Source organism: Dactylosporangium siamense (assembly GCF_016862795.1).
In the GTDB taxonomy this organism is placed as follows: Bacteria; Actinomycetota; Actinomycetes; order Mycobacteriales; family Micromonosporaceae; genus Dactylosporangium; species Dactylosporangium siamense.
The window spans coordinates 1-47570 of sequence record NZ_BONQ01000180.1; the positions used below are offsets into that span (position 1 = coordinate 1).

The 47570-nt window shown below is 73.1% G+C and carries 33 protein-coding genes and 1 pseudogene; 23 read left to right on the top strand and 11 right to left on the bottom strand.

Annotated features, from left to right (window positions below):
• Positions 1–207 precede the first annotated feature (207 nt).
• The gene (locus Dsi01nite_RS52540) at positions 208–1305 is read left to right on the top strand and encodes a peptidoglycan-binding domain-containing protein (RefSeq protein ID WP_203854046.1); all 1098 of its coding nucleotides are present in this window, start codon (positions 208–210) and stop codon (positions 1303–1305) included.
• Positions 1306–1367: 62 nt separating this feature from the next.
• On the opposite strand, the gene Dsi01nite_RS52545 is transcribed toward Dsi01nite_RS52540, so the two are convergent.
• Positions 1368–1559 (bottom strand): hypothetical protein, encoded by a 192-nt coding sequence (locus tag Dsi01nite_RS52545; RefSeq protein ID WP_203854047.1) that lies wholly within the window; start codon positions 1557–1559, stop codon positions 1368–1370.
• Positions 1560–1747: 188 nt separating this feature from the next.
• Between Dsi01nite_RS52545 and Dsi01nite_RS52550 the strand changes: the two genes are divergently transcribed.
• From Dsi01nite_RS52550 to Dsi01nite_RS52560, 4 genes and pseudogenes are all read left to right on the top strand, one after another.
• Entirely contained in the window at positions 1748–2734 is a 987-nt protein-coding gene (locus Dsi01nite_RS52550) for a ParB N-terminal domain-containing protein (RefSeq protein WP_203854048.1), read from the top strand.
• A 277-nt stretch (positions 2735–3011) separates the two neighbouring features.
• Positions 3012–4034: pseudogene (locus tag Dsi01nite_RS59100) on the top strand (alpha-hydroxy acid oxidase); the annotation flags it as partial.
• Positions 4035–4247: 213 nt separating this feature from the next.
• The gene (locus tag Dsi01nite_RS59105) at positions 4248–5480 is read left to right on the top strand and encodes an aminotransferase-like domain-containing protein (RefSeq protein ID WP_373318962.1); all 1233 of its coding nucleotides are present in this window, start codon (positions 4248–4250) and stop codon (positions 5478–5480) included.
• A 105-nt stretch (positions 5481–5585) separates the two neighbouring features.
• Positions 5586–6245, top strand: a complete 660-nt coding sequence (locus tag Dsi01nite_RS52560; protein WP_203854050.1) for a response regulator transcription factor — start codon at positions 5586–5588, stop codon at positions 6243–6245.
• 82 nt (positions 6246–6327) lie between these two features.
• On the opposite strand, the gene Dsi01nite_RS52565 is transcribed toward Dsi01nite_RS52560, so the two are convergent.
• Entirely contained in the window at positions 6328–6987 is a 660-nt protein-coding gene (locus tag Dsi01nite_RS52565) for an ABC transporter ATP-binding protein (protein WP_425554283.1), read from the bottom strand.
• Positions 6988–7299: 312 nt separating this feature from the next.
• On the opposite strand from Dsi01nite_RS52565, the gene Dsi01nite_RS52570 reads away from it, so the two are divergent.
• The 10 genes from Dsi01nite_RS52570 to dpgD all read left to right on the top strand — a co-directional run bounded on the left by Dsi01nite_RS52570 (position 7300) and on the right by dpgD (position 17800).
• Complete coding sequence (locus Dsi01nite_RS52570) at positions 7300–8100, top strand: 2OG-Fe(II)-dependent halogenase WelO5 family protein (RefSeq protein ID WP_203854052.1); 801 nt, start codon at positions 7300–7302, stop codon at positions 8098–8100.
• Positions 8101–8140: 40 nt separating this feature from the next.
• Complete coding sequence (locus tag Dsi01nite_RS52575) at positions 8141–9724, top strand: MBL fold metallo-hydrolase (protein WP_203854053.1); 1584 nt, start codon at positions 8141–8143, stop codon at positions 9722–9724.
• A 21-nt stretch (positions 9725–9745) separates the two neighbouring features.
• Positions 9746–9967: an MbtH family protein gene (locus Dsi01nite_RS52580; protein WP_203854054.1), complete on the top strand. Its 222-nt coding sequence runs from the start codon at positions 9746–9748 to the stop codon at positions 9965–9967.
• A 15-nt stretch (positions 9968–9982) separates the two neighbouring features.
• The gene (locus Dsi01nite_RS52585; protein WP_203854055.1) at positions 9983–10804 is read left to right on the top strand and encodes an alpha/beta fold hydrolase; all 822 of its coding nucleotides are present in this window, start codon (positions 9983–9985) and stop codon (positions 10802–10804) included.
• A 432-nt stretch (positions 10805–11236) separates the two neighbouring features.
• Positions 11237–12238 carry a guanitoxin biosynthesis L-enduracididine beta-hydroxylase GntD gene (gntD, locus tag Dsi01nite_RS52590; RefSeq protein WP_203854056.1) on the top strand — a complete coding sequence of 334 codons (1002 nt, stop codon included), beginning with the start codon at positions 11237–11239 and terminating at the stop codon, positions 12236–12238.
• A 290-nt stretch (positions 12239–12528) separates the two neighbouring features.
• Complete coding sequence (locus Dsi01nite_RS52595; RefSeq protein ID WP_203854057.1) at positions 12529–13554, top strand: ParB/RepB/Spo0J family partition protein; 1026 nt, start codon at positions 12529–12531, stop codon at positions 13552–13554.
• Positions 13555–13711: 157 nt separating this feature from the next.
• Positions 13712–14965, top strand: a complete 1254-nt coding sequence (dpgA, locus tag Dsi01nite_RS52600; RefSeq protein WP_203854058.1) for a 3,5-dihydroxyphenylacetyl-CoA synthase DpgA — start codon at positions 13712–13714, stop codon at positions 14963–14965.
• An 11-nt stretch (positions 14966–14976) separates the two neighbouring features.
• The gene (dpgB, locus tag Dsi01nite_RS52605; RefSeq protein ID WP_203854059.1) at positions 14977–15657 is read left to right on the top strand and encodes an enoyl-CoA-hydratase DpgB; all 681 of its coding nucleotides are present in this window, start codon (positions 14977–14979) and stop codon (positions 15655–15657) included.
• Complete coding sequence (dpgC, locus tag Dsi01nite_RS52610; protein WP_203854060.1) at positions 15654–16982, top strand: (3,5-dihydroxyphenyl)acetyl-CoA 1,2-dioxygenase DpgC; 1329 nt, start codon at positions 15654–15656, stop codon at positions 16980–16982. The genes dpgB and dpgC overlap by 4 nt, the downstream gene beginning before the upstream one ends.
• Positions 16979–17800, top strand: coding sequence for an enoyl-CoA-hydratase DpgD (gene dpgD, locus Dsi01nite_RS52615; RefSeq protein WP_203854061.1), 822 nt, complete (start codon positions 16979–16981; stop codon positions 17798–17800). The genes dpgC and dpgD overlap by 4 nt, the downstream gene beginning before the upstream one ends.
• Positions 17801–17891: 91 nt before the next feature.
• On the opposite strand, the gene Dsi01nite_RS52620 is transcribed toward dpgD, so the two are convergent.
• The 4 genes from Dsi01nite_RS52620 to Dsi01nite_RS52635 all read right to left on the bottom strand — a co-directional run bounded on the left by Dsi01nite_RS52620 (position 17892) and on the right by Dsi01nite_RS52635 (position 22312).
• Positions 17892–19484, bottom strand: a complete 1593-nt coding sequence (locus Dsi01nite_RS52620) for an MBL fold metallo-hydrolase (RefSeq protein ID WP_203854062.1) — start codon at positions 19482–19484, stop codon at positions 17892–17894.
• Between the two features lie 259 nt (positions 19485–19743).
• Positions 19744–20001 (bottom strand): chorismate mutase, encoded by a 258-nt coding sequence (locus Dsi01nite_RS52625; protein ID WP_203854063.1) that lies wholly within the window; start codon positions 19999–20001, stop codon positions 19744–19746.
• 269 nt (positions 20002–20270) lie between these two features.
• On the bottom strand, positions 20271–21062 hold the full coding sequence (locus Dsi01nite_RS52630) for an AfsR/SARP family transcriptional regulator (protein WP_203854064.1): 792 nt from the start codon (positions 21060–21062) through the stop codon (positions 20271–20273).
• 650 nt (positions 21063–21712) lie between these two features.
• On the bottom strand, positions 21713–22312 hold the full coding sequence (locus Dsi01nite_RS52635; protein WP_203854065.1) for a nitroreductase family protein: 600 nt from the start codon (positions 22310–22312) through the stop codon (positions 21713–21715).
• Positions 22313–22613: 301 nt separating this feature from the next.
• Here Dsi01nite_RS52635 and Dsi01nite_RS52640 point away from each other — a divergent pair, with 301 nt between their 5' ends.
• The 3 genes from Dsi01nite_RS52640 (at position 22614) to Dsi01nite_RS52650 (ending at position 26712) form a co-directional block, all read left to right on the top strand.
• Positions 22614–24473, top strand: a complete 1860-nt coding sequence (locus Dsi01nite_RS52640) for an ABC transporter ATP-binding protein (RefSeq protein ID WP_203854066.1) — start codon at positions 22614–22616, stop codon at positions 24471–24473.
• Positions 24474–24623: 150 nt separating this feature from the next.
• Positions 24624–26150, top strand: coding sequence for a sensor histidine kinase (locus tag Dsi01nite_RS52645; protein ID WP_203854067.1), 1527 nt, complete (start codon positions 24624–24626; stop codon positions 26148–26150).
• A 130-nt stretch (positions 26151–26280) separates the two neighbouring features.
• Complete coding sequence (locus Dsi01nite_RS52650) at positions 26281–26712, top strand: cold-shock protein (RefSeq protein ID WP_203854068.1); 432 nt, start codon at positions 26281–26283, stop codon at positions 26710–26712.
• A gap of 83 nt (positions 26713–26795) precedes the next feature.
• Here Dsi01nite_RS52650 and Dsi01nite_RS52655 read toward each other — a convergent pair whose 3' ends face one another.
• The 4 genes from Dsi01nite_RS52655 to Dsi01nite_RS52670 form a co-directional block, all read right to left on the bottom strand.
• Entirely contained in the window at positions 26796–27746 is a 951-nt protein-coding gene (locus tag Dsi01nite_RS52655; protein WP_203854069.1) for a hypothetical protein, read from the bottom strand.
• Positions 27747–27784: 38 nt separating this feature from the next.
• On the bottom strand, positions 27785–29008 hold the full coding sequence (locus tag Dsi01nite_RS52660; protein WP_239137094.1) for an ABC transporter permease: 1224 nt from the start codon (positions 29006–29008) through the stop codon (positions 27785–27787).
• On the bottom strand, positions 28995–30092 hold the full coding sequence (locus tag Dsi01nite_RS52665) for a peptidoglycan-binding protein (RefSeq protein WP_203854070.1): 1098 nt from the start codon (positions 30090–30092) through the stop codon (positions 28995–28997). The genes Dsi01nite_RS52660 and Dsi01nite_RS52665 overlap by 14 nt, the downstream gene beginning before the upstream one ends.
• Before the next feature lie 139 nt (positions 30093–30231).
• A complete protein-coding gene (locus Dsi01nite_RS52670) occupies positions 30232–31011 on the bottom strand; it encodes an AfsR/SARP family transcriptional regulator (protein WP_203854071.1) in 780 nt (259 codons plus the stop codon).
• Between the two features lie 402 nt (positions 31012–31413).
• On the opposite strand from Dsi01nite_RS52670, the gene Dsi01nite_RS58620 reads away from it, so the two are divergent.
• Complete coding sequence (locus Dsi01nite_RS58620; RefSeq protein ID WP_275423507.1) at positions 31414–34077, top strand: helix-turn-helix transcriptional regulator; 2664 nt, start codon at positions 31414–31416, stop codon at positions 34075–34077.
• 3 nt (positions 34078–34080) lie between these two features.
• On the opposite strand, the gene Dsi01nite_RS52680 is transcribed toward Dsi01nite_RS58620, so the two are convergent.
• Positions 34081–35388 carry a cation:proton antiporter gene (locus Dsi01nite_RS52680; protein WP_203854072.1) on the bottom strand — a complete coding sequence of 436 codons (1308 nt, stop codon included), beginning with the start codon at positions 35386–35388 and terminating at the stop codon, positions 34081–34083.
• 246 nt (positions 35389–35634) lie between these two features.
• On the opposite strand from Dsi01nite_RS52680, the gene hppD reads away from it, so the two are divergent.
• From hppD to Dsi01nite_RS52700, 4 genes are all read left to right on the top strand, one after another.
• Positions 35635–36636 carry a 4-hydroxyphenylpyruvate dioxygenase gene (gene hppD, locus Dsi01nite_RS52685; protein WP_203854073.1) on the top strand — a complete coding sequence of 334 codons (1002 nt, stop codon included), beginning with the start codon at positions 35635–35637 and terminating at the stop codon, positions 36634–36636.
• A 107-nt stretch (positions 36637–36743) separates the two neighbouring features.
• Entirely contained in the window at positions 36744–36965 is a 222-nt protein-coding gene (locus Dsi01nite_RS52690) for an MbtH family protein (RefSeq protein ID WP_203854074.1), read from the top strand.
• 13 nt (positions 36966–36978) lie between these two features.
• Positions 36979–38118, top strand: coding sequence for a capreomycidine synthase (vioD, locus tag Dsi01nite_RS52695; RefSeq protein ID WP_203854075.1), 1140 nt, complete (start codon positions 36979–36981; stop codon positions 38116–38118).
• A 192-nt stretch (positions 38119–38310) separates the two neighbouring features.
• A partial coding sequence (locus tag Dsi01nite_RS52700; RefSeq protein WP_203854076.1) for a non-ribosomal peptide synthetase occupies positions 38311–47570 on the top strand: 9260 nt, incomplete at its 3' end.

Genomic DNA, 47570 nt, shown 5'->3' on the forward strand with positions numbered 1-47570 from the left:
CCCGCCGCCGACGGCGCCTGCCGGCCGCTCCAGCCGGCCGGCGGCCCCGACATCGTGACGGTGGGCGGGCGGTGAGCGCTCGGCCACGGCCCCAAATGTGGGACCGCACCTACCACTTTTTGGGGAAGCGTCGGCGCCGCCGAGCGGCGAAGCTGGAGGCATGAACCGGAATCCGGCAGACCCGACCGACGCGCGAGAGCGGGCGACGTGAATCGCAGACGTGTCGCGTTGGTGGCCGGGGTCGCCCTGGCCGGCGTGGCGGGCACCGGCGCCGTGGCGCTGTTCGTCCACGGCTCGCCGGCCAAGACGCCCCCGTCCGTGGCCGGCTCGGCGGCGCCGACCGCCGCGGTGACGACCACGGATGTCGCGCGGCGCCAGAGCGTGGTCGGCACACTCGGCCGGTCGGGCACCTACACGGTGATCGCACCCGGCGGGGGCACGCTGACCTGGCTCCCGGCCGCCGGCGCGGTGGTCGGGCGGGGCAAGCCGGCCTACGAGGTCGACGGGCGGCCGGTGATCCTGCTCTTCGGCGACCGCCCACCGTGGCGGCCGATGCAGTCGGGGATGACCGACGGCGCCGACGTCCGGCAGCTGGAGGACAACCTCAAGGCCCTCGGATACGGCGCCGGACTGACCGTCGACAGCCACTTCTCGTCGTCGACCTACTGGGCGGTGCGGCGCTGGCAGAAGGACTCCGGCCTGCCCGTGACCGGCACGGTCCCGCTGGGGCAGGTCGTGTTCGTCGCCGGCACCGTGCGGATCGCCGGCACCGACCGGCACACCGGCGAGGGCGTCGAGCCCGGAGCGACGGTGGCGCACGGCACGGGCGAGCAGCGGGCGATCAACGTGCAGGTCACGACGAGCGTGCTGGCCAAGATGCACGTCGGCGACACCGTCGTGGTCAACCTGCCCGATGACACCCGCAAGACCGGCACGGTCACCACGATCGGCGCGGTGACACAGCCGCAGGGCAGCGGCGCGCCCGGCGGCCAGGGCGGCAACGCGTCGCAGGCGAGCGCGTCGGTGGTGATCACGCTGACCGGCGAGATCAGCGGCATCATCGACAACGCGCAGGTGGATGTCGGCATCACCGTCGAGTCGCACCGGGGCGTGTTGGCCGTGCCGGTCCCGGCGCTGCGGTCGCTGCCGGCCGCCGCGTATGAGGTGTGGGTCGCGGACGGCTCCAGCACCCGGCACGTGGCGGTCCGGGTCGGCATCTTCGACCAGGTCACCGGTCTGGTCGAGGTCAGCGGCGCGGGCCTGGCGGCCGGGCAGCGGGTCGTTGTCCCCGCCAACACCTCCTGAGCCCTGCCCCGACACCTGAGCCCGGCCGGATGTTGTGTCCGGCCGGGCTTTCCCGCGCGGGATCAGTCGCCGTGTCTGTTGGCCGGAGTGCCGGCGTCGACCGTGATCGGACCCGGCTCGAGGCTGCGGCAGGCGGCGTCCGTCTGCCGCCATCGCGGATCGTCGTCGGCCGGCATGGGCTGCGGGTGGAAGATGCCGTCGCCGTCCGGGTCGGGCCAGTCGGGCAGTCCGCTGGCACTCTCATGGCTCGACACTGCGCGCCGCGGCCGTCCAACGCTTCGCCCGAAGGATGCCGCGGGGGAGGCCCGGTTTCGGCGTCGGGCGGGCCTCTCCCTCGAAAGAGACGGCGACCCCCGACTTTTCGGGGATGTGCCGAACGGACCCCCGGACGATGCTCGAAGGCGGCCCTCGGGCCGGCGACCTGCGTTTTGGGGGAGATCACGTGGACAACGAGTGTGAGGCCGCCGGGCCCTACTCCGGCGAGCGGCTCAACACGTTCTCCGAGCCTGAGTGGTTGCCGGTGCGCGCGCTGCTACCGGCCGACTCGCCCCGGCACGCCGGCGAGGACCTCCAGCACATGCGGATGCTCGCCCGCATCGACGCCGAGCTCCCGGCCATTATCGTGCATCGCTCGACCATGAGGGTCATCGACGGGATGCACCGCCTCGGCGCGGCCCAGCTCCGCGGCGAGCAGATGGTGCGGGTGCGGTTCTTCGACGGCACCGAGCAGGAGGCGTTCGTGCTCGCCGTGCGGACGAACATCGCACACGGGCTGCCGCTGTCCTACGACGACCGCACGCGGGCCGCGGAGCGGGTCATCGACTCGCACCCCGGCTGGTCGGACCGGGCCATCGCCGCCGCCGTCGGCCTGGGCGCGCGCACGGTCGGCAACATGCGGCGCCGCCTGCTGCGCGAGCGCAACATCGGCGATGTGCGGGTGCGCACGGGCCGGGACGGCCGGGTCCGGCCGGTGAACACCTCCGAGGGGAGGCTGCGGGCCTCGGAGGTCATCCGGCAGCGGCCCGAGGCGTCGCTGCGCGAGATCGCCCGGGAGGCCGGCGTCTCGCCCTCGACGGTCCGCGACGTCCGGCTGCGCATCGAGCGCGGCGACGATCCGCTGCCGCAGGGCCGCCCGCGCCGCGACGGTGAGCCGGCCGCGTCCGCGGAGTCGGACCGGCCGGCGGGCCCCGACCTTGTCCCGATGCTGCAGGGCCTGCAGAACGATCCGTCCCTGCGCTTCAGCGAGTCGGGCCGCGCCCTGCTGCGGTGGATCTTCTCCCGTGCGGTCCGGGCCGACGAGTGGACGGGCATCGCGGAGAAGGTGCCGCCGCACCTCCTGCCGATGATCGCCGATCTCGCGCGCGTGTGCGCCGAGGAGTGGCGGCAGCTCGCCGACCAGCTCGAGGAGCGCGGCGAGCGGGAGTCGTGACGCCCGAGCGGGAGTCGTGACCACGGAGGCGTCGCACCTCTGACCGCGGGCGAGTTGCCGCCCCTGGCCACGGAGGCGTCGCCGCTCCTGACGGCGGGCGAGTCGCCACTCCTGGCCACGGAGGCGTCGCCGCTCCTGACGGCGGGGGAGTCGCCGCTGCTGGCCACGGAGGCGTCGCCGCCCGCGACCGCGGCGTCGCTGCCGCCGTGGGGCCCGATTGGCGCCGCCGTCGCGGCGCGTTGCCGCCCGCTGCGCCCCGCTGTGACCATGTGGTCGCATGGAGGCATTGACGCTCGCCGAACTGGCTGCGCAGGCGCGGGAGCGCCTCGACCCGTCCGTCTGGGACTTCATCGAGGGCGGCGCCGGCGAGGAGCGGACCCTGGCCGGCAACCGGGCCGCTTTCGACCGCACCTGGCTGCGCCCGGCCGTGCTGACCGCATCCGTGCCGCGCCTGGCCACGACCATCCTGGGCCGCGAGTGGGCCGCGCCGGTCGGCGTCGCGCCGCTGGCGTATCACACCCTCGTCCACCCCGACGGTGAGCTCGCCACCGTGCGGGCCGCCGGGGCCGCCGGACTGCCCGTCGTCGTCAGCACGTTCGCCGGACGCGAGTTCGACGAGCTTGCCGAGGCGTCCGCGGCGCCGTTGTGGCTGCAGGTGTACTGCTTCCGGGATCGCGACGTGACCCGCGCGCTCGTCGAGCGGGCCGCGCGGGCCGGCTTCGAGGCGCTGGTCGTCACCGTCGACGCGCCGCGGCTGGGGCGCCGCCTGCGTGATGAGCGCAACGGCTTCCGCCTGCCGCCTGGTGTGCGGCCGGCCAACCTGCCGGACGGCGACTACGACTCGCCGAGCGGGCACGCGCGCACCGAGTTCGACCCCGGCCTGGGCTGGGAGGTCGTCGACTGGCTGCGCGGCCTCGCCGGCCTGCCGATCCTCGTCAAGGGCGTGCTCGGCGCCACCGACGCCGAGCGGGCGCTGGCCGCCGGCGTCGACGGCATCGTCGTGTCCAACCACGGGGGCCGCCAGCTCGACGGCGCGCCGCCGACCCTCGACGTGCTGCCCGAGGTGGCCGCGGCGGTCAGCGGCAAGGTCCCGGTCCTGCTTGACGGCGGCGTGCGGCGCGGCGCCGACGTGGTCGCCGCCCGGGCCCTCGGCGCCGACGCGGTGCTCGTCGGCCGGCCCGTGCTGCACGGCCTGGCCGCCGGCGCCGAGAGCGGCGTGGCACGGGTCCTGGAGATCCTGCGCGATGAGCTGGTCGACGTCATGGCGCTCGCGGGCATCGAGGACCTCGGCGGCATCGGCCCCGACGTCGTCGTGACGGGCGGCCGTGCCCCGGAGGCCGTCGTGACGGGCGGCCGCGCCTTGGACGCCGTTGTGACGGGCGGCCGCGCCCCGGAGGCCGTCGTGACGGGCGGCCGCGCCCCGGAGGCCGTTGTGACGGGCGGCCGCGGCCCGGAGTCGGGCCCGGTCCGGCTGCGCCGCGCGGACCTGCACGGCAGTCTGTCCGACCCGCTGATGGACACCATGAACTTCCTCAACGAGATCGCCATGCGTCACCCCGACGCGATCTCGTTCGCCCCGGGCCGGCCCTACGACCGGTTCTTCGCCACCGAGGACATCATCGGCTACATCCGCCGCTACCTCGACCACCTCAGCGGCCTCGGGCAGACGGCGGAGCAGATCCGCTCGGCGATGTATCAGTACGGGCCGACCGCCGGACAGATCCGCGAGATCATCGCGGACTCGCTGCGCGCCGACGAGGGCATCGATGTGCCGGCCGCGTCGATTGTCGTGACGGTGGGCGCCCAGGAGGGCATGTTGCTCGCCGTCCGGGCCCTGATGGCCGGGCCACGCGACGTGCTGCTGGTGTCCAGTCCGTGCTACGTCGGCATCAGCGGGGCCGCCCGCCTGCTCGACGCCGACGTGGTCCCGGTGATCGAGCGCCCCACCGGCCTCGAGCCGGCCGACGTCGCGGTGGCGATCGAGGCGCAGCTCGCGCTCGGGCGCCGGCCGCGGGCCCTCTACCTCATCCCGGACCACTCCAACCCGGCCGGCACCACGGTGGGACTGCTGGCGCGGCGGGCGCTGCTGGAGCTCGCCGCGCGATACGACATCCTGCTCATCGAGGACAGCCCGTATCGCCTCGTCAGCCCCGGGGCCCAGCTGCCCACCCTCAAGGCGCTGGACACCGGCCGCCGCGTCGTGCACGTCGGCTCGTACTCCAAGACCGTCTTCCCCGGTGCCCGCGTCGGCTACGTTGTCGCCGATCAGCCCGTCGAAGGCGGCGGCGTCCTCGCCGATGAGCTGGTGAAGCTCAAGAGCATGGTCACGGTGAACACGTCGCCGCTGAGCCAGGCGGCGGCGGCCGGGGCGCTGCTGTCCGCCGGAGGGCGCGTCACCGAGCTCAACACCGGCCCGGCGGGGCACTACGGCGAGTCGATGCGGCTCATGCTCGAGCACCTCGACCGGCGGCTGCCGGCTGAGCGGAGGGCCGCGCTCGGCGTCGACTGGAACCGGCCGACCGGGGGCTTCTTCCTCGCCGTGACGGTGCCCTTCGCCGCGGACAATGCGGCGCTCGCCCGCTGCGCCGAGGGCTTCGGGGTGCTGTGGACGCCGATGTCGTACTTCTACCCCGGCGGCGGTGGCGAGCACGCCCTGCGCCTGTCGACGAGCTATCTGACGCCCGCGGAGATCGAGGAGGGCACGGGGCGGCTGGCCCGGTTCATCGAGGCGGAGGCGGGGCACTGACGCGCGGAGGCCGGGCACCGACGCGCGGTCATGCGGAGCCGCCTCGGTAGGCTGGGCGGCAGTGTCGGTGGACGTGGTGACGGGTGAGGCGGTGTGGCAGGCGGCATGGTCAAGGTGCTGATCGTCGACGACCACGAGGTCGTCCGGCAGGGACTGCGGTTCATGCTCACCCAGGAGCCCGGCTTCCAGGTTGTCGGCGAGGCGGCCGACGGCCAGGAGGCGCTCGAGGCGATCCGCCGCCTCGCGCCCGACGTCGTCCTGCTCGACCTGGTGATGCCCGGCCTCGACGGCCTCGGCGTGCTGCACGCGCTCAACGGCCAGCCCAACCGACCGGCCGTGATCGTGCTGACGTCGTACGCCGACGAGAACAAGGCGATCGAGGCGATGCGCGTCGGCGCGCTGTCCTACCTGCCGAAGACCACTCCCGGTGAGCGGGTGACGGAGGCGGTGCGGGCGGCGGCGACCGGCGGCAGCGTGATGACCCCGACCGTGGCCGCCGCGCTGGTCCACCGCTGGCGGGAGCGCGAGCGCGAGGGCCCGCTGGAGCGGCTGTCCGCCCGCGAGCGCGACGTGCTGGTCGAGCTGTCCCGCGGCCGGTCGAATCGCGAGATCGCCCGGTCGCTGTCGCTGGGCGAGCAGACGGTGAAGTCGCACGTGTCGAGCATCCTGACGAAGCTCGATCTGCAGGACCGCACCCAGGCGGCGATCTTCGGCCTGCAGCACGGCCTGGTGCCGTTGGGCGAGGCGCTGCAGACCGACGACTGACCGCCCCCGGGCGGCGAACCCGACGAGCCGGACAGGCCGAGACGGCGGCCCAAGACTGTGCGTCGGCGAGCGGTCGCCCCGTTCAGGCGACGATCTGGCCGTCGCGCATGACCACCTGGCGCTGGCAGGCGTCGGCGACCGCGTGCTCGTGCGTGATGATCACCATCGTGGTGCCCGACGCGTTGAGCTCGGTCAGCAGGGCCATGATCTCTTCGCTGTTGTTCGAGTCGAGGTTGCCGGTGGGCTCGTCGGCGAAGACGATCGACGGGCGCCCGACCACCGCGCGGGCGATCGCCACCCGCTGCCGCTCGCCGCCGGAGAGTTTGGTGACGCGATGGTGGATGCGGTGCCCCAGGCCGACCCGGATCAGCGCCTGTTCGGCCGCGGCCCGCCGCTCCTTGGCCGGCACGCCGCGGTAGAGCAGCCCGTTGGCGACGTTGTCCAGCGCGTTGAGCGACTCGAGTAGGAAGAACTGCTGGAACACCACCCCGACCCGGTGTGCGCGCACACCGGCGAGCTGGCGGTCGGACAGGCCCTGCACCGCCATACCGTTGATCAGGACCGAGCCTCCGGTCGGCCGGTCCAGCGTCGCCATCAGGTTCAGCAGCGTGGACTTGCCGGATCCGGACGCGCCGGAGATGGCCAGCATGTCGCCGGCCTGCACGACGAGGTCGACCCCACGCACGGACTCGACGGGCGGCTCGCCCGGGTAGGTCTTGCGGACCTCGCGCAGCTCCAGCACGGACATACCCTCACGATGCCGGGTGCCGGTCGCGCGCGCATCCCCCAAAGGTCAAACACCACCGTCCCCATTTTGGGGATCTCGCCGCGGCCGGAGGCCGGCCGACGCGTCGGCCGACGCGCCGGCCGACGCGCCGGCTGATGTGCCGGCTGATGCGCCGGGTGTCTCGATGGCGCCCGGATGGAAGTGCTCTGACGGCCCGATGGCAATCCTTGTCCGGCTTCGCGGGCCCGTGCCACGGTTGGCCATCGGCCCCTGAAGGGAACTACACCGATGACCTCATCGACCATCGCTCCGGTTACCGGAGTGCGCATGGATCCGCAGTTCTTCCGCTTCGACGAATACGACGAGTTCGACCCAGAACGAGTCCTCGACGTGCTGCGGGGCCGCCGACTCGGCGTCATCTTCCGCGGCGTCATCCCGCTCGCCGTGCAGCAGGACCTGACCGCCCGGTTCTGGAACAGCCAGGGCCTCACGCGGCGCACCGGCGAGCCGTCATACCACGTGGGCGCGTACCACTGGAACAAGCCGGTCGACACCTACCTTGCCGAGACCAGCAAGGTTTCCGAGCAGGTCATGGACGTGCTCAACTGTGACGACTCGCCCTGGCACTGGTTCCGCGACCGCATGAACGACCGCCTGGCCGGCGACGGCGCCCGGCTCCGGACCGCCGAGATGAACGGCGAGCAGGCGTGCCCGGCGCTGGTGCGGGCCTGGAACAAGGAGGGCGAGTTCGCCCTCGAGCCGCACGAGGACGAGGCCCAGTGCCGCGACCCGCGCCAGGCCGGCTTCGAGGTCCAGCGGGTGCTCGACTACGAGGTGTGCGCGACGAACATGTGCATCGAGCACGAGGGCGGCGGGCGGCTGGTGTTGTGGAACATCCGGCCCGACGACGACAGCCGGCGCCGCTTCGACATCCTGCACTCCGGATTCTCCTACCCGCCGCGCACGCTGGACGGCATCGAGCGCGTCAACGTCGACATCCGCCCGGGTGACGTCTACGTCTTCAACGGCCGGCACGTGCACGCCGTGGACGCCACGCGCGGCAACCGCACGGCGATTTCGTTCCTGCTCGGCTTCATCGACGAGCAGACCGTCGTCACGTGGACCTGATCATCAGCCGGCGCACGCCGTCTCCCAACGAGGGAAGGTCATGACCGAGCAATCGCGCTTCCTGCGCCCCAACGTCATCATCGAGCCGCTCGTCGACCGGTTCTACGCGTGGCACCACACCGTGGCGCCCGTCCAGGGCTCGTTGAACCTGTCGGTGCTGCAGCTGCCGATGCTGGAGTCATACCTGCAGTCGCCCCAGGTGCACGCGGCGGCCTGCAGCAACCCGGACCTGCGCGGGGGATACTTCGTCAACGTCCCCGAGTCCCGCGCCGGCGAGGTGCGCGACCTTGTCGCGGCGATCAAGCGGGACCGGGCGCCGATGCTGCGCTTCGCCGAGGCGATCGGCGAGGCCGAGACGCTGGTGCGCCAGGAGGCCACCGGGTTCGACCTGACGCCGCTGTATCCGAAACTGCCCTCGGAGCTCAACGGGGTCGTCGAGCTGGCGTACGACTGCGGCAACCAGCCGACGCTACGCTTCATCGAGCCGGTCGCGTACCGCAGCGCCGCCTACCAGGAGGAGCGGCAGTCCGTCCAGCTGTCGATCGAGCCCGGCGTCGAGCGTCCGTTCATCCTCAGCACGCCGCGCCTGCCCTCGCCCGACGTGCTCGAACTGGACATCCCGTTCCGCCACGACGGCCTGCGCGAGCTGTTCGCCGCGCGGCTCAACCCGACGACGCTCGGGCGGCTGCGGGAGGCGCTCGAGGTGCCCGACGCGCAGGTGCCGATGCTCGAGCGGCTGCTCACCGACGCACCCGGGCAATCGCCGGACCGGCACATCGAGTCCGGCGGCCGCATCCGGTACTTCGGGCATGCCTGCCTGGTGATCCAGTCGCCGGAGGCCACGGTCGTCACCGACCCGTTCATCAACGCCGACACGAACTCGACCGGCCGGTTCCTGCTCAACGACCTGCCCGACCGCATCGACCTGGTCGTCATCACGCACGGCCACCAGGACCACATCGTGCTGGAGACCCTGCTGCAGCTGCGGGGCCGGGTCGGCGCCGTGGTCGTGCCGCGCTCCTCGCGCGGCAACCTCTGCGACCCGTCCCTCGGCCTGTACCTCAAGCACCTGGGCCTGCCGGTGCACGAGGTCGACGACTTCGACGAGGTCCAGTTCCCGGGCGGCAAGGTGACCGCCACCCCGTTCCTGGGCGAGCACGCCGACCTCGACATCCGCGGCAAGTCCACCTACTGGGTGGAGATCGCCGGCAAGAAGATCTTCATCGGCGCGGACTCGTCGGGCATCGACCCGACGCTGTACCGCTACATGCGCAACGACCTCGGCCAGGTGGACATGGCCTTCCTCGGCATGGAGTGCGACGGCGCACCCCTGACGTGGCTGTACCAGGCGCTGCTCACCCGGCCGGTGACGAAGAAGATGAGCGACTCGCGCAAACTGTCCGGCTCCAACGCCGCACAGGCCGGCGCGATCGTCACCGAGCTCGGCGCGCCCGAGGCGTACATCTACGCCATGGGCGAGGAGGACTGGCTCGGGCACGTGATGGCAACCAGTTACACCCCCGACTCGTTCCAGCTCAAGCAGATCGAGCTGTTCCTCGCGTGGTGCGCGGACAACGGGGTCAAGGCCGAGCACCTGCTCGGCCAGCGTGAGTGGCGTTGGTAGCACGACCTTCAGGAGGACGCTGTGCGTACGGTCAGCTTCGACTTCGAGAACCCCGAGGCGCGGTTCAAGGTGCTCGTCAACGAGGAGGAGCAGTACTCGCTGTGGCCGGGTGACCTGCCGGTGCCGGGTGGCTGGGCCGAGACGGGGGTGCACGCCTCCAAGGAGGAGTGCGACGAGTATCTGCGTAAGACGTGGACCGACATGCGGCCCAAGAGCCTGCGCATCGCGCTCGACGGGAAATGATCGGGGCCACCGAGCATGCCCCACGCCTTCACCAACAACATCCGCCTGGCGTTCGAGCGGCACGGCCGGGGTGAGCGGGTGCTGTTCATCATGGGTTCGTCGGCCAGCGGCCGGGCCTGGACGCTGCACCAGACCCCGGCCGTCGTCGCCGCCGGATACCAGGCGATCACCTTCGACAACCGCGGCATCCCCCCGTCGGACGTGCCGCCCGGCCGGTACACGCTCGACGACATGGTCGCCGACACCAAGGGCCTGATCGAGGGATTGGACGCGGCGCCATGCCGCATCGTCGGCACGTCGCTCGGCGCCATCATCGCGCAGGAGCTGGCCATCAGGCATCCGGAGCTGGTCCGCTGCATGGTGCTCATGTCGACGAAGTCCCGCTCCGACCCGACCCGGCTCGCACACTCGATGGCCTACCGCGCCCTGGCCGAGAGCGGAGTGCGACTGCCGCCGGAGTTTCGGGCGAGCATCACGGCGTTCGAGATGCTCTCCCGCGCGACGCTCAACGATCCCCAGGCCTCGGCCGCGTGGTTGGACACGCTCAAGCACGCCGCCGCGGCCGAGCCGCCCGGCTACGGCGGGGGACAGGAGTGGGTCGACCTGACCGTCGACCGGCGCGACGGCCTGCGCGGGATCACCGCGCCCTGTCGCGTCATCACCTTCTCCGACGATCTGATCACGCCGCCGCACCTGGGTGCGGAGGTCGCCGAGGCGATCCCGGACTGCGACCTCGTGGAGGTCGCGCAGGCCGGCCACTTCGGCTACCTGGAGCGCGCCGACGAGGTGAACTCGGCGATCCTGGAGTTCCTGGCCAAGCACGAGGAGCTGGCCTGAGGCCGGCTCAGTCACACCATCCCGACCGGAGGCGCCGCGCAAGCGGCGCCTCCGTCGCGCGTTTCCCACCGTGCTTCTGGTGTTGCGATGGTGGCGCTCTGGAAACGCGTTCGAGGCGCTTGCCGGTCCGGCACCGGCGTGGCGAACATGGGTTACGACCGGTCAATTGCATACCAGTACCACCGAAAATCGGCTCTTACTCTGACTGACGATGTCGTGCGGAAAAGAGGCCGCCATCGCCCGGTTAGGAGTGCGAATTCGCGTTCGCCAGGCAGCGCAGAGCACACGTAAGGGTTTCAAGTGCGGATGTCGATGTCACGGCGTGCGGCCCGGAATGGGTTTCCGGGCTCGCAGCCTTCTCAACCGGGCCGACGAGACGCCTTCACGGCGTTGGGCCCCGCCATGTCGTCACGACTGGGAGATGAGCTCAACATGGATCGATTGCAACTCGAACACTCCGAAGTCGACCAGGTGAACCGGCTGCTCGACCGGCACGCGGACGAGCTGTGGCCGCTGGACACCGAGGAGGCGCTGCACCGCGCCGCGGTGCTGGCGCACCAGCTGCCCGAACGGACGCAGGACAGGGTCGCCGCCTTCCGGCTGGAGCAGACGTCCGGGGTGCTGTGCATCAGCGGCTACAAAGTGGACCAGGACCGCCTCGGGCCCACGCCGTCGCACTGGCGGGACCGGCCGGATCGATCGCCGGCGCACCGCGAGGAGCTGGCGCTCGTCATGCTCGGCTCGCTCCTCGGCCACCCGTTCGCGTGGGCCACGCAGCAGGACGGCCGGCTGATCCACGACGTCGTGCCCATCAAGGGCCACGAGCACGAGCAGCTGGGCTCCAGCAGCGAGGCGCTGCTGACCTGGCACACCGAGGACGCGTTCCACCCGCTGCGGGGCGACTACCTGACCTTCGCCTGCCTGCGCAACCCGTACGCGGCGGCGACCACCGTCGGCTACGCCGACCACCTCGACCTGCCCGACGGCGCTCGCGAGGTGCTGATGCAGGAGCGCTTCGGCATCCGGCCGGACGAGTCGCACCTGGCGAAGAACAACTCCGAGCCGGGCATGGACGCCTTCGACGACATCAACGAGATGCAGCGCAACCCCGACCTGGTCGCCGTGCTGTTCGGCGATCCGGCCCAGCCCTACATCCGGGCCGACCCGTACTTCATGATCGTCCCGGACGGCGACCAGGAGGCCCAGTGGGCCCTGGACGCGCTGGTGAAGGCCATGGACAACGCGATGTTCGACATGGTCCTCGACGGCGGCGACTTCTGCTTCATCGACAACTACCGGGTGGTGCACGGCCGGAAGCCGTTCACGCCCCGGCACGACGGCACCGACCGCTGGCTCAAGCGCATCAACCTGACGCTTGATCTGCGCAAGTCCCGCTCGGCCCGGCCGGTCGCCGCCGTGCGGGCCATCCACTGAGGTTTCCGTGGTCCGGCCCCGCCCGGACGGTGTCTTCCGCGGTCCCGGCGGACGACCCGTTCGGGCGGGGCACGTTTTGTAGACGGACATTGCGGCGTCCTGTTATGTATCCGGTGCGGGTGTTCGACTGCTCGCGCGACCCAGTTGGACAGGCGGCCGGGCCTGAGGCTCAACGAGGGGAATCGATCGGCACAGCGTGAACGACCCGCAGGCGGCGACGCGGGTCGGCGTTCGACCAAGGAAACACGAGCTTCGGGGGAGCTGCCTTGGAACAGCCGCACATACTCCGCATGCTGACCGACCGGCCCGCGCCGGCCGGCGAGGTGGGCGACGGCGGATCGGACCCGCCGCCCGGTCCGCAACGCTCCGGTGACGTCTCGCCGGCGCAATGGGTGCCGGTCCGCTCCCTGCTGCCGGCGGACTCGCCGCGCCAACGCGGCGAGGACGTCAAGCACACGCAGATGCTGTCGCGCATCGACGCCCGGCTCCCGCCGATCCTGGTGCACCGCCGGACGATGCGGGTGATCGACGGCATGCACCGCCTCGGCGCGGCGGTGCTGCGCGGCGACGAGCTCATCGAGGCGCAGTTCTTCGACGGCACCGAGCAGGAGGCGTTCGTGCTCGCAGTGCGCACGAACATCACCCACGGCATGCCCCTGTCGTTCGAGGACCGCGCACGGGCCGCCGAGCGCATCATCGTCGGCCAGCCGACCTGGTCGGACCGCGCCATCGCCGAGGCCGTGGGTCTCGGCGCCCGGACGATCGGCAACATCCGCCGCCGCATGCGCATCCACGCCGACAGCGAGGTGCGGGCGCGCAAGGGCCGCGACGGGCGGGTCCGGCCGCTGGACAGCGCCGAGGGCCGCCGCCGGGCGTCGCAGATCATCACCGAGCGGCCCGAGGCGTCGCTGCGGGAGGTCGCGCGGGAGGCGGGCGTCTCGCCGTCGACCGTGCGCGACGTGCGCCGGCGCGTGCAGCTCGGCGAGGACCCGGTGCCGGTGCCACGCCAGCGGCGCGGCGCGGAGCCGCCGGAGGCCGCCGAGCCGGCCGAGCCGGCCGATCTGACCGCGCTGCTGCTCGGCCTGCAGAACGACCCCTCGCTGCGGCTCACCGAGTCGGGCCGCGCCGTGCTGCGCTGGATCTTTCTTCGTGCGATCCGCGCGGACGAACGACTTGATGTCATCGACAAGGTGCCGCCACACTGCACCTACATCATCGCCAACGTCGCGCGCTCATGCGCCGGCGAGTGGTCGCGCCTGGCCGATCAGCTCGAGCAGCTCGAGCAGGCCGAACGGCGCGACCCCGACTCCCCCTGACGCCGGGTCCCGGATCGACCCGCGCGGCCGGCCGCCCGGCCGCGCCGCGTCGTGCCACGACCGGTCCGGCCGGCGGCAAACGAGAAAGGTGCCCGACCATGACCTCCGTGGTAATCCGTCCGCGCAGTAAGCGACGCATGTGGGGCTGGACCTTCCGATGACCATCGCGATCGGCACGCAGACGCCGGACACAACCGAATCGGCTCTCCACCCGACCGCCGGGCCATCGGCAGGCCCGGCGGTCGTCGCGCTCACCCACCCCTGGCCCGTTCCCGCGCCCGGCGAGGCCGCGCCCGGCGCGACGGACCGCGCCTCCATCGCCGCCGCCACCATCGCCGGCGTCGGCACCGCGGTCGCCGGCACGGCGTACTCGCAGGAGGACCTGCTCGACCTGTTCGCGATCACCGACCCGAAGGTGCGCTCGGTGTTCAGCAACAGCGCGATCCACCGCCGCTTCCTCACCGTGCCGATCAGCCCCGACGGCGCTACCTTCGACGAGCCGCAGGGCGACCTGCTGCGCAAACACAAGGCCGTCGCCGTCGACATGGGCGCGCGGGCCCTGACCGCCGCGCTCGCCGACGCCGGGCTCGGCCTCGCCGACGTCGAGTACCTGTGCTGCGTGACCTCCACCGGCTTCCTCACGCCGGGCCTGACCGCGCTGGTCATCCGCGAGCTCGGCATCGACCCCGGCTGCCACCGCGTCGACGTGGTCGGGATGGGCTGCAACGCCGGCCTCAACGCGCTCAACGCCACGGCCAACTGGGCCAAGGCCAACCCCGGCCGGGTCGCCGTGATGGTCTGCGCCGAGGCGTGCTCGGCCGCGTACGTGATGGACTCCACGATGCGCACCGCCGTGGTCAACAGCCTCTTCGGCGACGGCGGCGCGGCCTTGGTGCTCGTGGCGCCGGACCCGGCCGCGGCCACCGCGTCCACTGCGTCCACTGCGGTCGAGGACCGCGGCGCGCCGCGGCGCCCGCGGATCCTCGGCTTCGCCAGCCGGATCATCACAGACGCGTTCGACGCCATGCGGTACGACTGGGACGACGCGCAGCACCGGTTCAGCTTCTTCCTGGACCCCGACATCCCGTACGTGGTCGGCGCGAACGCCTCGATCGTCGTGGACCGGCTGCTGGGCCGCGCGGGCCTGCGCCGCCGCGACATCGGACACTGGCTGGTGCACTCCGGCGGCAAGAAGGTGATCGACGCCGTCCGGGTCAATCTCGGGCTCACCCGCCACGACGTCCGGCACACGACCGGGGTGCTGCGCGACTACGGCAACCTCTCCAGCGGCTCGTTCCTGTTCTCCTACGAGCGGTTGCTGCGCGAGCGGGCCGTCGAGCCCGGCGACTACGGGGTGCTCATGACGATGGGCCCCGGATCGACCATCGAAACGGCGCTGGTGCAGTGGTGACGGGGGCGGCAATGTCCGATGAACAGGCGGCCGTGAGCCGCATCGAGCTGAGCGTCGACGGCGAGCGGCCGCTGTCCGCCGAGACCGTCGACGCGGTCGCCGGGATGTGCCGGCGGGCCGAGGACGCCGACGGCGCCGCGGTCGTGGTGCTGCGGGTGTCGGGAACGCCGCGGGGCGAGTGGGCCCGCGACCTGAACCTGCGGCTGGTGAATCGCTGGGAGCAGGCGCTGCGCCGCCTCGAGCGGGTGCCGGCCACGACGATCGCGCTCGCTGCGGGAGCGTGCGGCGGGCCGGCCCTCGACGTGCTGCTGGCCACCGACCACCGCATCGCGGCGCGGAGCGTGCGGCTCGTGCTGCCGATGCAGGGCGGGCTGGTGTGGCCCGGGATGGCGCTGTACCGGCTGGCCCGGCAGGCGCCCAGCGCGACGGCCGTGCGGCAGGCGGCGCTGTACGGCACCGCGATCGGGCTGGACGACGCGCTCGCGCTGCACCTGGTCCATGAGGTGACCGGGGATGTCGAAGCGGCGCTCGGCGTCGCGGTGGGGCGGGCGGCCGCGGTGTCCGGGACGGAGCTGGCCGTGCGCCGGCAGCTCGCCCTGGACGCGCCGACCGTCGCCTTCGAGGAGGCGCTGGGCACGCACCTGGCCGCGGTCGACCGCGCGCTGCGTATCGCCGCGGGGACGCCGTCGTGACGGCCGGGACGCTGACCGGGCGCGGCCCGGCCGAGGACGCGGGCCCGGCGGAGCTCGGCCGCGCCCGGCGCGCGGTCGCCGAGGCCGCCGAGCGCGCCGCCTCGGTCGTCGAGGCGCTTCCGGTGCCGGCCGAGCGTTCGGCGCCCCAGCGGGCCGTCGCGGCGGCCGCACACGCCGAGGCACGCCGGGTCCGGGGCGAGTTCCTGGGGCGGCACACCGTCGCGGTGTACTCCGAGCTGACCGCCCAGCGGACGCGCCCGCTGAGCGTGGCGGCGCTGTGCGCCGCCGCGGCGACGGCGTTCCCGGGGCTCGTGCCGGGGCCGGCCGCCGTGGCCGCCGACCGCGCCCGTCCGCAGGCGGCCAAGGAGGGCTGGGAGATCGACCAGGGCGTGTTCGTCAGCGCCGTCCTTCGCCACCCGGACGAGGGCCGCCACCTGCTGGAGTCCATGCTGCGCCCGACGCCGAGGGCCCAGCGGATGTTCGAGGACTACCGGCGCGCCGGCGAGGCCGACCTCGGCTCGGTCCGGCTCGCCCGCCGCGACGGCGTGGCGCACCTGACCATCTGCCGCGAGGACTGTCTCAACGCCGAGGACGAGCGCCAGATCGACGACATGGAGGTCGCCGTCGACCTGGCGCTGCTCGACCCGGCCGTCGAGGTGATCGTCCTGCGGGGCGGGGCGATGACGCACCCGCGGTACACCGGGAAACGGGTCTTCTCCTCCGGCATCAACCTCAAGGCACTGCACGCGGGCACGATCGGCCTGGTCGACTTCCTGCTGCGGCGGGAGATGGGCTACGTCGCCAAGCTCACCCGCGGCCTGCGCGGCGACGCCGGCTGGTGGGAGCGGCCCGGCGGCAAGCCGTGGCTGGCCGTCGTGGACGGCTTCGCGATCGGGGGCGGCTGCCAGCTCCTGCTCGTGGCCGACCACGTCATCGCCGCGTCGGACGCCTACCTCAGCCTGCCGGCCGCTCAGGAGGGGATCGTGCCCGGCGCGGCCAACCTGCGGCTCACCCGGCACGGCGGGGCGCGGCTGGCGCGGCAGGTCATCCTGCTCGGCCGCCGGCTCCGGGTCATCGAGCCGGACGCGCGGCTGTTCGTCGACGAGGTCTACGACGCCGGCGAGGAGCTCGACCGGGCCGTGGGTGCGTGCGCGGACCGGTTGCGCGGCGACGCGGTCGCGGCCAACCGGCGGATGATCGTCGAGGCGGAGGAGCCCCTGGACGCGTTCCGCGCCTACCTGGCGGAGTTCGCGCTGGAGCAGGCGCGGCGCATCTACAGCCCCGACGTCCTGGGCAAGGTCGGCCGGTTCGTGGCGGCCGCATGAGCGGCGCGGGTGCGGGCGAGGGCTCCCCGGCCCGCGTGCGGTACGAGAAGCGCGACCGCGTCGCCTACGTCACGATCGACCGGCCCAAGGTGCTCAACGCGATGGACCTGCGCACGCACGAGGAGCTGGGCTGCATCTGGGACGACGTCGAGGCCGACGACGACGTGCGGGTGGTCGTGCTGACCGGCGCCGGCGACCGCTCGTTCTGCGTCGGCCAGGATCTGCGGGAGCGGGCCGAGCTCAACCGGTTCGGCGCCGAGCCGACCACGTTCGGCAGCCACGGCCAGCCCGGCTGGCCCCGGCTCACGGAGCGGTTCCACTTCTCCAAGCCGATCGTCGCGCGGGTCAACGGCTGGGCATTGGGCGGCGGGCTCGAGCTGGCCCTGGCGTGCGACATCATCGTCGCCGCCGAGCATGCCGTCTTCGCGTTGCCGGAGGTGCTGCGGGGCCTCGTCCCGGGCGCCGGCGGTGCGTTCCGGCTGGCCCGGCAGCTCCCGCTGAAGGCCGCGATGGGGTATCTGCTGACCGGGCGGCGGTTCACCGCGGCGACGGCGCTGCAGCTCGGGCTGGTCAACGAGGTCGTGCCGGCCGAGCGCCTCGACGAGTGCGTGCGCGAGTGGACCGACGACCTGCTGCGCGCGGCGCCGCTGGCCGTCCGTGCGGTCAAGGAGGCGACGATGCGCTCGCTGCACATGACGATCGAGCAGGCGATGGCGACCCGGTTCGAATGGGAGCAGCGGCGCATGTACAGCCGCGACGCCGTCGAGGGGCCGCGGGCCTTCATACAGGGCTGCGAGCCGGTCTGGTTCGGCCGGTAGGCGAAGCAGGACGGCAAAAGGCCGGTAGGCGAAGCAGGACAGCAAAAGGCCGGCGGAGTCACACTCCGCCGGCCTTTTCGCGTCGCCCGGGCTACCAGCGCCACTCGCGCTTGTTGAACAGGTGCTCGGCGGTGATGCCGTGCTCGACGCACCACGCCAGGAACTCGTCGATCTGCTTGAGCTGGTAGGTGTCCTCGGTGTACGTCGTCGCCATGACGTGGCCCTGCCAGCTCTCCTCGCCCATGGCATAGATGTAGGCCTCGTCGGCGTCGAGCTCCTGCATGATGTCGGCCGCCTGCTTGGCGTTGGAGCCCGACAGCTTGCGCGAGTCGCTCATCTTCTTCGTCACCGGGCGGGTCAGCAGGCCCTGATACAGCCACGTCAGCGGCGCGCCGTCGCACTCCATGCCGAGGAACGCCATGTCGACCTTGCCGAGGTGGCTCTTGATGTAGCGGTACAGCACCGGGTCGATGCCCGACGAGTCCGCGCCGATGAACGCCGACGCCCCGGCCAGCTGCACGATGAACGTCGACTTCGCGCGGATGTCGAGGTCGGAGTGTTCGCCCAGGAACGGCGTCGCGACGATCCGCCCGCCGGTGAACGGCACCTCGTCGAAGTCGTCGACCTCGATGACGTTGAAGCCGATCGCCTTGAGGTACAGCCCGATCGACGGGTCGCACAGGTTGCCCCGTGACGAGCGCGGCACGACGACGGCGCCGATGCGGTGCCGCAGCGGGATCAGCGTCTCCAGCACGATGTGGTCCTGGTGGCCGTGCGTGATGAGGACGTAGTCGATGCGGTCCGGCAGGTCGTCCATCGTGTAGCGGTCGCCGTGGCGGTTGTCGGTGCTGATGAACGGGTCGGTGACGATGGCGACGTCCGGCGTCTGCAGCACCAGACAGGCGTGGCCGAAGTACCGGATGCGCCCGCCCGCCTCGATGTGCCGGTCCGGGGCGAGGCTCGGCGCGTCCGACAGCAGCGTGGCCAGTTGGGCGGCGAGGGCGTCGTCGGTGAGCTCCAGCGCCTCGCGCAGCGCGGCCAGGGTCGTGGGCGCGGTGCGCGCCGCGAACAGCGCGTCGAGGCCCGGGTGGTCGAAGCGCAGCGGCAGGTCCAGGACGCCGGGGCCGGGCAGCCGGGGCGTGCTGAGGATGAAGGGCCGCTCGACGCCGGTGTCCAGGGACAGCTGCACCGACTGGCGGCCGCGGTCATAGACCGGGCTGACGTACACCAGCGGCTCGATGTACCGCATCGAGGGCTGGTTGTTGGTGTCGTAGGCCAGCTCGACGAGGCCGTTGAGCGCGGCCGGCAGCTGAGGGTACAGCGGCGTCAGGTCGAAGCCGGTCGCCTGCTGCTCGAGCATCGCCTCGGCCTCGGCGACCCCGGCGGCGAACGCGAGCATGTCGGCCCGGTCGCGCTTGATGCCGTCGAGCAGGTCGGCGACCTCGTTGCTGCGGGACTCGTCGATGTTGACGAAGTACCCGCCGCGCAGCGCAGGGTTGCGGCTGGCCGCGAGGTGGACCTGCGGGTTCTGCAGGTACGACTCGAGCAGCGGCACGTGGAGGTTCGCCAGGTTCATCGAACCCTGCACGGGCGAAACGAGGTACATCCAGGCGAAGAACCGGTCGACCAGCGGTTCGATGATGGCGTTGGAGCGAAGGAAAACCGGCTCGTCCGGCATGCCCATGGTGGAGCTCCCTCCAGTGTCGGGAACGGTCAGCCGCCGCGGGTCGAAAGGCCCGGCGGATGGCGGAAGAAGGTGGCAGCGATCCGGCCGCCGCGAGTGTCATGATGCGGCCCGCGCGGCTGTTCGGGCCATGTCGCGGCGCGGGGGATCGTACATCTGAAGCGGTATCTGGCCTGGTAAAAGGGGCCGCGCCGAGCCCGGCGGGACCGGCCGGCGGCCATCGGCGCGCCAGGACCGCGCCACCGGTGTGAAAGGCGCCTCAGAGGTTGCCGCGGCCGGCGCGCAGCACCAGCAGCGCGAGCTGGGTGCCGCCGTCGCCGATGCCGTCGCGGAACCGGTCCAGGATCTGTTGTTCGCGCGACAGCACCAGGCGGGTGCCGCCGGCGGCGAGCCGGGCCTCGCCGATCTGCTGCGACAGGCCGGCGCGCTCCTGCCACAGCCGGATGATGGTCGCGTCGATCTCGTCGATGCGCTCCCGCATGTTCACGATGTCGAGGGTCGTCACGTCGAGCGTCATTGCCGTCTCCCATGGGATCGGGGCTGGAGGCCGAGGCGATTGTCACCGAAGACGGCCGTGTCCACATGCGACGGCCGGCGCCGTCCAACTGCGATGGCGATGCAGTTGCACGGCGGCGCGACAATGTTGCGGCCGCCGTCGCCCAGAGGCGGCCGGCGGCCGGTCCCGGGTTCGCCCAGGACCCCGGAATGGAGCGTTGATGGTGCCCGGCTGACGCGCATTGTGCAGCCGGACACCGATGGGGATAATCGGTGCGCCAGAGGTTCGGGTCAGCCGATCGGGACGTTGACGGAGCGGGCCCACGTCGGCGGCGTGATCTCGGCCGCCGGCACCTGGCTCAGGATCGATCGATGCAGCTCCTGCAGCTCCTGGCCCGGCTCGATGCCGAGCGTGTCGCGCAGCCGGCGGCGGATCAGGGCGTAGTTCTGCAGTGCCTCGGCCTGACGGCCCGAGGCGTAGAGCGCCAGCATCAGCTGGGCTCGGAACACCTCGTGGTAGGCGTAGTTGGAGACGACCTTGTGGAGTTCGGGAATGATCTGCCGGGCCCGGCCGAGCAGGATCTCGGTGTCGAACAACTCCTCGTAGGCGGAGATGCGTTCGCCGTCGATGACGCGGGCCTCCTGTGCCACTGTCTCGCCCGGAATGCCCGACAGCGAGCCACCGCGCCAGACCGCCATGGCCCGGCGCAGCCCCTCGGCCGACTCCGCGAGCTTGCCGAGGCGGGCCAGGGCCCGCGCCTCCTCGACCTGACCGCGGAAGTACCAGAGGTCGGTGTCGTCGTGCCGGACGTCGAGCACGTAGCTGTCGATGTTGGTGCGTAAAGCGACGCCCGGAAGTGGGCGCAGGAGTTGTCGCAGCCGATAGATGTACGACTGCAGCGTGGTGTGCGCGGTGGCCGGCGGGCGGCCGTCCCACGCGAACCGGATGAGCTGATCCAACGGCACTTCATGGTTGGCCCCGAGCAGCAGGCCCGCGAGCACGGCGCGCTGCTTTGGCGCCGTGATCCGGATGCGTCGATCCGCGGAGCCCACCTCAAGGCTTCCCAGGATGAAGAAGTGCATGCGCCCTCCACAGTAGTGGTGGCTGTCGATCGGTCACCGCTCGAGTGCGATGACGTTCAGGGCGTCAGCGGAGGGTGTACGAGTGCCGCCCGGCATTGCAGGCAGCGTCGCACCGCTGGTGGCGACCAGCGATGGATACGTGCAGAGTTCGTCGAACCGGCCGACTCCGACGCGTAGGGGAACACGCCGGACTGCCGGGCAATTGGATAATGCCCCCGTTGAGATCCCTCGATCCCAGCCTGTCGCCGGGAATACTAACGAGGGGATATTTATGCGTCCAGTAACGCTCGACCGGCGCACGATGTCGTTCACATGGCTGGGGTTGGCCGCGACTTCTGTTCGAGTGCGTCATTTGCGCAGTCGAACACACGGACCTGTGCGGGGCGCTGTGTGCGCGCGACTTGTAGCCGGCGCCGGGCGCCGTGACACTGGTCGCGGCGGGTCGCTCACGAGCGGCGCCGCCGTTGCGCGTCGGCTGCCGGCCGGCACTTCAGTGCTCATCCACGCATTGGCGGACCGCGATACATCGAATGTTTGACATTGACGGTATTCGGATTGCCGCGCCAAACCGTGGACGGGCGTTCCCGCTTTACCCGCAATTTCGGACATTCTGGTGCGGCAGGCCGGCAGGGTACATGCGGCCGGGCGCGTCAGCGTTGGACAGACGGCGATCCGAGGTGCCCGCCGGCCATCGACGGCTCCGGCCGGCGCGCGAGCGACGTGACCTTACCGGTGAGATCCTGCGGGGTCCGCGGCGGGAGCGCGCGCTCGTGCAGCGGACTGCCGATGTAGAGCCAGCCGAGGGTGCGCTCCTGTGGGTGCAGGCCGAGCAGGTCGCGCACCGGCACCGAGTCGGCGAAGGCGCCCGTCCGCCAGATGCTGCCGTAGCCGCGCGAGTGCAGCAGCAGCATCATCGCGTGGTTCATCAGGCTGGTGGCGGCGAGCTGCTCCCACTCCGGGACGCGGTGCCCGGCCCGCGGCTGGAAGACCAGCGTGGCGAGCAGTGGTGCGCGGTGCGCCTTGGCGGCGGCCTCCGCCGCCCGCCCGGCCTCGGCCCCGGCGGCGAAGCAGGCCCCGAGCGCGTCGCGGTCGGCGTCGCGCACGAGAATCCAGCGCCACGGCCGCAGCTGGCCGTGGTCGGGCGCGGTGGCCGCGACCGCCAGCAGCTCGGCGAACTCCCCGGCGCTCGGCGCCGGCTCGACGAGGCTGCGTTCGCTGCGGCGGGTGAGGATCGCGGTCAGGACGTCCATGCCAGGTGCTCCCGTCGGTCGCGTGTGGGCCGGGATCGATTCTGTACCGCCGGATCACCCGCCCGGATCACCCGCGACACCGGCGGGGGACACACCGCCAGCACCCGGCTACCGGGGCGCCACCGGCGCTCGTCCGAGCCGGCGGGCGACCGGGCCGGGCGCAGGCTCGGCGGGGTCGCGCCGCGGTGGAGGCCAACTGACGTTCGGCTCGAGCATGTTGTGACCGCTGTCGCGGCGGTGTGACGATCGGCGGCCGGAGCACGATTTCGGACCTCATGCCCGCGCAAGGAGTGGCCCACCCATGGATCGTGAAGCCGATGTGCAGCTACCCCGCGGCATGTTCGCCACCCTGCGCCTGCTCGGAGCGGCCATCCGGCTGGTCTGGGCCGCCGGGCGCCGCGACTTCGTCCTCATCGTCATCCTGCAGCTCATCCAGGCGCTCGGCTTCCTGGTGCTCCTCCTGCAGTTCCAGCAACTGATCACGGCGCTCATCAAGGCCAACACCGGTGACACCGCGGAGGGCCTTGCCATCGGTCTGGTCCTGTTCATCGCTGCGAACGCGCTGATGGGGCTGGCCGGGGCGATCATCAACAACCGCCGGCAGATCATCGGCGAGCGCGTCACCCTGTACATCAGCACCGAGATCCTCAAGGTCACCTGCCTGGCGGAGCTCGACGACTTCGACGACTCCACCTTCCACGACCGCCTGCAGCGCGCCGCGGGCAGCGCCGCCAACCGGCCGATGATGATGGTGCAGAGCATGATCGACATCGGGCAGAACCTGTTCGCGCTCGGATCGCTGTGGTTCGCGCTCGTGATGCTGCAACCGTGGATCGGCATCTCGCTGCTGCTGGTGGCATTCCCGGTATGGATCGGCGGAACGCGCGTCGGCGAGCACTACTTCACCTTCGTCGTGCGCATCGCGCACCTCGACCGGGCCCGGATGTACCTGTTCCAGCTGCTGACCATGCGTGACCCGGCCAAGGAGATCCGCGCCTTCAACCTGGCGCAGCACCTTTCGGAGCGGTGGCGCACGTCGATGATCGAGCGCATCGGCATGCTCGCCTCCACGCTGCGGCGCCAGCTGCGCGCCTCGGTCATCTCGACCTTCGGCAGCAACCTGGTCCTGGCGCTCGCCGCCGTGACGCTCGTCGTGCTCAACCGGCGCGGGGTGCTCACCCTGGCCGAGACCGCGACGGTCGCCGCGGCCATGCTGATGTTCGCGCAGCGCCTGCTCAGCTCCGTCATGGAAACCAACCGCTTCTTCGAGTCGGCCCCGCTGGTCAATGACCTCAACGGGTTCCTGCAGCTCGGGGACGGCCTGGCGAAGCACCGCGAGGGCGCCGCGGTGGTGGGCGGATTCTCGCGCATCGAGCTCGACGACGTGTCGTTCCGCTACCGGGACGCCAACCGCAACGCCGTCGAGCATGCGGACATCCGCATCAACGCCGGCGAGATCGTCGCGCTCGTCGGCGAGAACGGGTCGGGCAAGACCACGCTCGCCAAGCTCATCGCCGGACTCTACGAGCCCCGCACGGGCGCGGTGCGCATCGACGGCACCGACCTCAAGGAACTCGACCTCACCTCCTGGCGCGAGCAGGTCGCGGTGCTGTTCCAGGACTTCATCCGCTACGCCCTGACCGCGACCGACAACATCCACCTCGGCTCGACCGCCCGCAGCGAGGACGCCGAGGGCGTGCGCGCGGCGGCGCTCGCCGCAGGCGCGGACGATTTCCTCTCGCGACTGCCCAGCGGCTACGACACGACGCTGGGCCCGCAGTTCGGCCGGGGCATCGACCTGTCCCTCGGCCAGTGGCAGCGGGTCGCGCTCGCCCGTGCGTTCTTCCGCGACGCGCCACTCGTCGTGCTCGACGAGCCCACCGCGTCGCTGGACGCCCGCGCCGAGCGTGACCTGTTCGAAAGCGTCCGCCAGTTGTACCGGGGCAAGACCGTCGTGCTGATCTCGCACCGCTTCTCCACGGTCCGCACGGCCGACCGCATCATCGTGCTCAAGAACGGCGAGATCGTCGAGCAGGGCAGCCACACCGAGCTGATGGCGGGCGACGGTTTGTACGCCGAGCTCTTCGCCATCCAGGCCAGCGCGTTCCTGGAGGCCGATCTCGAGGAGACAGCCGGCGAGCCCGCGACCGTCGAGCCGTAACTCGGCCCGCAACGCCGCGGACCGGGCGATCGGTACGCTGTTGGCGGACCGTATCGCTCGGATCGGGGAGGCGGCGTGCTAGCTCGGCTGGGCCGGTGGTTTCGAGCAGGATTCCCGAGACGGTGGCGGCGCCTGGGGTTGCGGTCCCGGATGGCCGTCTCCTACATGCTGGTCTCGGCGGCCGCCGTCCTGCTCGTCGAGGTCGTGCTGCTCGCGATGACGGTGCCGCGCATCCGCGACGCCGACCAGCTGGCGGATCAGGCCCGGCAGCGCGCCACAGCGGCCGAGCAGAACGTGAACCGCCTCAAGGCCGAGGCGCTCGCCCAGACCGTGGCGAACGCGGCCGGCAAGGCGGCGGCCGCGGCGGCCAGCGGTTCGCCCGCCGCGACCGACGCGAGCCTGCTCGACGCGGCGGCCGGCGGCTTCGCCGATCCCGCGGTGACCGATCAGATCGCCGCGGCGCGGCTCAACGACTGGGCCGACGCCGTGGCGCAGGTGGTGGCGGGCGCCGACGGCCACGTCGTCGCCGCGAACCCGCCCGACTTCCTGCCGGCCGGCGTGATGATCCCGGCGGCCGCCCGCGGCACGCACGCCCAGTCCGGGCTCTCCGACGAACAGGGCCGGACGAACTACTGGGCCAGCATGCCGATCGAGGTCTCGAACGCCGGCGGCGCGGCGCGGCGGACGATCGGCGTGGTGTACGTGCTCGTCCGCACCGCCGACGCCGTCAAGGGAGGCAGTGCTGCCGACGACCGCGGCAACCCCGTGGACACCGCCGACCCGGGCTCCGACTCGGCGACGGACACGACGGTCGGCTCGCTCGTCGTGCCGGGAATCGTGGTGCTGGCCCTGCTGCTGCCGGTCGGCGTCCTGTTCGGGCTGCTGAGCACGGGCCGGCTCATCCGGCGGATCCGCCGGCTGTCCCAGGGCACCGCGGCGATGGCCGGCGGCGACCTGCGTGCGCGGGTCCCGGTGTCGGGCGGTGACGAGGTCGGCGGCCTGGAGCGCGCCTTCAACAGCATGGCCGAATCCCTCGACGAGGCGGTCGCCGAGCAGCGCGTCGCGGCCGGCACCGAGGCCCGGCACGCCGAGCGCAACCGCATCGCGCGCGAGTTGCACGACTCCATCTCCCAGGACCTGTTCTCGGTCGGCCTCGTCGCGACCGGCATGCGCAAGGCGCTCCCGGCCGGCACTGAGCTGTTCGAGCAGGCAGCGTCGATGGAGCGATCACTGGCGCGGACGATGCGCGAGATGCGTGCGCTGCTGCTGCAGCTGCGCCCCGTCGCACTCGAGGACCTCGGGCTCGCCGCGGCGCTGGAGGAGCTGTGCCGCGTCTATCAGGCGCGCCTCGGGATCGCTGTCGAGGTGCACGTGGAGCCGGCGGAGCTCGAGCCGCAGGTGGAGCACGCGGTGCTGCGGGTGGTCCAGGAGGCCATCGGCAACGCGATCCGTCACGGCGACCCGGCGGTCATCGAGCTACGAATGGCGAAGACCGCCGCCGGCATCGAGGTGACGGTCCGCGACGACGGCCGCGGATTTGATCCGTCGTCCGCGACCGGCCGCCACGGCATGGGTCTGGACCTGATGCGTGAGCGGATGCAGGAGGTGGGCGGCACGGCCGACATCGTCAGCGCGCCCGCCGAGGGCACCACGGTCACCGTCTCGCTGCCCGCGTAACGCGTCCACGCGGCGATGGTCGGCGCATGGAGCGGCGTATGCGGCAGGTTGGACGCCCGTCCCGTGCCGTGTTTTCCGTTGGTATAAAGGGCAGAGGTTTTGTTGGTTGCTGTGATGGGTGGTGGGTGTTGTGGCTGTTGGCACGATCCTGAGATACGACGAGGTGCGCGGTTACGGGTTCATCGCGCCCGTCGAAGGCGGTGACGACGTGTTCGTCCACGCCAACGACTTCGGCGAGCGCCGGCACATGGTCCAGCCGGGCCTGCACGTGGAGTACGAGGCCGAGAACAGCGATCGCGGCCTGAAGGTGGCGTCGGTGCGGCTGCTCGACAAGCCGGCGGATCCGGTCGCGCAGGCAGCGCCGGCGACCGTCGAGGCGCGGGTGCGGGTGCCGGCCGGCGACGACGACACGCTGTGCGACGTGCTGCTGCCGGAGGAGTTCAAGCGCGAGGTGACGGAGATCCTGCTGCAGCACGGTCCGACGCTCACCGCGGCGCAGATCACGCAGGTCCGCGCGAAGCTCGCCGAGCACGCCCGGGCCCACGGCTGGATCGAGTCCTGACGGGTGCTTGACGGGGCGGCAGCGCGGGTGCGCCCCCTCTGGATCGACAGCGAGGGCTTCGACTCCCGGGTCGGCAACACGAGCTACAGCGCCTTGGAGATCTGTTCGGCGAGCGCTGCGGTGCCCTGCCGCAGCGCGTCGCCGGAGGGGCCGGACCACAGCATCCGGTGGCAGCCGTCGAGCTCGACGTAGACCTCGCCGCTCAGGTTGTCGACGGGCTGGAAGAGCGCGAAGCGGCTCGCGTGCGCGGCGCAGGGTTGCGCGGGACCGGCCGGGAGCATCGCCGCGCGCAGGTCCGTCCAGGCCTGCGTCGACAGGGTGTCGCCCTTCTCGAAGCGGCCGCCGGGCTTGGTGCTGCCCTGCTCGCTCGGCGGCACGGTGTACAGACACAGGCGCATGTCGCGCCCCGGCGGCTCGAACGGGCGCTCCATCGGCGTCGGCCCGCTCGCCGTCACCGCGCCCACCATGTCGGACCACTCCTGCTGACAGCCGGACCTGGCGGCCGCCGCGGACTTCACCTCGCCGAGCACGGTCGTGGCGACGGTCCGCAGCTCCAGCCGGTTGACGGCGTCCTGGACCTCGATGCGCACTTGGCCGCAGGCATCGGCCGCGATCCCGGGGCGCAGCCAGCGCCCGGCCGCGTCGAGCACCGCGAACCACGCGACGCCGCGGAGCATCATGTCGCAGGCGCCGTCCGTGTGCGGTGCGTCGGGCAGGCGCAGCGCCGCGGTGAGTGCGTCGACCTTCGACCCGCGCCGCTCGAGCATCACCTGATCCTGGCCGCCGTCGGCGCGGGTCTGTATCTCCCACGCGCACACCACGACCTCGACCGGCGCGAAATCGCCCGGCAGCCGCGGCAGCTCGACGGGCTGAGGTCCGGGCCGAGGGTCGGCGAGCTCCTTCGCGCACGACGTCCAGGCGTCGTGCAGGTCGGTGGACGCCGCCGGGCCCGGCCCGCCGGCTTCGGTGGGCCGGGCACAGCCGGCGAGCAGGATCAGTGCGAGGGCCGCGATGGCGGCGGAACGTCCGGGCATGATGCTGCGACGCTACCGCCCGCTGCCCGGTTCCCTCGTCACGCGGTGCGCAGCGCGTCGGTCGGGGGCAGGTGGGCCGCCCGCACGGCCGGGTAGAGCCCGGCGATGGCGCCGGCGGCGACGGAGACCAGGATGCCGCCGTAGAGCGCCTCGGGCGGGATCAGGGTCGCCCACCCGCGGGACATCGCCATGCCGACGGTCACCCCGATGCCGATGACGATGCCGGCGATGCCACCGAGGGTGGCCAGGATCAGCGACTCGGTCAGGAACTGCGCGGCGACGTGGCCCCGCGAGGCGCCGAGCGCCCGGCGCAGCCCGATCTCGGTTCGCCGCTCCAGCACCGCGATGACCATGACGTTGGCGATGCCGATCGCGCCGACCAGCAGCGCGATCGCGCCCAGCCCGAGGATCAGCCCGGCGCCCGACTGCTTGACCTTCAGCTGGGCGGTGAGGGCGTCGGACGGGCGGCTGACGGAGGTCCGGCTGGGGTCCTCCGGGTTGGCCGCGCCGGCCAGCACCCTGGCGACATCGGCGGTGTACTCGGTCTGGGCCCGCACGTAGATGCGGCTGGGGTGGCCGTTGTAGCCGAGCAGGTGCGCGGCTGAGTCGAACGAGACGATGGCCGCCTGGTCGATCTCCGGTGCGAGCACGAACGGCTTGAGGATGCCCACGACGTTGTACCAGTGCCCGCCGACCCAGACCCGGTCGTTGCCGGAGACGTCGGTGATGCCGAGCGTCGAGGCGGCCGAGTAGCCCAGGACGGTGACCGGGACGTCGTCGTCGTTGATGAATCGACCCGCCAGCAGTGCCCCGTCGAGCGTGGTGAGCAGCGTCGCGTCGGCCGCCCGGACCGATCGACCGCCGGTGCGGCCGGCGGCGACGTGATCGTTGCGGTAGACATTGACGCCGGGAAGCTTCGCCGTCGGGGCCACCGACAGCACGTGCGGCAACTGGCGGACCATCGGCGTGGCCGTGGTCGGCAGGATCTGTTCGGCGCCGTTGGAGTTGCCGTTGGCGACGGTGAGCAGGTTGGTGCCGAGCTGGTCGATCTGGTCCAGGAGCGCCGACTGGCTCGAGCTCGTCACGCCGAGCACCGAGACGATCGACGCGATGCCGATCGCGATGCCGAGCCCGGACAGCACCGCCCGCACCTTGCGCGAGCGCAGCCCCAGCGAGCCCGTCGGCAGGAGATCGGCGGCGCGCAGGGTGCTGCGGGGCACCTCGTGGGCCGGCTGGCCCGGCGATGCCTCATCCGTTTTCACTGGGAACCTGCACCTTCTGCCCTTCGGAGATTCCGTCGCCGCTGACCTCGGCGAGCCCGGCGAGATCGTCGAACAGCCCGGTCTGCACCGGGACCCGCTTCGTGCCCGTGGCACCGACGACGATGACGTCGTACTTGCCGTCGGAGACCGAGTTGAGCGCGGCGATCGGCACGATGAGCACGTCGGGGTGCGTCGCCCGGATGACCCAGACCTGCACGCTGGCCTGGTCGATGAAGCCGGTGATCTCGCCCTCGATGCTCAGCGTCACGGCCACGGTCGCCCCACCGGTGCTGCCGTTGTTGCTGTTGGCGCCGCCCCCGGTGGCGGCCGCCGCCGTGGCGGCCCCGATGGCGCTCACCTTGCCGTTGCGGCTCTTGCCGTCGGGGAGGATCACGACGACCGGCGTGTCGACCTTGATCCAGCCGAGCTGCTGGGTCGACACGGACAGGTTGACCGACGGCGTGTTGCTCGTCCCGGTCTCGACCGGCTCGCCCGGGTGCACCTGCGCGCCCGGCTTCGTCTCGTGTCCACTCACCCGGAACGCGCCCGGCAGGAACGTGATCGCACCGAGCCCCACAGCGCCGGTCACGGGGAGGTGCACGGCCTGCTGCCAACGCCGGATGGCGGCGTACGTCGCGCTGGTGAACTTCTGATCCACGGTCAGCCCCTGACCGAAGCCGAGGTCGCGCAGGTTACCTTCCAGCTGCTCGACGTCGACGCCGTCGGTCATGCCGGAGGTGAAGTCGCGCCAGGCGGGGCGGCCGCCGTACATCAGCGTCACCCGCTGCCCGTCGACCTCGTACAGCGGGTCGCCACGGTTGACCACGGTGCCGATCGGCGGCACCCATGTCAGCGTGCCCTGGCCCCCGGCGGTGAGTGCGTAGGAGCCGGCGTAGCCGAGGGTGCCGCTGACATACTGGCGCTCGGAGATCGTTTTGCGGGTCACCTCGGCGGTGGAGGTGCTCACGGCGGTCGGCACCGGGGGACCGTCGTGGTGACGCAGCTGCTCGGTCGTCACCAGGCCCGCGACTCCGGCGACACCGATCAGCGCAACGCCGGTGACGACCTTGCTGGTGCGGCTCATGCCGGTCGGCCCGCGCCGCCGGTCGGCATCGGGCGGGCGGTGCTGTCCAATGCGGTCATGGTAATACGATCGCCCGGAACATCACCCGGGCGCTTCCCCCAAAGGTAATCGCGGCGGGGCGCAATTTGAGGGGGTGGCGCTACGCGGCGGACGGCATGGAGCCCGGCGTGGTCAGCTGCGTGGCCGGGATCTGGCGCAGGATCGACTGGTGCAGGTGCTGCAGGGCCGGCCCCGGCTCGATGCCCAGGCGGGTGCGCAGCCGCTGCCGGATCGCCGCGAAGCTCTGCAGCGCCTCGGCCTGGCGCCCGGAGGCGTAGAGGGCCAGCATCAGCTGGGCGTGAAAGGCCTCGTGGAACGGATACTCCGAAGCCACCCGCTGCAGCTCGGGCACGATCTGGCGGGTGTTGCCGAGCAGGATCTCGGCGTCGAAGAGCTCCTCGTAGGCCGACGTCCGCTCGCCGTCGAGGACCCGGCCCTCCTGCCGCAGCGCCTCCCCGGGCACGCCGGTGAGCGAGTTGCCCCGCCAGATGGCCACGGCGTCGCGCAGGCGCGCGACCGACTCGGCCCACTGGCCCAGCGCGGCGTCGGCGCGGGCCTGGTCGACCAGCCCGCGGAAGGTCCACAGGTCGGTCTCGGCCTCGGCGACCTCGAGCATGTAGCTGTCGATGTTCGTGCGCAGCTGCACCTGCGGGAACGGGCGCAACAGCTGGCGCAGGCGGTAGATGTACGACTGCAGGGTCGTCTGCGCGGTCGCCGGCGGCCGGCCGTCCCACACGTAGCGGATCAGTCGGCCGACGGGTACCTCGTTGTTGGCGCCGAGCAGCAGCGTGGCCAGCACGGCCCGCTGCTTCGGCGCCGATATCTGCACGCGCGCTTCGGGGCTGCGCACCTCGAGCGCGCCCAGGATGAGGAATTGCACTGGGCCTCCAGAGCCATGACTTCGTGCGTCGCTCCCTGTCCGGCGCCGCGGTGGGCCGGAGACGGGGACGGTGCCGCTCGGGCTGGGTGACTCACGTTCGCCATCGATGCCTTGCGCGCTGCGGCATCGTGAGCCGCGCCTCGCTGTGCGACCGCGAGATCCTTTCGCGACCGCGAGCGATCGTATCGACGGGCGCCGAACCCGTCCAGTGTGCCCGGAGACGCCCGCCCGCCACGGCCGCACTGCGGCGTCACCGCGGGGCGCCGCGTTCGAGTGCGGCATCGACGCAGTTGGACACGGAGGCCGCCGGCTCGCACTGCACGGGCTGCTCGATCGAGCCCCGGTCGAGCCGGGATCGCGCATCGCCCCGGCGGGGCGCCCGCGGCCGTACGATTCCGAGCTGTGGACCGGGTGTGGCCGCTGATCGGCCGGGCCGAGGAGCTCGGGTTCGTCGAAGCCGCGATGCGCCGGCGCACCGGCGCGCGCGGTGTCGTCCTGGCCGGCTCGGCCGGGGTGGGTAGGACCCGGCTCGCGCAGGAGGCCGTGCGGGGCGCGGGGCGCCGGTGCGGCGGGACGACGATCTGGGCCACCGCGACGGCCACCGCCCGCCACATCCCCCTGGGCGCCTTCGCGGGGCACCTCGGCGGCCTCGGCGAGGATCCCGCGCGGGTGCTGCACCACGCGGCCGAGGCGCTGCTGTCCGGCGTCGGCGACGGGGGCCTCGTCGTGGGCGTGGACGACGCGCACCTGCTGGACCACCACTCGGCGCTGCTGGTGCATCAGCTGACGACGCAGGACCGCGCCCGCCTGGTGCTGACGGTCCGCAGCGGTGAGCCGGCGCCGGACGCCGTGACCGCACTATGGAAGGAAGGCACACTCGAACGGCTGGAACTGCAGCCGCTGTCCGTGCCGGCGACCCACGAACTGCTCGCCGCGGTGCTCGGCGGACCACCCGACAGCGCGCTGAGCGCGGCCATGTGGCGGCTGACCCGCGGCAACGTGGTGTTCCTGCGGCACGTCGTCGAGGCGGAACGCGCCGCCGTCCGGCTCCGCGAGGTGCGCGGCGTCTGGCGATGGGCCGCCCGGCACGAGATCTCGGCCGCCCTGGCCGACCTCATCGACGCGCAGATGGGGATGCTGACACCGCCGGTGCGCGACGTCGTGGACCTGCTCGCGCTCGGCGAACCGCTCGGCATGCCGCTGCTGTGCCGGCTGGCCGACCCTGCCGCGGTCGAGGAGGCCGAGGCCGGCGGCCTGATCCTGGTCGAACGCGATGGCGACCGGCACAGCGTGCGCCTGGCCCATCCGCTCTACGGCGAGACGCGCCGCGCGCGCATCGGCACCGTCCGGGCGCGCCGGCTGCGCGGGGCCGTCGCCGCCGCACTGGCCGCCGCGGGCACCCGCCGGCCCGACGACGCGCTCCAGCTGGCGACACTGGCCCTCGACTCGGACTATGAGCCGGGGCCCACGCTGCTCACCGCCGCCGCCCGCCGGGCCGCCGAGCTCGCCGATCGCGGCCTGGCCGGGCGCGTCGCCCGTGCCGCCGTGGCCGCCGGAGGCGGCTTCGAGGCGCAGCTGCTCGTCGTCGCCTCGCTCACGCCGGACGTGCCGCCGCCCGACGCCGACCTTGAGTTCGCCGCCCTGACGACGCTCGCCACCGACGACGACGCGCTCGTCCGGGCGACCGTCCTGCGCGTGCTGCATCTGGCCTTCGACGCGGCGCGGCCAGACGAGGCGCAGGCCGTGCTCCGGGCCGCGGAGCGGGGCGCGGGCACCCCCGAAGCGGCGCTGCAGCTGTGCGCCGTCCGCGGGCATCTGGCGGGCGCGCTCGGCCGGCCGGCCGAAGCGGTGGCCGCGGCGAGCGCGGCGCTGTCGTCGCCGACGCTGCCCGACGAGGCCGTCGTGCTGGCCGCGTGCGGACTCATCGGAGCGATGGGGATGCTCGGCCGCGCGGACCGCATCCCGGCCGTGGCGGCGCGGGCCGAGCCCGCCGCGGCCCGGCTCACCGGGCTTGCGCACCTGCGGCTTTCGCTGGCCCGGGCCACGTCCGGCGCGCTGCGGCTGGCCGGCCGGCTGGACGAGGCGTCCTCGGTGGCCAACGGCCGGCACGGCAGCGATCGGCACGGCACCGCTGGACACGGCGCTGATCGGCACGGCGCTGATCGGCACGGCACCGGCGGGGCCGAGCTGTCGGCGTACCTGATGGGCGAGGCGGCCCTCAGCCGCGGCCGGCTGGGCGACGCCGTGCGCTGGCTGCGCGAGGCACGGGCCGGTCTCGCCGAGTCCGGCGGCGCCGGCGGCGTGCTGTTCCTCAACCTGGTGGCGCTGGCCCGGGCCCTGGCGCTGCGCGGCGATGTCGACGACGCCCGGATGGCGCTCGCGGAGGCGGAGGCCGAGCGGCATCCGGCGATGGTCACGGTCGAGCCCGAGCTGCTGCTGACCCGGGCCTGGATCACCGCGATGGAGGGGTCCGTCGTCGCGGCGGTGTGCCTGGCCCGCGAGGCCGCCGTGCTGGCCGCGGCCGGGTGGCAGCCGGCCGGCGAGGTGCTGGCGCTGCAGCACGCGGTGTGCCTCGGCGACGAGACGGCCGCCGACCGGCTCGCCGTGCTCAGCGCCACCGTGACCGGGCCCCGGGCGCCGGCCGCCGCCGCCCACGCCGCCGCGCTCGCTGCCGGCGAAGGGGATGCGCTGCGGGCCGCCTGCGCCCGTTGGGAGCGCATCGGAGACCTGACGGCCGCGGTCCACGCCGCCGCCCAGGCGGCCGCGGCCTACACCCGTCGGGGGCGGCGGGGCGCCGCCCTGCTCGCGTCGGCGACGGCCCAGCGGATCGCGGAGGCGGGCGGCTTCGCGCGGCCGCCGGTCCTGGCGGCGATCGAGTGGCCCTCGCCGCTCACCGGCCGGGAGCGGGAGATCGTCGCGCTGGCCGCCCGCGGCCTGGCGAACAAGGCCATCGCCGAGCGGCTGGGCGTCTCGGTGCGCACCGTCGAGGGGCATCTGTACCGTGCCGGGGCGAAGCTGGGCGTGACCAGCCGGGCCGGCTTCGCCGACGTCCTTCGGGTCGCCTGAGCGCTACTGCGGCGAGCCGATCGGGGCCGGCGAGGTGTCCGCGGGGGCCCGCGTCGCGGCGTCCGGCGCCGACGCCGGCTCGAACCGGGACAGCAGCGGCCCGACGAGCCCCGTCGTGACCACGGCCATGATGACCATCATCGTGTACATCGGCGTGTCCAGGACGCCGAGGCTCAGCCCGGCGTTGAGGATGACGAGCTCGGTCAGCCCGCGGGCGTTCATGAGCAGGCCCAGCAGGCCGGCCTCGCGCCAGGGCAGCCCGCTGATGCGCCCCGGCAGGACGCTCCCGACGAGCTTGCCCGCGCAGGCCACGCCCAGGATCGCGGCCAGCTCGACGTAGTTGACCCAGGTGAGCCCGCCGATCTGGACGCTGAGGCCGGTGACGATGAAGAACACCGGCATCAGCAGCTGCCCGGCCGTGCTCAGCGGCCGGCGCAGGTGGACCTGGAGCGTGTCGGCGGGCTCGCGAGGGGTCACGAGGCCGAAGACGAACGCGCCGAAGATCGAGTGCAGGCCGACCCAGGTGCTGGCGTAGGCGCTCAGGAACACCCCACCGGCGACGAGCACCATCAGGTTCGCCGGCCGCCCGCCGGCCAGTCTCCCGAAGAGCCTGGCGAGCAGCGGCCGCACGACGTACCACATCGCCAGCAGGTACAGCAGCGACAGGACCATGGTCTGCCAGAAGGCCGCCGGACCCGACGCGGTGACCAGCGCCGAGACCAGCGCGAGGACGCACCACGCGAGGAGGTCGCTGATCGCGGCGCTGGCCAGCGCGAGCGCGCCCACGCGTGTATGCATGAGCCCGCTGTCGCTCAGAATCCGGGCGAGCACCGGGAACGCGGTGATGGCCATCGCGGCGCCGAGGAAGAGCACGAAGCCGGCGGCCGGCACGTGGTGGCCGCCGGTCGTCGAGTGGCGCGGATACAGCAGGGCGGCCAGGCCGGCGCCGACGGCGAAGGCTACGGCCATCGAGGAGAACGACACCCCGACGGCGGCGGTGCCGCGCCCGCGCAGCAGCCCACGGTCGAACTCCCAGCCGACCATGAACATGAACAGCAGCAGGCCGATCTGCGCGATCGCCGAGAGCATCGGCCGCACCTCGGCGGGGAAGAGCCGCCCGGTGAGGTCGCCCGGCAGCAGGCCCAGGACGCTGGGGCCGAGCACGATGCCGCAGACGATCTCGCCGACGACCACCGGCTGGCGCAGCCTCGTGGCCAGCCGCCCGAGCAGCCATCCGCCGATCATGATGACCGCGACGCCCATGACGGCCGTCGCGATGGTCAGGTCTGCGTGCGTTGCCGGACTCTGCATCGCGCCTCCAAGCCGATGGGCCGGGCCCGAGTCTGGCAGCGGCGGGGCCGGTCGGGGTGCGACGGCCAGCCGTCCGACAACGCACCTCCACGGCGGCGCCAGTGATGCGTGAGGCCGTGGCGCAGGGGTGGCGGTTCGGTGGCGGGACATTGCTCGCCGTTTCGGGCCGGTGACAGCATGGCCGCGCATCAGACTGCGGACGCATCAGTCGCCCCGGGCGGCTGGCCAGCCCCACGGGAGCATTGCATGACCGTCCTGCGTATCGGCCACATCGAGATGTACGCGGCCGACCGGCCGTCGGCCGTCGACTACTTCGTATCCGCCTTCAACTTCACCGACGTCGCGCACGCACGCACCGCCGGCGCCGAGTCGTCGCTGCTTGAGTGCGGCGATGTGCGCCTGATCGTCACCGACGGGCCGTCGACCGCGGAGTTCATCGAACGGCACGGCGACGGCATCGCCGACATCGCGTTCGTCTGCGACGACGTCGACGCGACGCGCGAGCGGGCGTTGCGGGCCGGCGCCCGGCCGGTCGGCGAAACCGCCATCGAGGGATTCGGCGCCGTCCGGCACAGCCTGCTGCCCGAGTCGACGAGGTACACGCCGCCCCCGCTGCCGTGGACCGCCGCCGAGCGGCCCGGCCGCGACCGGCCGCGGCACATCCTGGCGCTGGACCACATCGCGGGCGTCCTCACCGGCGGCGACCTGCACGAGCGGGTGGCGTTCTACATCGATGCGCTCGGCTTCCACCGGTACTCGGGCGAGTTCATCGAGATCGGCAGCCAGGCCATGGACTCGATCGTGGTCCGCAACGACGCCGGCACCGCCACCTTCACCTTCCTCGAGCCGGTCACCTCCCGCAGCGCCGGCCAGCTCGACGCGTTCCTCGAGCGCAACCAGGCCTCGGGCGTGCAGCACCTGGCGTTCCTCGTGGACGACGTCGTCGCCGCCGTGCGGGACTTCGAGGCCGGCGGCGTGGAGTTCCTCAGCACCCCGGGCGCCTACTACGACGCCCTGGCCGACCGCCTGCAGGAGATGAGTCTCGAGATCGCCGACCTGCGCGCGACCAACGTGCTGGCCGACCGCGACGAGTGGGGCTACCTGCTGCAGCTGTTCACCCGGTCGCCGTACCCCCGCAACACGCTCTTCTACGAGCTCATCCAGCGCCGCGGCGGCCGCGGCTTCGGCAGTGCCAACATCCGCGCCCTGTACGAGGCGGTGGAGCGGGACCGGGTCATCGCCGATTGAACCGTTGGTATCGCGATGGGGTTGCCCTGTCGGCCGGCTGGCGATCTCTGGCCGGCCCGGCGGCCCCCGTGCGAGCGTTTCGTCAACCGAGTGACCAGGAGGATGCTGTGCGTACGGTCAGCTTCGACTTCGAGAACCCCGAGGCGCGGTTCAAGGTGCTCGTCAACGAGGAGGAGCAGTACTCGCTGTGGCCGGGTGACCTGCCGGTGCCGGGTGGCTGGGCCGAGACGGGGGTGCACGCCTCCAAGGAGGAGTGCGACGAGTATCTGCGTAAGACCTGGACCGACATGCGGCCCAAGAGCCTGCGCCTCGCGCTCGACGGCCAGTGACACGCCGGGATCGATGGCCACGATCGAGGACGCCCCGATGAGATTGTCGCCGGCACCGCTGGAGGACTGGCTCCGCGACTACTACTTCACCGCCGAGATCGACATCAGCTCCAGCGGTGTCGAGCCGTACACGATGGCCGAGCTGCGGGCCGTGGCCGGCGTCCGCCACGCCGACATCGACCAGCTCGTGTTCGACGACGGATACTCCCTGGGCCGCCCCGAGGTGCGGGAGGTCATCGCCCGCGGCTTCGGCAACGGCGACGCCCGCCGGGTGATGACCACCAACGGCTCCAGCGAGGCGATCTCGCTGGTGCTGTCCGCGCTGCTGAGCCCGGGCGAGGAGATCGTGGTCATGCAGCCCGGGTACCACCTCCTGGTCGAGTACGCGCGAGGGCTGGGCTGCCGCCTGGTGACCTGGCGGCTCGACCCGGCGAACCGGTGGCGCCCGTCGCTGGACGAGCTCGACTCGCTCGTCACCGACCGCACCCGCGCCATCGTCGTCAACTTCCCGCACAACCCCACCGGCGCCACCATCACCGAGCCCGAGCTGTCCCGGCTGCTCGCCATCGCCGAGAACGTCGGCGCCTACGTGCTGTGGGACGCCGCGTTCAACGGTCTCGTGTACGACACCGAGCCGCTGCCGCCCGTGTCCACCCGATACGAGCGCGGCATCGACTTCGGCACCTTCTCCAAGGGCTTCGGCCTGCCCGGCCTGCGCTTCGGCTGGTGCGTCGCGCCGCCCGACGTGCTCAGCGACTGCGTGCGGATCCGCGACTACACCACCCTGCACGTCGCGCCGCTGATCGAGCTGCTGGCGCTGGCGGTGCTCGAGAACGCCGAGGCGTTCCTCGCGCCCCGCCTCGCCCAGGCCCGGCACAACCGGGGGCTCGTCGCCGAGTGGGCCGCGGCCGAGTCCGGGCGCGTCTCGGTCGACCTGCTCGACGGCGGCGCGGCGACCTTCCCGCGGCTGCACGGCATGCAGAGCGCCGACGCGTTCTGCGACGACCTGTTCAACCGGCACAGCGTCCTGGTGATACCCGGCTCGGTCTTCGGCGAGCCGCAGCACGTCCGGCTCGGCTACGGCGGATCGACCGCGGATCTCCAGCGTGGCCTCGAACGCTTCTCGACGGCACTCTCGGAGTGGTTCTCCTGACGCAGCCGGCTGGAGCCTCGATGGGGCCGCAACCGCCACCCCCCTGGTGATGCCTTTCCGTCGTATCGGCCGCATGCCACGGTTTCAAGAGCTCGACCCGCGCGCGCCCGGACCCCGGTCCGGGCGCGGCGACGTATGTGCGCGGTGCGGCACGGGCCGCCCGATCGGATCACCTCCGGCATTGGAGTCATCATGCGGACCCAGTCGACCCCGTCGGGCGCGGCTCAGCCGGTGCCGGCGCTGGAGTTGCCGGCGGATCGGTCGCGCTCGTCGCGCCGTCCGTCGTCCCCCGCCGAGACCCGGTTCGTCGTCGCCGGGGCGCCGTCCGGCTCGGTGCTCGGCGCCCTGCTCGCCGTGCTCGGCTGGTGGGCCGGCCGGCTGACCTACGACGTCGACCGGGCCGACGGTGCGGCACCGCTGCGCGTCGACCTGACGGGCGACCCGAGCCTGGCGGCGCTGGCGCGGCGGCTGCGGACCGGCGACGCCCCGCCGCCGCGGCGGGTGACGGCCGGCGAGCTGACGTTCGACATCGACGACGACGGCGTCTCCGTGCGCTACGACGCCTCGCTGTTCGACGCGGCGACGATCGACCGCCTCGGCGCCCGCGTCGCCCGCGTGGCCTCGGCCGACGCGGAGCAGCGCCTGTCCGGGCTGACGATGCTCGACGACGATGAGACGGAGCTGGTCGTCTCGCGCTGGAACGCCACGGCCGCGACCCCGGCGCCGGTCGCCGGGGTGCATCAGCTGTTCGAGGCCCAGGCCCGCCGTACACCGGACGCGGTGGCCGTGTCCTTCGCCGGCGCCGCGCTGACGTATGCGGAGCTGGACACCGCGGCCAACCGGCTCGCCCGGCACCTGTGCGGCCTCGGCGTCGGGCCGGACGTCGTCGTCGGCCTCGCCCTGGAGCGCGGCCTGGACCTGCTGACGGCGCTGCTGGCGATCTGGAAGGCCGGCGGCGCCTACCTGCCGCTGGACCCCGACTTCCCGGCCGAGCGCCGCGCCTACATGGCCGCCGACAGCGGCGCCGCCCTCGTGCTCACCGGCACCGGACAGCCCGCCGTCGGCGACGTCCCGGCCGTGTACCTCGACGACCCCGCCACCGCCGCGGCCGTCGCGGCGGCGCCCGCCGACCCGCCGGCCCGGCGGACCCACCCGGAACAGCTCGCCTACGTCATCTACACCTCCGGGTCGACCGGGCGGCCCAAGGGCGTGCTCGTCGGGCACCGCGGCGTCGTCAACCGGCTCGTGCGCATGCAGGAGGTCTGGGGCCTGCGGCCGGCCGACCGGGTGCTGCACAAGGCGCCGCTGACCTTCGACGCCTCCGTCTGGGAACTGTTCTGGCCGCTGTCGATGGGCGCCGAGGTGGTCGTCGCCGCCCCCGGCCGCCACCGCGACCTCGACTACGTCGTGTCGACCCTGCAGTCCGAGCGCATCACCGCCGTGCAGTTCGTCCCGTCGCTGTTCCGGCTGTTCGCCAGGGACCCGCGGCTGGACCGCATGCCGGCGCTGCGGATGGTGTTCTGCAGCGGCGAGGCGCTGCCGGCCGAGGACGTCGCGCGGTTCCACGCCGCCAACGACACCGCCGTCGTGGGCAACCTCTACGGGCCGACCGAGGCGTCGATCGAGTCCACGTCGGCCACCTGCGAGCGCGGCGACACCGGCACGCCGCCGATCGGGCGGCCCATCGGCAACGCACGGCTGTACGTCCTCGACGCCAACCTGCGCCCGCTGCCCGTCGGCGTCCCCGGCGAGCTCTACATCGGCGGGCCGGGCGTCGGGCGCGGCTACGCCGGGCGGCCCGACCTCACCGCCGAGCGGTTCGTCGCCGACGCCTTCGCCGGCGGGGGCTCCAGGCTGTACCGCAGCGGCGACCTCGTCCGCTGGCGCGCCGACGGCCAGCTCGACTACCTCGGCCGCGTCGACCACCAGGTGAAGGTCCGCGGCGTGCGGATCGAGCCCGGCGAGGTCGAGGCGGCGCTGCTGGCCCACCCGGCGCTCACCGACGCCGTCGTGGTGGCCCGCGGCGAGGCCGGCGACCGGCGGCTCATCGCCTACCTCGTCACCGGCGGCGGCGCCGCGCCGAGCGCGAGCGAACTGCGCACGTTCCTGCGCACACGGCTGCCCGACTACCTCATCCCGTCGGCGTACCTGCGCCTCGACGCGATCCCGCTCAACCCCAATGGCAAGGTCGACCGCGCGGCGCTGCCCGACCCCGACACGTCCCGCCCCGAGCTGGCCCGGCAGTACGAGGCGCCGCGCAACCCGGTGGAGGCCGCCCTCGCCGACATCTGGGCGGCCCTGCTGCGCCTGGAGCGCGTCGGCATCCGCGACGACTTCTTCGACCTCGGCGGCCACTCGCTGCTGGCGACCCAGCTGATGTCCCGCGTGCGCAACGCGTTCCAGGTCGAGCTGGACCTCGCCGAGCTGTTCGCCGGCCCGACGATCGCCGCCCTGGCCGAGCGGGTGGCCGCGGCGCCGGCCGGTGCCGGGCCGCCGCCGATCGCGCCGGTGCCGCGGACCGGGCCCCTGCCGCTGTCCTTCGCCCAGCAGCGGCTGTGGTTCCTGCACCAGCTCGAACCGGACTCGGCGGAATACAACGAACCCCTCGCCCTGCACCTGACCGGCCCGCTGGACGTCGATGCCCTGCGCGCGGCCCTCGACGCGATCGTCGCCCGCCACGAGGTCCTGCGCACCCGGCTGGTCGCCGACGGCGACGGCCGGCCGCAGCAGATCATCGACCCGTTCACCGGCTCGGGCCTGACCGTCACCGACCTCACCGGCGAGGACGACCCTTCCGCCGCCGCGACCGCCTGGGTCGCCGCCGATGCCGTCGAGCCGTTCGACCTGGCCACCGGCCCACTGCTACGGGCCCACCTGCTGCGCCTGAGCGCCGACGAACACGTGCTGAGCCTCTGCTCGCACCACGTGGTCTCCGACGAGTGGTCCGTCGGACTGCTGCGCCGCGAACTGGAAGCGTTGTACGCCGGGGTCGGCCTTGCGCCGCCACCGGTGCAGTACGCCGACTTCGCCGTCTGGCAGCGTCAGTGGCTCACCGGCCCGGTCGTGGCCCGCCAGCTCGACTACTGGCGCGCCCGGCTCGCCGACGCCCCCGCGCTGCGGATCCCCACCGACCGGCCCCGCCCGGCCGTGCGGTCCTCGGCCGGCGCGCGGGTCCAGTTCGCGGTGCCGCCCGACGTCACCGCCGGCCTGCGCGCGCTCGCCCGCGACGGCGGCGCCACCACGTTCATGACACTGTTCGCCGTCTATACGGTCCTGCTCGGCCAGTACGCGGGCCAGGACGACATCGTCGTCGGCACGCCGATCGCCAACCGCAACCGGGCCGAGATCGAAGACCTCATCGGGTTCTTCGTCAACGCCGTCACCATGCGCGTCGACCTGTCCGGCGACCCGACCGTCGCCGAGCTCGTCGGCCGCGTCCGCCGCGAGGCCCTCAACGCCTACGCACACCAGGACCTGCCGTTCGAGCAGGTGGTCGACGCGCTGGTCAACGACCGGGACCGGTCCCGCACCCCGATCTTCCAGGTGCTGTTCAACTACAACCAGGGCGACGTCGGCGGCGCCGCGCCGGGCGTGGCCTCGGCGGTCGGCATCACCCTGGCCAGGGTGGCCAACCCGATCTCGGTGAAGTTCGACCTGCGGCTGATCTTCGACGACGTCGACGGCGAGCTGTCCGGCGGGTTCGAGTACAGCACCGCACTGTTCGAGGAGGCCACGGTCCGCCGCTGGGCCGACCGGCTGCTCCTGCTGCTGCGCGCCGCCGCCGCGGACCCGGCCACGCCGCTGTCGAGGCTGCCGCGGATGACCGCCGCGGAGGAGCGCGAACTCGCCGCCTGGAACGCCACCGCGGCGCCGGTCCCCGCGACCGGCGGCGTGCACGAGCTGATCGCCGCCGGGGCCGGCGATCGCACCGCCGTCGTCGCCGGCGGCGCCGCGCTGACCTACGCGCAGCTGGAGGCGCGGTCCAACCGCATCGCGCACCACCTGCGCCGCCTCGGCGTCGGGCCGGAGACCGTCGTCGGGCTCTGCCTGGGCCGTAGGCCCGACACGATCGCGGCCCTGCTCGCAGTGTGGAAGGCCGGCGCCGCCTACCTGCCGCTGGACGCCGGCTATCCGCCGCCACGCCTCGCGTACATGCTCGCCGACAGCCACGCGTCCGTCGTCCTCGGCGAGCCCGACGTCCTCGACGAGCTCCCCGCCGGGCGCATCCGCACCGTGGCGCTCGACGACCCCGCCATCGACGCCGAGCCCGGCACCGCCCCGCCGGTGACCGTACGGCCCGACCAGCCGGCGTACGTCATCTACACCTCCGGCTCGACCGGCCGACCGAAGGGCGTCTGGGTCACCCACCGCGGCCTCGCCAACTACGTTCACGCCGTCGCCGGGCCGGCCCACCTCGGCGGCGCCGGGCGAAGCTACCTGCTGCTGCAGCCGGCCGCCACCGACTTCGGCAACACCATGCTCTTCGTCTGCCTCAGCAGCGGCGGCACCCTGCACGTGCCGGGCCCCGGCACCGCGACCGACGCCGACGCGGTCGCCGCCTACCTCGCCGCCCACGCCATCGACTACCTCAAGATCGTGCCCTCGCACCTCGCGGCCCTGGCCCGGCAGCGCGACATCGCGACGCTCATGCCCGCCCGCACGCTGGTCCTCGGCGGGGAGGCGGCCACCGCCGAGCTGATCGCCGAGCTCCTCGACGCCGCCGGCGAGCGCGCCGTCGTCAACCACTACGGCCCGACCGAGACCACGATCGGCGTCGCCACCACCCGGCTGCGCCGCGAGCCGCTCACGCTCGGCCGCCCGCTGCCCAACCTCCGCCTCCACGTCGCCGGGCCAGCGCTGGATCCCGTCGCCGTCGGCGCCGTGGGCGAGCTCTACATCGGCGGCCCCGCCCTCGCCCGCGGCTACGGCGGCCGGCCCGAGCTGACCGCCGAGCGCTTCGTCGCCGACCCCTTCGGCGCCGACGGCGGCCGCCTGTACCGCACCGGCGACCGCGTCCGGCGCCGCAACGACGGCCGCATCGAGTTCCTGGGCCGCGCCGACGACCAGGTGAAGATCCGCGGCCACCGGGTCGAGACCGCCGAGGTCGAGCACGCGCTGCGGGCCAACCGCGCCGTCGCCGCGGCCGTCGTCGTCGCCCGCACCGACAACGCCGACACCCGCCTGGTCGCCTACCTCGTGCCCGCCGGCACGGCCACCCCGGCGACCGGCGAGCTGCGCGCCGCGCTCGGCCGCACCCTGCCCGAGCACATGATCCCGGCCGCGTTCGTCTGGCTCGCCGAGCTGCCGCTGACGCCCAACGGCAAGACCGACCGCCGGGCGCTGCCCGCCCCCGAGGCGCCGCACCCGGACCGTGACGGTGCCGCCCGCCGCCCCCGTACGCCGGTCGAGGAGGTCCTCGCCGGAATCTGGTGCGAGGTCCTGGGCCTGGACGCCGTCGGCGTCGACGACAACTTCTTCGAGGTCGGCGGCCACTCGCTGCTGGCCACGCAGGTGTTCTCCCGCGTCCGGCCCGTGTTCGACGTCGACCTGTCCCTCGCCGTGCTCTTCGAACACCCCACCGTCGCCGCGTTCGCCGAGGCGATCGCGGCGGGCGGCGGCCGACCACCGGCGCCGCCGATCGAGCCCGCGCCGCGCACCGCGCCGCTGCCGCTGTCGTTCGCACAGCAGCGTCTGTACTTCCTCAGCCGCCTCGCCCCGGACTCCAGCGAGTACACCAACATCGAGGCCGTCCGGCTGCGCGGCCCCGTCGACGCCGGCGCGCTGCGGCGCGCCCTGTCCGCGCTCGTGGAGCGCCATGAGGTGCTGCGCACCCGCATCGTCGACGGCGACGACGGCACCGGCCGCCAGATCGTCGACCCACCGCAGGGGATCGACCTGCGCGGCGCCGACGTCACCGACGCACCCGACCCGATCGCCGCCGCCCAGGACGAGTTGCGCCGCGACGCGGCCGGCGGCTTCGACCTCGCCGCCGGGGCGCCGCTGCGGGCCTGCCTGGTCCGGCTCGCCCCCGACGACCACGTCCTCGGCCTCATCTGGCACCACATCGTCATGGACGAGTGGTCGGCGCTCGTCGTGCGCCGTGAGCTGACCGCGCTGTACTCGGGGGAGGCGCTGGCGCCGTTGCCGGTGCAGTACGCCGACTTCGCCGCGTGGCAGCGGCAGTGGCTCGACGCCGGCACCACCCGACAGCAGCTCGAGCACTGGCGCACCCGGCTCGCCGACGCCCCCGTGCTGCGGCTGCCGACCGACCGCCCCCGGCCCGCCACCATGTCCCCGCAGGCCGACCGGCTCGAGTTCGCCGCGCCCGCCGACGTCCTGCCGCCGCTGCTCGAACTGTCCCGCCAGTGCGGCGCCACACTGTTCATGACGCTGCTGTCGGCGTTCGCGGTCGTCCTCGGCCGCTACAGCGGCCAGGACGACGTCGTCATCGGCACACCGTTCGCCAGCCGCACCCGGGCCGAGGTCGAGGACATCGTCGGGTTCTTCGTCAACTCCCTCGCGATGCGCACCGATCTATCGGGCGATCCCACCTTCGCCGAGCTCGTCGACCGCGTGCGCCGCACCGCCCTGGACGCCTACGCACACCACGACGTGCCCTTCGAGCAGGTCGTCGAGGCCGTGCAGCCGCCGCGGCAGCGCGACCAGACACCGCTGTTCCAGGTGATGTTCAGCCTCGACCGGGTCGGCGACGTCCGCTTCGTGCTCGACGGCGTCGACTCCGAGCCGTTCCCCGTCCGCGCCGACGACGCCCGCTTCGACCTCACCCTGGGGCTGCGCGAGGCCGACGACGGGCTGAGCGGACTCCTGGTGTACCGCAGCACGCTCTTCGACCGCGACACGATGCGCCGCCTCGCCGATCACCTCACCGCCGCGCTGGTCGCCGTCGCCGCCGACCCCTCGATACGGCTGTCGCAGATCCCCCTCGGCGCCGCGCCGCCGCGCGCCGGGGCCACCCCGTCGCCGGTCCTCGAGGCCGCGGCCCACGAGCTGTTCGCGGCGCGGGCCCGCCGTCGCCCCCGGGCCACCGCGCTGCTGCACGACGGCCGCCGCCTCACCTACGGTGAGCTCGACGAGCGCGCCAACCGGCTCGCGCACTGCCTGCGCGGCCTCGGCGTCGGCCCCGAATCCGTCGTCGGCCTGGCCCTCGAACGGGGCCCCGACCTGATCGTCGCGATCCTGGCCGTGTGGAAGGCCGGCGGCGCCTACCTTCCGCTCGACCTCGAGCAGCCGGCCCAGCGCCTGATGTACATGCTGACGGACGCGCGGGCGTCGGTCCTGGTCGGCACGTCAGCCGCGATCGGCGACCTGCCGGCCGGCCGGCTGCGCACGATCGCCCTTGACGACACCGCCACCATCGCCGCGCTCGCCGCCGCCCCGGCCACCGCGCCCGACACCCACGTGCACGCCGGCCAGGCCGCCTACGTCATCTACACGTCGGGCTCGACCGGCCGGCCGAAGGGCGTCACGATCCCGCACGGCGGCCTGGCCAACCTCAGCCACGCGCAGCGCCGACTGTTCGAGGTCGAGGCCGATGACGTGGTGCTGCAGTTCGCCTCCTTCGGCTTCGACGCCTCCGTGTTCGAGCTCGTCATGGCGCTCGTCTGGGGCGGCACGCTCGTGGTGGCCACGGCCGGCGAGCGCGCCGAGCCCCGCCGGCTGGCCGAGGCGGTGCGCGAACACGGCGTCACCGTGGCGACCCTCCCGCCGTCGCTGCTCGTCGGCCTCGACCCGGACGACTTCGCCGGCCTGCGCATCCTCATCGTCGCCGGCGAGCGGCTCAGCCCCGACGTGGCCGCGCGATGGGCCGGCCGGATCGCCATGGTCAACGCCTACGGCCCGACCGAGACCACGGTCTGGGCGACCGCTGCCGCCGTCGACCCGCGGCCCGGCGACGCCACACCCATCGGCGTCGCGATCGACAACGTCAGCGTCCACGTCCTGGACCGGCAGCTGCGGCCTGTTCCCACCGGCGCCGAGGGCGAGCTGCACATCGGCGGGGCCGGCGTCGCCCGCGGTTACGGCAACCGCCCCGACCTGACCGCCGAGCGCTTCGTCGCCGACCCGTTCGGTGCCGGCGGGGGCCGGCTCTACCGCTCCGGCGACCGCGTCCGGCAGCTCCCCGGCGGCGACCTCGTCTTCATCGGCCGCGCCGACGACCAGTTGAAGGTCCGCGGCCACCGCATCGAGCCGGGCGAGGTCGAGGCCGCCGTCGCCGCCCACCCGGCGATTTCCGCCGCCGTCGTGACCGCCGACGGCGAGGACGAGCGGCGCCGTGTCGTCGCCTACGTCGTGCCGGCCGATGCCGAGAGCGGCCTGCCCGCCGCCGGCGAGCTGCGCCGCTTCGCCCGCGAGCGCCTGCCCGAGCCGATGGTGCCCGCCGTCTTCGTCGAGCTGGCCGCCCTGCCGCTCACGCCCAACGGCAAGGTCGACAGGGCCGCGCTGCCGTCGCCCGACGCCGCCCGCCCCGCGCCCGGCGCCGGCCACAGCACCCCCTCGACGCCGACGCAGGAGGCCCTCGCCGCGATCTGGGCCGAGGTGCTCGGCCTCGAGGCGGTCGGCGCCGACGACGACTTCTTCGACCTCGGCGGCCACTCGCTGCTCGCCATGAAGGTCGCCGCGCAGATCCGCGCCGTCCTCGACGTCGAGATCCCGCTCGCCACCCTCTTCGACCACCCGACCGTGGCCGCCCTGGCCACGGCGGTCGACGCCGCGGCCCCCGGCGCCGGCACCCCGCCCATCGAGCGCGCCGCCCGCGACCGGCCGCTGCCGCTGTCCTTCGCGCAGCAGCGCCTGTGGTTCCTGCAGCAGCTCGACCCGGACTCGGCCGAGTACAACGCGGCCCTGTCGATCCCGCTGCCCGGGAACCTCGACGTCGAGGCGCTGACCGGCGCGCTGACGGCCCTGGTGGCCCGGCACGAGGTGCTGCGCACGCGGCTGGTGCCCGGCGACGACGGCCTGCCGGTCCAGCACATCGAGCCCACCCCGCCGCGGTTCCCCCTGACGATCGTGGACGTGGCCCACGACGCCCTGCCCGGGTGGCTGGCCGCCGACGCCCGCGTGCCGTTCAACCTGGCCGCCGGCCCGCTGCTGCGGGCGACGCTGCTGCGGGTCGCCGCCGGTGAGCACGTGCTGGCACTCGCCATGCACCACGTCGTCGGCGACGAGTGGTCGGCCGGCATCCTGCTGCGTGAGCTTGAGGCGTTGTATGCCGGGGCGGTGCTGGCGCCGTTGCCGGTGCAGTATGCCGACTTCGCGGTGTGGCAGCGGCAGTGGTTGTCCGGTGATGTCCTGGAGGGTCAGCGCGGCTATTGGCGGGATCGGTTGGCTGGGGTGCCGACGTTGGAGCTGCCGGCTGATCGGCCGCGGCCGGCGGTGCGTTCGTCGGAGGGTGCGGCGATCGGGTTTGCGATCCCGGTTGAGGTGGCCGAGGG

Coding starts and splice junctions, on each gene's coding strand:
- Dsi01nite_RS52630 (WP_203854064.1), bottom strand. CDS start 21,062: ATGCACTTCTTCATCCTGGGAAGCCTTGAGGTGGGCTCCGCGGATCGA.
- Dsi01nite_RS52640 (WP_203854066.1), top strand. CDS start 22,614: ATGGATCGTGAAGCCGATGTGCAGCTACCCCGCGGCATGTTCGCCACC.
- dpgD (WP_203854061.1), top strand. CDS start 16,979: ATGAGCGGCGCGGGTGCGGGCGAGGGCTCCCCGGCCCGCGTGCGGTAC.
- gntD (WP_203854056.1), top strand. CDS start 11,237: ATGGATCGATTGCAACTCGAACACTCCGAAGTCGACCAGGTGAACCGG.
- Dsi01nite_RS52620 (WP_203854062.1), bottom strand. CDS start 19,484: ATGGGCATGCCGGACGAGCCGGTTTTCCTTCGCTCCAACGCCATCATC.
- Dsi01nite_RS52575 (WP_203854053.1), top strand. CDS start 8,141: ATGACCGAGCAATCGCGCTTCCTGCGCCCCAACGTCATCATCGAGCCG.
- dpgA (WP_203854058.1), top strand. CDS start 13,712: ATGACCATCGCGATCGGCACGCAGACGCCGGACACAACCGAATCGGCT.
- dpgB (WP_203854059.1), top strand. CDS start 14,977: ATGTCCGATGAACAGGCGGCCGTGAGCCGCATCGAGCTGAGCGTCGAC.
- Dsi01nite_RS52635 (WP_203854065.1), bottom strand. CDS start 22,312: ATGGACGTCCTGACCGCGATCCTCACCCGCCGCAGCGAACGCAGCCTC.
- Dsi01nite_RS52645 (WP_203854067.1), top strand. CDS start 24,624: ATGGCCGTCTCCTACATGCTGGTCTCGGCGGCCGCCGTCCTGCTCGTC.
- Dsi01nite_RS52655 (WP_203854069.1), bottom strand. CDS start 27,746: ATGCCCGGACGTTCCGCCGCCATCGCGGCCCTCGCACTGATCCTGCTC.
- Dsi01nite_RS52570 (WP_203854052.1), top strand. CDS start 7,300: ATGGATCCGCAGTTCTTCCGCTTCGACGAATACGACGAGTTCGACCCA.
- Dsi01nite_RS52560 (WP_203854050.1), top strand. CDS start 5,586: ATGGTCAAGGTGCTGATCGTCGACGACCACGAGGTCGTCCGGCAGGGA.
- Dsi01nite_RS52625 (WP_203854063.1), bottom strand. CDS start 20,001: ATGACGCTCGACGTGACGACCCTCGACATCGTGAACATGCGGGAGCGC.
- hppD (WP_203854073.1), top strand. CDS start 35,635: ATGACCGTCCTGCGTATCGGCCACATCGAGATGTACGCGGCCGACCGG.
- Dsi01nite_RS52585 (WP_203854055.1), top strand. CDS start 9,983: ATGCCCCACGCCTTCACCAACAACATCCGCCTGGCGTTCGAGCGGCAC.
- vioD (WP_203854075.1), top strand. CDS start 36,979: ATGGCCACGATCGAGGACGCCCCGATGAGATTGTCGCCGGCACCGCTG.
- Dsi01nite_RS52680 (WP_203854072.1), bottom strand. CDS start 35,388: ATGCAGAGTCCGGCAACGCACGCAGACCTGACCATCGCGACGGCCGTC.
- Dsi01nite_RS52595 (WP_203854057.1), top strand. CDS start 12,529: ATGCTGACCGACCGGCCCGCGCCGGCCGGCGAGGTGGGCGACGGCGGA.
- Dsi01nite_RS59105 (WP_373318962.1), top strand. CDS start 4,248: ATGGACACCATGAACTTCCTCAACGAGATCGCCATGCGTCACCCCGAC.
- Dsi01nite_RS52665 (WP_203854070.1), bottom strand. CDS start 30,092: ATGAGCCGCACCAGCAAGGTCGTCACCGGCGTTGCGCTGATCGGTGTC.